Annotated in this window: 51 protein-coding genes and 1 pseudogene (1 of these 52 only partly in view); 14 read left to right on the top strand and 38 right to left on the bottom strand. The window is 66.9% G+C overall.

The genetic code is table 11. The annotated features are described in order from the left end of the window. From DID96_RS00250 to DID96_RS00235, 4 genes are all read left to right on the top strand, one after another. Window positions 1-137 carry the end of an ABC transporter substrate-binding protein gene (locus DID96_RS00250; RefSeq protein WP_124597270.1) on the top strand. The gene continues 952 nt to the left of window position 1, outside the view, so only the last 137 of its 1089 coding nucleotides appear in the window; its start codon lies off the left edge, out of view; the stop codon is at window positions 135-137. Between the two features lie 103 nt (window positions 138-240). Continuing rightward, entirely contained in the window at window positions 241-2010 is a 1770-nt protein-coding gene (locus DID96_RS00245; RefSeq protein WP_124597269.1) for an iron ABC transporter permease, read from the top strand. Next, on the top strand, window positions 2003-3070 hold the full coding sequence (locus DID96_RS00240) for an ABC transporter ATP-binding protein (RefSeq protein ID WP_124597268.1): 1068 nt from the start codon (window positions 2003-2005) through the stop codon (window positions 3068-3070). Before DID96_RS00245 ends, DID96_RS00240 begins: the two co-directional genes overlap by 8 nt. A 138-nt stretch (window positions 3071-3208) precedes the next feature. Then, on the top strand, window positions 3209-4300 hold the full coding sequence (locus tag DID96_RS00235; protein WP_124597267.1) for a porin: 1092 nt from the start codon (window positions 3209-3211) through the stop codon (window positions 4298-4300). Between the two features lie 122 nt (window positions 4301-4422). Here DID96_RS00235 and DID96_RS38145 read toward each other — a convergent pair whose 3' ends face one another. Genes DID96_RS38145 through DID96_RS00200 form a run of 8 tightly spaced genes read right to left on the bottom strand, consistent with a single transcriptional unit; the run spans window position 4423 to window position 10493 of the window. Further along, window positions 4423-4599 (bottom strand): hypothetical protein, encoded by a 177-nt coding sequence (locus DID96_RS38145; RefSeq protein ID WP_185732140.1) that lies wholly within the window; start codon window positions 4597-4599, stop codon window positions 4423-4425. Next, a complete protein-coding gene (hpaI, locus tag DID96_RS00230; RefSeq protein ID WP_124597266.1) occupies window positions 4586-5392 on the bottom strand; it encodes a 4-hydroxy-2-oxoheptanedioate aldolase in 807 nt (268 codons plus the stop codon). Before hpaI ends, DID96_RS38145 begins: the two co-directional genes overlap by 14 nt. A 6-nt stretch (window positions 5393-5398) precedes the next feature. Then, entirely contained in the window at window positions 5399-6202 is an 804-nt protein-coding gene (gene hpaH, locus DID96_RS00225; RefSeq protein WP_124597265.1) for a 2-oxo-hept-4-ene-1,7-dioate hydratase, read from the bottom strand. A 20-nt stretch (window positions 6203-6222) separates the two neighbouring features. Continuing rightward, the gene (locus tag DID96_RS00220; RefSeq protein WP_124597264.1) at window positions 6223-6615 is read right to left on the bottom strand and encodes a 5-carboxymethyl-2-hydroxymuconate Delta-isomerase; all 393 of its coding nucleotides are present in this window, start codon (window positions 6613-6615) and stop codon (window positions 6223-6225) included. A 59-nt stretch (window positions 6616-6674) separates the two neighbouring features. Next, a complete protein-coding gene (gene hpaD / locus DID96_RS00215; protein ID WP_124597263.1) occupies window positions 6675-7523 on the bottom strand; it encodes a 3,4-dihydroxyphenylacetate 2,3-dioxygenase in 849 nt (282 codons plus the stop codon). A gap of 33 nt (window positions 7524-7556) precedes the next feature. Further along, the gene (gene hpaE, locus DID96_RS00210; protein ID WP_124597262.1) at window positions 7557-9020 is read right to left on the bottom strand and encodes a 5-carboxymethyl-2-hydroxymuconate semialdehyde dehydrogenase; all 1464 of its coding nucleotides are present in this window, start codon (window positions 9018-9020) and stop codon (window positions 7557-7559) included. A gap of 22 nt (window positions 9021-9042) precedes the next feature. Further along, a complete protein-coding gene (locus DID96_RS00205; protein WP_124597261.1) occupies window positions 9043-9807 on the bottom strand; it encodes a fumarylacetoacetate hydrolase family protein in 765 nt (254 codons plus the stop codon). Beyond that, a complete protein-coding gene (locus DID96_RS00200) occupies window positions 9804-10493 on the bottom strand; it encodes a fumarylacetoacetate hydrolase family protein (protein ID WP_124597260.1) in 690 nt (229 codons plus the stop codon). Before DID96_RS00200 ends, DID96_RS00205 begins: the two co-directional genes overlap by 4 nt. 152 nt (window positions 10494-10645) lie before the next feature. Between DID96_RS00200 and hpaR the strand changes: the two genes are divergently transcribed. After that, the gene (gene hpaR / locus DID96_RS00195; protein WP_124597259.1) at window positions 10646-11089 is read left to right on the top strand and encodes a homoprotocatechuate degradation operon regulator HpaR; all 444 of its coding nucleotides are present in this window, start codon (window positions 10646-10648) and stop codon (window positions 11087-11089) included. Window positions 11090-11101: 12 nt separating this feature from the next. On the opposite strand, the gene DID96_RS00190 is transcribed toward hpaR, so the two are convergent. Then, complete coding sequence (locus DID96_RS00190; RefSeq protein WP_124597258.1) at window positions 11102-12322, bottom strand: SDR family oxidoreductase; 1221 nt, start codon at window positions 12320-12322, stop codon at window positions 11102-11104. Window positions 12323-13019: 697 nt separating this feature from the next. Here DID96_RS00190 and DID96_RS00185 point away from each other — a divergent pair. Both DID96_RS00185 and DID96_RS00180 read left to right on the top strand, forming a co-directional pair. Continuing rightward, window positions 13020-13367: a DUF3564 family protein gene (locus DID96_RS00185; protein ID WP_124597257.1), complete on the top strand. Its 348-nt coding sequence runs from the start codon at window positions 13020-13022 to the stop codon at window positions 13365-13367. Between the two features lie 359 nt (window positions 13368-13726). Next, window positions 13727-15523 carry a penicillin-binding protein 2 gene (locus DID96_RS00180; protein ID WP_124597256.1) on the top strand — a complete coding sequence of 599 codons (1797 nt, stop codon included), beginning with the start codon at window positions 13727-13729 and terminating at the stop codon, window positions 15521-15523. Window positions 15524-15637: 114 nt separating this feature from the next. Here the strand turns inward: DID96_RS00180 and DID96_RS00175 are convergent, their stop codons facing one another. From DID96_RS00175 to DID96_RS00155, 5 genes are all read right to left on the bottom strand, one after another. Next, on the bottom strand, window positions 15638-17359 hold the full coding sequence (locus DID96_RS00175) for a cation:proton antiporter (RefSeq protein WP_124597255.1): 1722 nt from the start codon (window positions 17357-17359) through the stop codon (window positions 15638-15640). Between the two features lie 287 nt (window positions 17360-17646). Continuing rightward, the gene (locus DID96_RS00170) at window positions 17647-19113 is read right to left on the bottom strand and encodes a c-type cytochrome (protein WP_409333743.1); all 1467 of its coding nucleotides are present in this window, start codon (window positions 19111-19113) and stop codon (window positions 17647-17649) included. Beyond that, window positions 19110-20888: a GMC family oxidoreductase gene (locus DID96_RS00165; RefSeq protein WP_124597254.1), complete on the bottom strand. Its 1779-nt coding sequence runs from the start codon at window positions 20886-20888 to the stop codon at window positions 19110-19112. Before DID96_RS00165 ends, DID96_RS00170 begins: the two co-directional genes overlap by 4 nt. After that, complete coding sequence (locus DID96_RS00160; RefSeq protein ID WP_124597253.1) at window positions 20888-21637, bottom strand: gluconate 2-dehydrogenase subunit 3 family protein; 750 nt, start codon at window positions 21635-21637, stop codon at window positions 20888-20890. The genes DID96_RS00165 and DID96_RS00160 overlap by 1 nt, the downstream gene beginning before the upstream one ends. A gap of 544 nt (window positions 21638-22181) precedes the next feature. Then, window positions 22182-22598 (bottom strand): DUF3995 domain-containing protein, encoded by a 417-nt coding sequence (locus tag DID96_RS00155; RefSeq protein WP_124597252.1) that lies wholly within the window; start codon window positions 22596-22598, stop codon window positions 22182-22184. 277 nt (window positions 22599-22875) lie between these two features. On the opposite strand from DID96_RS00155, the gene DID96_RS00150 reads away from it, so the two are divergent. Both DID96_RS00150 and ald read left to right on the top strand, forming a co-directional pair. After that, a complete protein-coding gene (locus tag DID96_RS00150; RefSeq protein WP_124597251.1) occupies window positions 22876-23310 on the top strand; it encodes a hypothetical protein in 435 nt (144 codons plus the stop codon). Between the two features lie 142 nt (window positions 23311-23452). Beyond that, window positions 23453-24568, top strand: coding sequence for an alanine dehydrogenase (ald, locus tag DID96_RS00145; protein WP_124597250.1), 1116 nt, complete (start codon window positions 23453-23455; stop codon window positions 24566-24568). 2 nt (window positions 24569-24570) lie between these two features. On the opposite strand, the gene DID96_RS00140 is transcribed toward ald, so the two are convergent. The 6 genes from DID96_RS00140 to DID96_RS00115 form a co-directional block, all read right to left on the bottom strand. Beyond that, window positions 24571-25923: a nicotinate phosphoribosyltransferase gene (locus tag DID96_RS00140; protein ID WP_124597249.1), complete on the bottom strand. Its 1353-nt coding sequence runs from the start codon at window positions 25921-25923 to the stop codon at window positions 24571-24573. Further along, window positions 25923-27716 (bottom strand): DNA polymerase/3'-5' exonuclease PolX, encoded by a 1794-nt coding sequence (gene polX / locus DID96_RS00135; protein ID WP_124597248.1) that lies wholly within the window; start codon window positions 27714-27716, stop codon window positions 25923-25925. The genes DID96_RS00140 and polX overlap by 1 nt, the downstream gene beginning before the upstream one ends. Window positions 27717-28036: 320 nt before the next feature. Next, window positions 28037-30307: an FAD-dependent oxidoreductase gene (locus DID96_RS00130; protein WP_124597247.1), complete on the bottom strand. Its 2271-nt coding sequence runs from the start codon at window positions 30305-30307 to the stop codon at window positions 28037-28039. Between the two features lie 52 nt (window positions 30308-30359). Beyond that, entirely contained in the window at window positions 30360-30752 is a 393-nt protein-coding gene (locus tag DID96_RS00125; protein WP_124597246.1) for a TraR/DksA family transcriptional regulator, read from the bottom strand. A 178-nt stretch (window positions 30753-30930) separates the two neighbouring features. Next, window positions 30931-31263 (bottom strand): hypothetical protein, encoded by a 333-nt coding sequence (locus DID96_RS00120; protein WP_124597245.1) that lies wholly within the window; start codon window positions 31261-31263, stop codon window positions 30931-30933. Window positions 31264-31495: 232 nt separating this feature from the next. Continuing rightward, window positions 31496-31762, bottom strand: a complete 267-nt coding sequence (locus DID96_RS00115) for a hypothetical protein (protein ID WP_124597244.1) — start codon at window positions 31760-31762, stop codon at window positions 31496-31498. 250 nt (window positions 31763-32012) lie between these two features. Here DID96_RS00115 and DID96_RS38140 point away from each other — a divergent pair, with 250 nt between their 5' ends. Then, complete coding sequence (locus tag DID96_RS38140; RefSeq protein ID WP_185732139.1) at window positions 32013-32183, top strand: hypothetical protein; 171 nt, start codon at window positions 32013-32015, stop codon at window positions 32181-32183. 212 nt (window positions 32184-32395) lie between these two features. On the opposite strand, the gene DID96_RS00110 is transcribed toward DID96_RS38140, so the two are convergent. The 7 genes from DID96_RS00110 to DID96_RS00080 form a co-directional block, all read right to left on the bottom strand. After that, window positions 32396-33169 (bottom strand): ABC transporter substrate-binding protein, encoded by a 774-nt coding sequence (locus tag DID96_RS00110; protein ID WP_124597243.1) that lies wholly within the window; start codon window positions 33167-33169, stop codon window positions 32396-32398. A 71-nt stretch (window positions 33170-33240) separates the two neighbouring features. Then, entirely contained in the window at window positions 33241-34440 is a 1200-nt protein-coding gene (locus DID96_RS00105) for an acetyl-CoA C-acyltransferase (protein WP_124597242.1), read from the bottom strand. Then, window positions 34437-35099 carry a 3-oxoacid CoA-transferase subunit B gene (locus DID96_RS00100; protein WP_124597241.1) on the bottom strand — a complete coding sequence of 221 codons (663 nt, stop codon included), beginning with the start codon at window positions 35097-35099 and terminating at the stop codon, window positions 34437-34439. The genes DID96_RS00105 and DID96_RS00100 overlap by 4 nt, the downstream gene beginning before the upstream one ends. Next, on the bottom strand, window positions 35074-35754 hold the full coding sequence (locus DID96_RS00095; RefSeq protein ID WP_124597240.1) for a CoA transferase subunit A: 681 nt from the start codon (window positions 35752-35754) through the stop codon (window positions 35074-35076). Before DID96_RS00095 ends, DID96_RS00100 begins: the two co-directional genes overlap by 26 nt. Before the next feature lie 11 nt (window positions 35755-35765). After that, window positions 35766-37079 (bottom strand): aspartate aminotransferase family protein, encoded by a 1314-nt coding sequence (locus DID96_RS00090; protein WP_124597239.1) that lies wholly within the window; start codon window positions 37077-37079, stop codon window positions 35766-35768. A gap of 42 nt (window positions 37080-37121) precedes the next feature. Further along, entirely contained in the window at window positions 37122-37883 is a 762-nt protein-coding gene (locus tag DID96_RS00085) for an amino acid ABC transporter ATP-binding protein (RefSeq protein WP_124597238.1), read from the bottom strand. Continuing rightward, window positions 37880-38542 carry an amino acid ABC transporter permease gene (locus DID96_RS00080; RefSeq protein WP_124597237.1) on the bottom strand — a complete coding sequence of 221 codons (663 nt, stop codon included), beginning with the start codon at window positions 38540-38542 and terminating at the stop codon, window positions 37880-37882. The genes DID96_RS00085 and DID96_RS00080 overlap by 4 nt, the downstream gene beginning before the upstream one ends. Window positions 38543-38758: 216 nt before the next feature. On the opposite strand from DID96_RS00080, the gene DID96_RS00075 reads away from it, so the two are divergent. Further along, window positions 38759-39682 (top strand): LysR family transcriptional regulator, encoded by a 924-nt coding sequence (locus DID96_RS00075; protein WP_124597236.1) that lies wholly within the window; start codon window positions 38759-38761, stop codon window positions 39680-39682. A 50-nt stretch (window positions 39683-39732) separates the two neighbouring features. Here the strand turns inward: DID96_RS00075 and DID96_RS00070 are convergent, their stop codons facing one another. From DID96_RS00070 to DID96_RS00030, 9 genes and pseudogenes are all read right to left on the bottom strand, one after another. Further along, window positions 39733-40911 carry a serine hydrolase gene (locus DID96_RS00070; protein ID WP_124597235.1) on the bottom strand — a complete coding sequence of 393 codons (1179 nt, stop codon included), beginning with the start codon at window positions 40909-40911 and terminating at the stop codon, window positions 39733-39735. A gap of 263 nt (window positions 40912-41174) precedes the next feature. Continuing rightward, window positions 41175-41420: pseudogene (locus DID96_RS00065) on the bottom strand (paraquat-inducible protein A); the annotation flags it as partial. Window positions 41421-41437: 17 nt separating this feature from the next. Continuing rightward, on the bottom strand, window positions 41438-41947 hold the full coding sequence (locus DID96_RS00060) for a MarR family winged helix-turn-helix transcriptional regulator (protein ID WP_124597234.1): 510 nt from the start codon (window positions 41945-41947) through the stop codon (window positions 41438-41440). Between the two features lie 8 nt (window positions 41948-41955). After that, complete coding sequence (locus tag DID96_RS00055; protein WP_260463771.1) at window positions 41956-43368, bottom strand: MdtP family multidrug efflux transporter outer membrane subunit; 1413 nt, start codon at window positions 43366-43368, stop codon at window positions 41956-41958. Window positions 43369-43436: 68 nt separating this feature from the next. Then, entirely contained in the window at window positions 43437-45539 is a 2103-nt protein-coding gene (gene mdtO, locus DID96_RS00050) for a multidrug efflux transporter permease subunit MdtO (protein ID WP_124597232.1), read from the bottom strand. Between the two features lie 7 nt (window positions 45540-45546). Beyond that, window positions 45547-46602 carry a multidrug transporter subunit MdtN gene (mdtN, locus tag DID96_RS00045; RefSeq protein WP_124597231.1) on the bottom strand — a complete coding sequence of 352 codons (1056 nt, stop codon included), beginning with the start codon at window positions 46600-46602 and terminating at the stop codon, window positions 45547-45549. 15 nt (window positions 46603-46617) lie between these two features. Continuing rightward, entirely contained in the window at window positions 46618-46923 is a 306-nt protein-coding gene (locus DID96_RS00040) for a YtcA family lipoprotein (RefSeq protein WP_260463760.1), read from the bottom strand. A gap of 309 nt (window positions 46924-47232) precedes the next feature. Then, window positions 47233-48315, bottom strand: a complete 1083-nt coding sequence (locus DID96_RS00035; protein ID WP_124597230.1) for a porin — start codon at window positions 48313-48315, stop codon at window positions 47233-47235. A 100-nt stretch (window positions 48316-48415) separates the two neighbouring features. Continuing rightward, window positions 48416-50059: a fatty acid--CoA ligase gene (locus DID96_RS00030; RefSeq protein ID WP_124597229.1), complete on the bottom strand. Its 1644-nt coding sequence runs from the start codon at window positions 50057-50059 to the stop codon at window positions 48416-48418. Between the two features lie 373 nt (window positions 50060-50432). Between DID96_RS00030 and DID96_RS00025 the strand changes: the two genes are divergently transcribed. Continuing rightward, on the top strand, window positions 50433-53195 hold the full coding sequence (locus tag DID96_RS00025) for a LuxR C-terminal-related transcriptional regulator (RefSeq protein WP_185732138.1): 2763 nt from the start codon (window positions 50433-50435) through the stop codon (window positions 53193-53195). 23 nt (window positions 53196-53218) lie between these two features. On the opposite strand, the gene DID96_RS00020 is transcribed toward DID96_RS00025, so the two are convergent. Continuing rightward, on the bottom strand, window positions 53219-54427 hold the full coding sequence (locus DID96_RS00020; RefSeq protein ID WP_260463759.1) for a CdaR family transcriptional regulator: 1209 nt from the start codon (window positions 54425-54427) through the stop codon (window positions 53219-53221). Window positions 54428-54846: 419 nt separating this feature from the next. Here DID96_RS00020 and DID96_RS00015 point away from each other — a divergent pair, with 419 nt between their 5' ends. Further along, entirely contained in the window at window positions 54847-55434 is a 588-nt protein-coding gene (locus tag DID96_RS00015) for a YigZ family protein (RefSeq protein ID WP_124597226.1), read from the top strand. Between the two features lie 274 nt (window positions 55435-55708). After that, window positions 55709-55999, top strand: a complete 291-nt coding sequence (locus tag DID96_RS00010; protein WP_124597225.1) for an H-NS family nucleoid-associated regulatory protein — start codon at window positions 55709-55711, stop codon at window positions 55997-55999. A 41-nt stretch (window positions 56000-56040) separates the two neighbouring features. On the opposite strand, the gene ppk2 is transcribed toward DID96_RS00010, so the two are convergent. Next, a complete protein-coding gene (gene ppk2, locus DID96_RS00005; RefSeq protein ID WP_124597224.1) occupies window positions 56041-56970 on the bottom strand; it encodes a polyphosphate kinase 2 in 930 nt (309 codons plus the stop codon). Window positions 56971-57309 lie beyond the last annotated feature (339 nt).

Here is a 57309-nt window from a genome sequence, read left to right as displayed (position 1 = left end):
CGTCGGCTGCCGGCCTGATGAAGGAACTCGGCGACTCGCTGAAGCCGATCCAGATCGGCACCGGCCTGCTCGTCTACCTCGACCAGTCGAAGCGCCTCGCGTTCCTCAAGCAGTGGCAACAGTCGATCAAGCGCTGATCGCCGCTTAACGCCTCGCCAGGCGTCGCCCGCATCGCGGGCGATGCGCCTCCCCTTTCCGACGACTTCCTTTATGCGGCCCGCGGGCCGCAGGGGCGAACTCATGCTTTCAACCAGCACACGCGGAGCGCCGCCGGCCGTTCCGCAACCCACCGGCGGCGGCGCGATTCCCGCGCTGCGCGCCAGCAGCCTGCAGCCGCTCGCCGGCATGCTGCGCTGGATCGTCATCGCGGTGCTCACCATCGCAGTCGCGCTGCCGCTCGGCTTCATCCTGTTCCAGAGCCTGCTGTCCGCGCCGTTCTTCGACGCGAACAAGACGCTCGGCATCGAAGGCTTTCGCTTCGTCTTCAGCGATCCCGACTTCTGGTCGGCCGTGACGAACTCGTTCATCATCGCCGGCGGCATGCTGTTCATCGCGATCCCGCTCGGCGGCATCCTCGCGTTCCTGATGGTGCGCACCGACCTGCCCGGCCGCCGCTGGCTCGAACCGCTGCTGCTCACGCCGGTGTTCGTGTCGCCGATGGTGCTCGCGTTCGGCTACGTGGTCGCGGTCGGCCCGGTCGGCTTCTACTCGGTGTGGTTCAAGGCGCTGTTCGGCGCCGACAGCGTGCCCTGGAACATCTACTCGATCTTCGCGATCACGCTGATCGTCGGGCTCACGCACGTGCCGCACGTATACCTGTATTCGTCGGCCGCGCTGCGCAACCTCGGCTCCGACGTCGAGGAAGCGGCGCGCGTGACCGGCGCGCGGCCGTTCCGCGTCGCCCTCGACGTGAGCCTGCCGATGACGATGCCCGCGCTGCTGTTCGCCGGCGTGCTGGTGTTCTTCCTCGGCTTCGAGGTGTTCGGGCTGCCGCTCGTGCTCGGCGATCCGGAAGGCCACCTCGTGCTCGCGACCTACCTGTACAAGCTGACCAACAAGCTCGGCGTGCCGTCGTATCACCTGATGGCGGCGGTCGCAATCTGCATCATCGCGATCACGTTCCCGCTCGTGCTGCTGCAGCGCCGGCTGCTGAAGACGGCGAACCGCTTCGTCACCGTGAAGGGCAAGGCCGGCCGCACGACCGTGCTGCCGCTCGGCGCGTGGCGCTGGGTTGCGGTCGCGATCGTCGGGCTGTGGCTCGCGCTGACCGTGATCGTGCCGATCTCCGGCATCGTGCTGCGCGCGTTCGTGACCAACTGGGGCGAAGGCGTGGCGCTCGGCGAAGCGCTGACGCTGTCGAACTTCGTCGAGCTGTTCGAGCAGGACAACCTCGTGCGCGCGATCGTCAACACGCTCGGCATCGGCGTGATCGGCGGCGCAATCGCGATCGGCTTCTACTCGCTCGTCGCGTTCGCCGGCCACCGCCGCAACGACTGGGCGACGAAGCTGCTCGACTACCTCGTGCTGCTGCCGCGCGCGGTGCCAGGCCTGCTCGCCGGCCTCGCGTTCCTGTGGATCTTCCTGTTCGTGCCGGGCCTGCGCGAACTGAAGAGCTCGATGTGGAGCATCTGGATCGCGTACACGGTCGTGTGGCTCGCGTACGGGATGCGGCTGATCCAGAGCGCGCTGCTGCAGGTCGGGCCGGAGCTCGAGGAAGCCGGGCGCAGCGTCGGCGCGACGCGCAGCCGCGTGTCGCTCGACGTGACGCTGCCGCTCGTGCGCTTCGGCCTGCTCGCCGCGTGGCTGCTGATCTTCATGATCTTCGAGCGCGAATACTCGACCGCCGTCTACCTGCTGTCGCCCGGCACCGAAGTGATCGGCGCGCTGCTCGTGTCGCTGTGGGCGACCGGCGCGGTCGACCAGGTTGCCGCGCTCTCTGTCATCAACATCGCGATGGTCGGCGCCGGTCTCGGCGTGGCCCTGCGCTTCGGAGTGAAACTTCATGGATAAGCTCATCGTCGACGATCTGCATCTCAGCTACGGCGCGAATCCGATCCTCAAGGGCGTGTCGTTCGAACTGAAGGCCGGCGAGGTCGTGTGCCTGCTGGGCGCGTCCGGCAGCGGCAAGACCACGCTGCTGCGCGCGGTCGCGGGCCTCGAACAGCCGTCCGACGGCCGCATCCAGCTCGACGACCGCGTGTTCTTCGACGGCGCGCGGCGCATCGACCTGCCGGTCGAGCAGCGCTCGCTCGGGCTCGTGTTCCAGTCGTATGCGCTGTGGCCGCACCGCACCGTCGCCGACAACGTCGGCTACGGGCTGAAGCTGCGCCGCGTCGCGCCTGCCGAGCAGAAACGCCGCGTGCAGACCGCGCTAAACCAGCTCGGCCTCGGGCATCTCGCCGAGCGCTATCCGCACCAGCTGTCGGGCGGCCAGCAGCAGCGCGTCGCGATTGCGCGGGCGCTCGTCTACAACCCGCCCGTGATCCTGCTCGACGAGCCGTTGTCGAACCTCGATGCGAAGCTGCGCGAGGAAGCGCGCGCATGGCTGCGCGAGCTGATCGTGTCGCTCGGGCTGTCGGCGCTGTGCGTGACGCACGACCAGACCGAGGCGATGGCGATGTCCGACCGCATCCTGCTGCTGCGCAACGGCCGCATCGAGCAGGAAGGCACGCCGGCCGAGCTGTATGGCGCACCCCGCTCGCTGTATACGGCCGAATTCATGGGCAGCAACAACCGGATCGACGCACGCGTCGCAGCGGTCGACGGCGAATGCGTGACGCTCGCCGGCGACGGCTGGCAGTTGCGCGCGCTCGCACGCGACACACTCGCGCCCGGCCAGCACGCTCAGGCGGTGATCCGCCTCGAACGCGTGCAGGTCGCCGACGGCCCCGGCGCGAACCGGCTGCAGGCCGACCTCGTCACGTCGATGTATCTCGGCGACCGCTGGGAATACCTGTTCCATTGCGGCGACCTGCGGCTGCGCGCGTTCGGCCACGTGCCGCGCTCGGCCGGCAAGCACTGGATCGAATTCCCGACCAACGACTGCTGGGCGTTCGCGAAGGCAGGCTGACCCGCGCGGCGGCGCAGCGTTCGCCGCCGTGCCCGAGCGCGCAGCGCAGCTCGCCTCGGCGGATATCCCCCGACATCCGCCGAGGCGCCGTGCGCGCCACGATTTTCCTCACCCACAAGAACCAAGGAGACACCGCCAATGAAGTCTTGCGCAGCACGTTCCCTTCGCGCAGTAGTCCTCACTGGCTCGGCCGCCGCGGCCTGCGTCGCCGCGCCTGCCGCCTATGCACAGTCGTCGGTCACGATCTACGGGATCATGGATGCCGGCATCGAATTCTCGAACCACGCGGCGCCCGAAGGCGGCAACGCGTTCAAGCTGAAATCCGGCAACAAGAACACGTCGCGCTGGGGCCTGCGCGGCGTCGAGGATCTCGGCGGCGGGCTGAAGGCCGTGTTCCGGCTCGAGAGCGGCATCGACCTCGCGAATGGCGCGTTCGACGACGGCCCCGATTCGATCTTCGCGCGCCGTGCGACGGTCGGGCTGAAAGGCAAATGGGGCGAGCTCACGCTGGGCCGCAATTTCACCGTGACCTACGACTACATGCTGCCGTTCGATCCGATGGGCTACGCGCAGAACTATTCGTGGGCGACGTCGTCGACGGCAACGGGCGGCCGCAAGGACGGCCTGTTCACGCGCTCGTCGAACGCGGTGCGCTATGACGGCGAATACGCGGGCTTCAAGTTCGGCGCGATGTACGGCTTCGGCAACGTGCCGGGCAGCGTGAAGACCAGCTCGAAATACGACTTCGCGCTCGGCTACGAGACCGGGCCGTTCGCCGCGGTCGTCACGTTCGACAGCCAGAGTGGCGCGGCCGACAGCGTGACGCCGGCCGACCCGGTCAACTACATCCAGGGGATCCACGCGGGCCTCAGCTACGACTTCGGCAAGCTGAAGACGATGGCCGGCTACCGCAATTACAAGCGCACGTTCCGCACGACAGCCGCGAACCAGTTGAGCGATATGTACTGGGTCGGCGGCTCGTACCAGTTCACGCCGGCGTTCTCGCTGATCGCGGCCGTGTATCACCAGAACATCAAGGGCGGCACCGACGCCGATCCGACGCTGGTGTCGGTGCGCGCGAACTACGCGCTGTCGAAGCGCACGGTGCTGTATGCGTCCGGTGGCTTCGCGATTGCGAAGCACGGGCAGAAGGTCGGGGTGTCGCGCGACGTCGCGGGATACAGCGATACGCAGGTCGGCGCGACCGTGGGGATTCAGCAGCGGTTCTGAGTCACTTGACGCGGGCGCGAGCATTGGCGATGGCGTGGCGGGCAATGCCAACGCCATCGCCGGTCACGCCCGCAACGCCACTCATGTCGCTCGGTGGCTCGGTATGCGGCACGTGACTTTTGTCAGTCGTACCCCATGTCGAGATGTTGCGCCTGCGCCGCCAGCGCTACCATCGCGCGCATGCTCTGCGCGTCTGGGCGTGCCAGAGCTGCGATGTCCGGTATCGGCGACGACGCTGCGTTACGTGCCTCATCGGGCAATTCGAGCGAATCCGGTAGGTTTGAATCAGTATGTTCCATCGCCTTTCCTCATATCTGCTGCGATGTTTGCCTTGAATGCCGCCGCCAACCGTTCCGCGCTTCTCGCCAGCAGCGTCGTATCGACACCCACCGCCACGAACGTCGCGCCCGCCTCCAGATACCGCTTCGCCGCGCGCTCGTCCGCGCTCAGAATGCCCGGCGCCTTGCCGGCCGCCCGGATCGCCCGGATGGCCCCATCGATCGCCGCCTGCACATCCGGATGACCGGGATTCCCGAGATGCCCAAGGTCGGCCGCCAGGTCGGCCGGCCCGATGAACACGCCATCCACCCCGTCCACCCGCGCGATTGCGTCGATCGCGTCGAGTCCCGCGCGCGTCTCGACCTGCACGAGCACGGCCATCTCGTCGTTCGCACGATGCAGGTAATCGCCGACGCGATTCCAGCGCGACGCCCGCGCCAGCGCGCTGCCGACGCCGCGGATCCCGTGCGGCGGATAGCGCGTCGCCGCGACCGCCGCGCGCGCCTCGTCGGCGCTCTGCACCATCGGCACGAGCAGCGTCTGCGCGCCGAGATCGAGCACCTGCTTGACGATCACCGGGTCGTTCCACGGCACGCGCACGACCGGATGCGACGGATACGGCGCGATCGCCTGCAATTGCGCGACGATCGTCGGCACCGTGTTCGGCGCATGTTCGCCGTCGATCAGCAGCCAGTCAAAACCGGCGCCCGCGACCACTTCGGCGCTATACGGATTCGCAAGACCGAGCCACAAGCCGATCTGCGCGTCGCCGCGCGCGAGCGCGGCCTTGAACGTGTTCGACGGAATCTGCATCGCGGGTCACCCGAAATGGCACTGGATGGTCCCGAGCGGACCGTAATCGACGCTGAACGTATCGCCGGCGCGCGCCGCGCACGGCCGCGTGAACGACCCGCCGAGCACGATCTGCCCCGGCTCCAGCGCGACGTCGAAGCGCGCGAGCCGGTTCGCGAGCCACACGACCCCGTTGGCCGGATGATTCAGCACGCCGGCTGCGACACCCGTCTCCTCGACCACGCCGTTGCGCGACATAATCGCCGCGACCCAGCGCAGGTCGACGTCGGCCGGCCGCACGGGCCGCCCGCCGATCACGACACCCGCGTTCGCCGCGTTGTCGGCGATCGTGTCGAACACCTTGCGCGGGCGCTGCGTATCCGGATCGATCGACTGGCTGCGCGCATCGATGATCTCGAGCGCGGGCACGACGTAATCGACCGCGTCGTACACGTCGAAGATCGTGCAGTTCGGCCCGCTCAGGCGCTTGCCGAGCACGAACGCGAGCTCGACCTCAACGCGCGGCACGATGAAGCGCTGCGTCGGAATCGTGCCGCCGTCCTCGAAGAACATGTCGTCGAGCAGCGCGCCGTAGTCGGGTTCGTCGATCTGCGACGTGTTCTGCATCGCCTTCGACGTGAGGCCGATCTTGTGGCCTTTCAGCGTGCGGCCTTCTGCGAGCTTGACGTTCACCCACGCGCGCTGGATCGCATACGCGTCGTCGATCGTGATGTCCGGGTAGTCGAGCGAGATCTGGCGGATCTGCTTGCGCTCGCGCTCGGCGTCATTGAGGCGCCGCGCGAGCTGGTCGATGGTGGCGGTATCGAGCATGGTGGAATCGGGAATGGGGTTCAGCCGGCCCGCTGGTAGCGAGCGTGGATGTTGTTGTGCTTGTACGAGCCGCTCTCGCTGAATTCGGTCAGTTCCATCGACAGCGCGAGATAACGCTTCGCATACAGCTCCGCGAAATGCGACTTGATCGCGTCGAACAGCGCGTCGCACGCGGCTTGCTTCACGTCGTCGCTGCGGCCCGCGCCGATCTTCAGCGTCACGTGGACGAACGCGTCGTCTTCGGTGCCGTCGGCGACGCAGTAGTCGTGCAGCTCGATCGCGCGCGAGCGGATCCCGCCGGTCGGAAACACGCCGCCCTGCGCGATCAGCGTCGCGTTGATCGTGCGCAGCAGCACGGAAATGCGCGCGTCGTCGCGAATATTCGCGGTGTACTCGACGACGATGTGTGGCATGACGATTCTCCTGTCGGATACGTGACGTGGCGTGACGTGGCGGCGTAACGTGGTGGCATTCAGGGCAGCGGAAAGATCGCGTTGATCTGCCCGGTGCCCGAACTCGCGAAGTAATCGGTGACGATCTCGACGGGCTTGTCGTAGCGGTCCCAGCCGAGCAGGCCGAGCAGCATCGCGGTATCGTGCATCCCGCCTTCGCCGTGGCAATGGATGTTGTATTCGGGCAGCATCGCGCAGAACGTCTTGAAGTCGCCCTGCTTCCACAGCTCGACGACGCGCAGGTCGACCTGCCGGAAGAACTCGCGGCTGATCTGGTGGATCGATTCCTCGGGGCTGCCGTTGTCGTTGAAGCGATGCGACAGCGACCCGCTCGCGAGGAACGCGACGTTCGAATCGCTCTTCCCGATCGCCTCGAGCAGCGCCTCGCCGAAGCGGCGGCTGTCGTCGAGCGCATGCCACATGCACCAGCCGGCGATCGACACGACCTTGAAATGCTGGTCGCCGTTCATGTAGCGCATCGGCACCAGCGTGCCGTACTCGAGTTCGAGGCTGCCGATCTCGTGCGCACGCGTCGCGATCCCGCGCGCGGTCGCCGTTTCCGCGATCAGCCGGCCGAGCGCCGGGTTGCCCGGATACGCGTACTGCATGTCGCGGATGAAGTGCGGCAGTTCATTGCTCGTATACGTGCCGGCAAATTGCGCATTGCAGTTCACGTGATAACCGGCATTGACGAGCCAGTGCACGTCCGACACGACGATCGTGTCGACGCCGAGCGCGCGGCAGCGCTCGCCGATCAGCTGATGGCCGCGGATCGCCGCGTCGCGGCAGCCGTGATGCCTGCCGGGCAATTCCGACAGGTACATCGACGGCACGTGCGTGATCTTCGCGGCGAGGGACAGTTTGCCCATCGTGTGTCTCCATATCGTTCTTTCACGCGCCGCTTACAGGCCCCAGCGCGGAATGTGATGCGAACCCATCGAGATGCAGACGTTCTTGATCTCCGCGAACACCTCGAAGCTGTACTCGCCGCCCTCGCGGCCGGTGCCCGACTCCTTCACGCCGCCGAACGGCTGGCGCAGGTCGCGCACGTTCTGGCTGTTGACGAACACCATCCCGGCCTCGATGCCGCGCGCGAGGCGGTGCACCTTGCCGACGTCCTGCGTCCAGATGTACGACGCGAGGCCGTAGCTCGTGTCGTTCGCGAGCCGCAGCCCTTCGTCCTCGCTCTCGAACGGAATCAGGCACGCGACCGGGCCGAAGATCTCTTCCTGCGCGATGCGCATCCGGTTATCGACGTCCGCGAACACGGTCGGGCGTACGAAGTTGCCGTTGCGCAGGTGCGCGGGCAGGTTCGCCGGCTTGTCGGCACCGCCCGCGACGAGCCGCGCGCCCTCCTGTTCGCCGATGCGGATGTAACCCGTCACCTTCTCCCAGTGCGCTCGCGTGATCATCGCGCCGAGCTGGGTCGCGTGGTCGGCCGGATCGCCGACCACGAGATTGTTCGCGCGGCGCGCGAACTCCTGCACGAAACGGTCGTAGATCGAGCGCTGCACGAAGATCCGCGAACCGGCCGTGCAACGCTCGCCGTTGATCGAGAAGATCGTGAACAGCGATGCGTCGAGCGCGCGGTCGAAATCGGCATCGTCGAAGATCAGCACCGGCGACTTGCCGCCGAGTTCCATCGAGTATTTCTTCAGGCCCGCGCGCTCCATGATCCGCTTGCCGGTCACCGTGCCACCCGTAAACGACACCGCGCGCACGTCCGGATGCCGCACGAGCGCGTCGCCGGCGGTCGCGCCATAACCCTGCACGACGTTCAGCACGCCGGGCGGAATGCCGGCTTCGAGCGCGAGCCGGCCGAGCTGGTCGGCCGTCAGCGGCGACAGCTCGGACATCTTCAGCACCGCGGTGTTGCCAAGCGCGAGACACGGCGCCGTCTTCCACGTCGCGGTCATGAACGGCACGTTCCACGGCGACACCAGCGCGCACACGCCGACCGGCTGATACAGCGTGTAGTTCAGCATCTGGTCGTCGACCGGGTACGTGCGGCCGTTCATCTGCACGCACACTTCCGCGAAGAAATTGAAGTTCTCCGACGCGCGCGGAATCAGCTGCTTGCTGGTCTGCGCAATCGGCAGCCCCGTGTCCTGCGTCTCGAGCGCCGCGAGCATCGGCACGTTCTTCTCGATCAGCTCGCCGAGCTTGCGCATCAGCTTCGCGCGCTCCTTCGCGGGCGTGTTCGCCCACTTCGGAAACGCTTCCTTCGCGGCACGCACCGCTGCGTCGACTTCGGCCTCGCCGCCCGACGCAACGTCGGTGATCACGTCGCCGGTCGCGGGATTCAGCGTCGTGAACGTCTCGCGGCTCTCGACTTCGCGGCCGTCGATCCAGTGCTTGATGGTCATCTGCTCTCCTTGGGCGGCGGGCTCAGCCGGCGCGATAGTAGTCGTGTTCGCCGACGATCGTATTCACGAGCCGGCCGATGCCTTCGATTTCGGTGACGACCTCGTCGCCCGGCTGAGTGTCCGCGAGCCCTTCGGGCGTGCCGGTCAGGATCAGGTCGCCCGGCGAGAGCGTCATGAAGCCGCTGATGTACTCGATCAGCGACGGCACGTCGAAGATCATGTCGCGCGTGCTGCCGCGCTGCGTCTCCTGGCCGTTCACCGTCGTGCGCAGCGTCAGCCCGCCCGGATCGCCGATCTCGTCGCGGCTGACGAGCCACGGCCCGAGCGGCGTGCAGGTGTCGCGGTTCTTTACGCGCAGGTTCGGCCGGTAGTAGTTCTCGAGGTAATCGCGGATCGCATAGTCGTTCGCGACGGTGTAGCCCGCGACGCAGTCGAGCGCCTGTGCGCGGCGCACGCCCCGCGCGGTGCGGCCGATCACGACCGCGAGCTCGCACTCGTAATGCATGTGCGTCGCGTCGGCGGGCCGCACGGTGCACGAGCGGTGGCCGATGAACGTGTTCTGGCCCTTCAGGAAGATCAGCGGCTCGCTCGGCGCGTTGAACGCGAGCTCCTTCGCATGGTCGGCATAGTTGAGGCCGAGCGCGAACGTCGTGCGCGGCGCGACGGGCGGCAGCCAGCCCACGGCGTCCTCGGCGACGACCCGCCCCGTATCGAGGCGGACCTGGCCGTCGCCGGCCGGCTCGGCGGCGTGCACCGCGCCGTTGTAGATCACGCGTGCGGTTTTCATCGGGCATCCTCCGCGATCAGCACATGCCGCAACGTGCCGATGCCGTCCGCGGCGATCTCGATCCGGCTGCCGGCCTTCGCGCGCGGCGCGCCGCCCGGCACGCCGAGCAGCAGCACATCGCCGGCGTCGAACGACATGAACGCCGAGACGTCGGCGATCAGTTGCCGCACCGGCCGGATCAGCGTGGCGGTCGACGCGGCCAGCGCCAGGGCGCCATCGATGCGCACGGTCAGCCGGATCGCGTCGACGTCCGCGAGCGCGTCGGGTGGGGCGATCGCCGGGCCGAGCGGACAGAAGCCGTCGCGGCACTTGTAGCGCACGGCGGGACGGTAGTAGTCGGGATGCGGCACCGACACGTCGCTGGCGAGCGTGAAGCCGTGCACGTAGTCGAGCGCCTGCGCGGCCGGCACACGGGTCGCGCGGCGGCTGAACACCACCGCCACCGACGCGCCGATCTCCAGCGCATCGACGCTGGCCGGCACGACGACCGCCGAGCCGTCGGGCGCGTGCGTGTTGGCAGGCTTGATATAGAGCACCGGCGCCTGCGGCGGCCGGCCGTACGGCGGCTGATGCACCGCGCCGCCAAGCGCGTCGAGCGCAGCGCGCTCGTTGAGCAGCGCACCGTAGACGGTACCGATGGCGACCGGCAGCGGCGGCGCCGCGGCAGTCGTGCAACACAGCTCCATGCGTCATCCCCTGCCGCGCGTCGCGGCGCCTCGTCAATATTTAACATCTTAAGTAAACAATCGAACGCTCGCAACCGCGATTACCCTGAGATGCGAAATTCGTCACGACCGCCTGTTAAGATTGGCGCGTCCCCGTCCACCCATTCACGTCGATGAACCGTACGCTCGACCACCGCAATCTGGCCATGCTGCTGCTCGAAGCCCGCGAAACGCTGATGGGGCTGTTCCGCCCCATTCTCAAGGAATTTGCGTTGACCGAACAGCAATGGCGGATCATTCGCGTGCTCGACGGCGAGCCATCCAATGCGCTCGAAGCGGGACAGATCGCGCGGCGCTGCTGCATCCTGAGCCCGAGCCTGACGGGCGTGCTCGAGCGGATGGAGCGCGACGGCCTGATCAAGCGGACGCGCGCGCAGGAAGACCAGCGCAGGCTGCTCGTCAGCCTGACGCCGCAAAGCCGGACGCTGGTCACGGAAATCGGGCCGCGCATCGACGAGCAGTACCGGCTGCTCGAGGAACGCTTCGGCCCGGCGGCACTCGACGACATCTACCGCGCACTCGACCGCCTGATCGAGCTCGGCAGCAGCCCGACCTGAGCCGCGCGCGGCTCAGCGCTCGGCGCCGCGCATCAGTTCGGTCACCGCGACGCCGCGCGACGTGCGCATGCATTCCTCGACGTAATCGACGAACGGCAGCGGTTCGAAATCGATTTCTTCGCGCACGCGGCGGTTGTCGAACACGCGGTCGACGGTCGCGAACTCCGCGAAGCGCTGCAGTGCCTTGCCGATCACGCGCTCGAGCGCCGGATCGTGACGCCCCAGCACGTCGCGCACGACGAGTGGCAGATCCGCCGGCGCGCATGCCGCATAGCGCGGCGCACCCGCCATCCCGGCCGCCTCGTCCATCGCCCGCATGATCTGCGCGACCATCGGCGCCTCGTCGCCGGCCGACACGTGATACACGTCGTGCGCGAGCGCCGGCTTGACCGTCAGCAGCATCGTCGCGCGCGCGACGTCGTCGACCGACACGATGTCGATGCGCGTCATCGGCCGCGCCGTATAGCGGCGCGCCGCATGCACGAGCCGGAACATCCAGAACGTGTTCGGCGCGGGCCGCGTGCCGAGCACCGTGTGCCCGACGACGTGCGACGGCCGCACGACGACGAGCGGCAGCCCGAGCGCGCGCAGGCGCTGCTCCGTGTCGTCCTTCGCGCGCAGGTAGTCGGCGGCAAGCACCGCGCCGGCGACCGGTACGGACGGACCCGCGGTGGCATCGGCGGCGGCATCGGCGGCGGCCTCCGACTCCTCATGAATGGTGCCGCCGCGGCCGCCGCGCACGAATGCGGTGCCCACATGCACGAAGCGCTGCAGGCGCGGCGCCTGCGCGAACCGCTCGGCGAAGCACAGCGAATCGTCGGCGTCGGCCCGCAGGTGCGCGCCCTCCGCCAGCGACGGACGGCCCGCACAGTGGATCACGTGCGTGGCCTGCGCGAGGCGCGATGCGTCGGCGCCCTGCCAGACGTCGCCGAGCCCGCCGACGATCACGTTCGCGTCGGTCAGGCGCGACGCCCAGTACGGTGCGAGCCCTGCACGCAGCGCGGCCTCGCGCAGCCGCGCAACTGCATGGCCGCGGTCCTGCGCGCGCACGACGCAGACGACGCGATCGAGCAGCCCCGCGTTGACGAGCGCCGTCAGCACGGTGCTGCCGATGAAGCCGGTGGCGCCCGTCAGCACCAGCCGCCCGACGTTCGCCGCCGCGACCGGCGCGCTGGACGGCGATACGAGGCTCGTACGCCAGTTGAGCGACAACGCGGTTTTCCAGATCAGCACGAAAATCTCCTTCGAAAAAACGGCCGGGCGGCGCGACGTGCGGGGCACGGGTCATCTGCGCTTGCCTGCCGGCGGCCGCGTGGCGCGGCCCGGCGTCCCGGCGGCCGGGTATCCGCCGGCGAAGCGCGTCGGCACGACGGACGCAGGCGGGGCCGCGAATGAATGTCGCGGCGCAGGATCGGGACGTTTGCAGTGTGGGGCCTGATCGGGAACAAGTCTGTCCCGAAAGTTTCGTGAAAGTGTGTCGAATTGTGCGCGATTGTCGGAGTGTGTCGACCGGGGTCGGGCTGGCTGTCCGCAAGCCGAGGCCATCAGGCCCCATCCGCCACGCGCCAACGATTCGCCGCCAACCTCGAGCGATGTCAAATTACTGACATATGCGGTCGATAGCGTGGGGGTAGCCACACGCCGCGCCGAGCCCCGCGCCCGCATCACTCGCCGGACAAGCGCGACACATCGACGCGTGCTGCGCTGCGCGCCGCCGTGCCACGGCAACGCGCGACGCCGCACCATGCTGCCCGCAGCCGCCTGCAGCGGACGTCTCACGACGGTCAGCCGTTTCGTCCGACGTCATTTCATATGGAATGCCAATGCGCACGCACAGTACTTATTGCGCATTGCGACTTGCGTTTCACTGCAGTCTATCTAGACTGTCACTCTAAACGGTCGAATGAGTCATTTTTTAGGAGACGATGCAATGCGCCTCACCATTCGGATTAATGGCAGCGAATCAGCGACCCGGCAGTCGTTTGCCGTTCTGTGGGTCGACACGGACGAAGGGCTGTGGTCTCGCGAGGCACATCAGGGTATCGATCTTCCGACCTGGGGTAAGGTGAAGGACGTCGAGGGCGCTATGGCGCTCTGCGCAGCCGACGACGGGACAGCCGTCTGCAAGCTGCAAGGGCTGTCGTTCGACGCGGTACAGCGCGAACAGGGGACAGCCGTGCTGTCGGGCGAGCACGCACAAGGTGCATGGCGACTGCAGGCAATCGATACTTGCACGATCCAGCCGGAATACAAGGAGTTCATTTCCGTCGATCGATAGATATTTTTGACCTGTATTGTCTGCGGGTTTCGGGTTTATTCCGGTTTTATCGAAATTATTTTCCGTATCCGTAATTAGCGACGCCCCTGCGGGGGCGTTTTTAATTGGCCCGAATTCATTTCAATCGGGGTCGGGCCGGCCAGCGTGAGCGCAAATCGCCGGCATGCGCCGTTTCCCCGTTCCGCCGTTCCCCCTTCCCTCGCCCCCTCACCTCGCCGATCGCCAGCCGCTTCGGCACCGGGTTTTGCGCCGATCCGGCGCAAAAAACGACACTTTCCCCACATGACGATTACTCATTTATTACAATTGCATTATTCAGACTGACAGTGTGCCGCCTCGCGGCCCGACCCAGCCCTCGCATGAGCGTGAAAAAGAAGACCCATCCTGCCGACCCGTACGCGTCGGCAACCAAGAATCCCGTGCTCGCGTCGCGCCTGCCGATGTGGCGCTCGAAGTTCGTCGTGATCGTGATGTTCGTCGCGTTCGCCGCGCTGATTGCCCGCGCGTTCTGGGTCCAGGTCGCGAACCAGGCGTTCTACGTCGGCCAGGGCCAGAAGCGTTATCAGCGCACGATCGAGCTCGGCGCGATGCGCGGCCGCATCGTCGACCGCAACGGCGCGATGCTCGCGGTCAGCCTGTCGACCTACGAGATCTGGGCGAATCCGAAGCAGGTTGCCGAAACGGATTACCCGCAGATCGCGAAGCTGCTCGACATGCCGCTCGCCGAGGTCAAGCGGCGCCTGCGCCACGACCGCACGTTCGTGCTGCTCAAGCGCCAGATCGACGCCGACACGGCGAGCCGTCTCGACAAGCTCGCGATCGAGGGCGTCACGCAGATCGCCGATTCGAAGCGCTACTACCCCGAAGGCGAATCGGCCGCGCACGTGGTCGGTTTCACGAACGTCGAGGATCAAGGGCAGGAAGGCGTCGAACTGGCGGCGAACAGCCCGCTGTCGGGCATCGCCGGGCAGCGCGAGGTGATTCGCGACCGGCTCGGGCGCATCGTGTCCGACACGCGGCCGCTCGTGCCCGCGCAGCACGGTGCGACGATCGAGCTGACGATCGACCGGCGCATCCAGCAGCTCGCGTTCAGCCAGCTCAAGGCCGCGGTGCTGGAGAACAACGCGCAGGCCGGCAGCGTCGTCGTGCTCGACGCGCAGAACGGCGAGATCCTCGCGCTCGCGAACTACCCGACCTTCGATCCGAACGACCGTGCGCGCCTGACCGGCCAGCAGCTGCGCAACCGCGCGGTAATCGACACGTTCGAGCCGGGCTCGACGATCAAGCCGCTCGTCGTCGCGCTGTCGCTCGACGAGCGCAAAGTGACCCCGAACACGATCATCAACACGTCGCCCGGCACCTACAAGATCGGTCCGGCCGTGATCCACGACACGTCGAACCACGGCTCGCTGACCGTCGCGCAGGCGCTGCAGAAATCGAGCAACGTCGCGCTCGCGAAGCTCGCGCTGAACCTGCCCGCCGAGACGATCTGGAACAAGTATCAGGATTACGGGATTGGCCGGGCGCCGGAGCTGACCTTCCCCGGTGTCGCGTCGGGCCGGCTGCGGCCCCACAAGCGCTGGCGGCCGATCGAGCAGGCGACGATGGCGTACGGCTACGGGCTGTCGATGTCGCTGCTGCAGATCGCGCAGACGTACACCGCGTACGCCGGCGACGGCACGCTGCATCCGGTGTCGCTGCTGAAGAACGGCACCGACAAGCAGACGATTGACGCGCATCGCGGCCATCGCGTGACGACACCGCAGACGGCGGCGGCGATCCGCTCGATGCTCGAGATGGCGGTCGGCGAAGGCGGCACCGGGCGCCGCGCGCGCGTCGATGGCTACCGGATCGGCGGCAAGACCGGCACGGCCCGCAAGCAGGTCGGCAAGTCGTATGCGCAGGGCAAGTACCGGGCGCTGTTCGCCGGGATGGCGCCGATGAGCAATCCGCGCCTGATCGTCGCGGTGATGATCGACGAGCCGCGCGGCAAGGGGTATTACGGCGGCACCGTCGCCGGGCCGGTGTTCTCGTCGGTCACGAGCGGCTCGCTGCAACTGCTGGGCGTGCCGCCGGACGTGCCGGTCGAGGCGGACATGATCGCGCCGCCGAGGCCGACCGCGCAGGCCCAGGCGACGGTGGCGGCGCGCTCGTAAAGCGACCGTATGCCGCCTCCGCCATCCCACTTGTCAGGAACGACTCGCAACATTTGCGTGATGGCGCAGGAGTTGACGCTCCATACGATCTACTGAGCGGGCCGCCACCCACCGTCAATGCGCATGCGCGGCCGCGGCCGGCTTCGTCATCCTGCCGAGCACATGCTCGGTCATCCCGCGGGCGAGTTCCGTCTCGCCCATGAACACGGTGCCGACGCCTTCGCTCGCGAGCAGCGCCGCTTCGTCGCCGCTGTTCGTGCACAGCACGACCTCGAGCGACGGATTGAGCGTGTGCGAGATCTCGACGATCTGCCGCACGTCGAACACGTCCGGCAGCGTAACGACCAGCATCCCCGCCCGCGCGATGTGTGCCTGCACGAGCACGATCGGCTCGATCGCGTCGCCCGACACCGCCGCGACGCCGTCCTCGCGCAGCTTCTCGACGAGCTCGCGATTCTGCTCGACGACCACATAGGCGATCCCGCGCTCGTCGAGCGCCTGCGCGATCCGCGCGCCGACCTTGCCGTAGCCGACGATCACGACCTGCCCCGTCAGGTGGGTCTGCGGCGTGGACATCGGCAGCGCGGCGAGCGGATCGTCGCGTGCCTCGAGCCGCCGCGCGAACGCCGAATGCTTGCGGATCCACGCGAGCGCCGGATCGATCATCGCGAACACGAGCGTATTCATCGCGATCGAGATCAGCGCAACCGCGAGAATCAGGCTCTGCCCTTCCGCCGACAGCAGCCCGAGCGCGCGCCCGAGCCCGGCGAGTATGAACGAGAACTCGCCGATCTGCGCGAGCCCCGCGCCGACCGTCAGCGCGGTATTGAGCGGATAACGGAATGCGAGCACCAGCGCGACCGCCGCGAGCGTCTTGCCGACCAGCACGATCGCCGCGACCTCGATCACGCGCAGCGGCGCGTCGAGCAGCACCTTCGGGTCGAACAGCATGCCGACCGAGATGAAGAACAGCACCGAGAACGCATCGCGCAGCGGCAGCGTCTCGTCGGCCGCGCGCCGGCTGAACTCGGATTCGCGCATCATCATCCCGGCAAAGAACGCGCCCAGCGCGAACGACACGTCGAACAGCTTCGCCGCGCCGAACGCGATGCCGACCGCTGCCGCGATCATGCACAGCGTGAACAGTTCGCGCGAGCCCGTGCGGGCAACGAGCCACAGGATGCGCGGAAACACCCGCTTGCCGACCACGAGCATCAGCGCGATGAACGCGGCGACCTTCAGCATCGTGACGCCGAGCGTGCCCCACACGCTGCCGCCGCCCCCGTGCGCGTCGCCAGGCGGCGTGCCGCCGAGCAGCCCGGCCACGGGCGGCAGCAGCACGAGCACGAGCACCATCACGAGATCCTCGACGACCAGCCAGCCGACCGCGATGCGCCCGTTCACCGACTCGACGAGCCCCCGGCCTTCGAGCGCGCGCAGCAGCACGACCGTGCTCGCGACCGACAGCGCGAGGCCGAACACGAGCGCCGCACCGACGTTCCAGCCCCACAGCAGCGCGAGCCCGCCGCCGAGTGCGGTGGCCACCGAGATCTGCACGATCGCGCCCGGCAGCGCGATCTTGCGCACCGCGAGCAGGTCGCCGAGCGAGAAATGCAGCCCGACCCCGAACATCAGCAGCATCACGCCGACCTCGGCCAGTTGCTGCGCGAGCGACAGATCGCCGACGAAGCCCGGCGTGCCGGGGCCGATCACGATCCCGGCGAGCAGGTAGCCGACCAACGGCGGCATTTTGAGCAGCGACGCGAGATAGCCGAAGATCATCGCGAGACCGAAACCGGCCGCGAGCAATGCAATCAGGCTGACGTCATGTGGCATCCCCCCTCCCTTGTAGGTGTAACCGTTTAGTAAGGTTGAAGGATAAGGGATGAGGCGGAGAAATGGCGCGCCGCACCGAAAATTTCACGGCGGCGGCGCGGCGCAAAGGGAACGTGCGGGCGGGCTCCCGCGGGTTGGACGGCGCCGTGCGACGGCGGCGCCGGATTCGAGCAATGCGTTGAACCGTTACGGAGGCGGCTGGCGAGACGCTCCCTCAGCCCGCCGCCGGATATCCGCCGCCCGCTGTCGGTCGCCTGCTGCCCGTCAGCGGATGCCCGTCGCCCCGCTCAGCGGGCGGCTTGTGGATAGCGCGCGCCCGGCGGCGGCTCGGGCCGCGTGCCCGGCGTCGCCTTGCGCACCTTCGCGACCTGCGCGGCCGTGATCGTCGAGCCCGTGTTGCCCCAGCTCGTGCGCACGAAATTCGCGACGTCCGCGACTTCCTGGTTCGACAGGCGCCAGCCGAACGGCGGCATCGTGAACGTCGACGGCGCGGTATGCGTGCCCTCCAGCGCGCTGCCCGCGAGCACCACGTGGATCAGCGACGCCGGATCGTCGCCCTGCACGACCGGGTTGCCGCCCAGTGCCGGGAATACGCGCGTGTAGCCGCGGCCGTCGCTGCGATGGCAGGCCATGCAGTTGTCCCGGTAGACAGCCGCACCCGGCTTGCTCGCGTCGCCGCTTTGCAGCGCGTGCGCGGCCGCCGCGTCGTACGTGTACGGCGTCTCGCCCTGCACCTTCGGCGGCAGCGTCTTCAGGTAGCGCGCGATCGCGTTCAGGTCGTCGTCGGTCATGTGCTGCATGCTGTGGCCGACGACGTCCGTCATCCCGCCGAATGCAGCCGTGCGCTGCGTGCGGCCGGTCTTCAGGAACTGCACGATCTCCGCGTTCGTCCACGTGCCGAGCCCCGTGCGCGGCTCGCCACGCAAGCTCGTCGGCACCCAGCCGTCGATCGCCGCGCCGCCGGCCAGGAAGTCCGGGCCGTCCGCGTCGGTCAGCCCGCGCTCCTGCATCGTCGGCGCGCGCGGCGTGTGGCACGCGCCGCAGTGGCCGAGCCCCTGCACGAGGTATGCGCCGCGCGCGAGGACGGGATCCGTGTACGGCATGGCATCGAACGCTTTCGGCGCGGGCGCGAACAGCTTGCGCCAGATCCCGAGCGGCCAGCGCATCGACAGCGGCCACACGATGTCGACCGCGCGGTTTTCCTGCTGCACGGGCGCGACGCCGTGCATGAAGTACGCGTACAGCGCCTTCACGTCGTCGTCGGTGAGGCGCGCGTACGACGGATACGGCATCGCCGGATACAGCGTGTCGCCGTTCTTGCGCACGCCCGCGCGCAGCGCGCGGTCGAACTCGTCGAGCGTCCAGCCGCCGACGCCCGTCTTCGGGTCGGGCGTGATGTTCGTCGAGTAGATCGCGCCGATCGGCGTGTCGAACTTCAACCCGCCTGCAAACGGCTTGCCGCCGCTCGCGGTGTGGCACGCGACGCAGTCGCCCGCGCGGGCCAGGTACGCGCCGCGTGCGACGAGCGCATCCGCGGATTGCGCGGCAGGCGCCGCCGCCGTGGCTGCCGCCGCCGGTTGCGTGGCTGCCGCCGCGAAGCCGCCTGCGAAGCCGCCTGCGAAGCCGCCTGCGAAGCTCACGGTGAGCCACGCCGCGCCGCACGCGAGCGCGCGTGCCACCCGGGGCGCGTGCATCATGCGCTGCATTCGGTGCGTACGATGCATGCGCGCGTTGTGTTTCACGGTCGTCTTCATGCGGTCACCAGCGGAGCGGGGTTTTTCAGATAGTGCTCGCGGATCGCGCGCGCCGACCAGTAGGCCAGCGCCGCGACGATCCCGGTCGGGTTGTAGCCGATGCCCTGCGGCAGTGCCGATGCGCCCATCACGAACACGTTGTGCACGTCCCAGCTCTGCAGGTAGCGATTGAGCACGCTCGTCTTCGGATCGGTGCCCATCACCGCGCCGCCGACGAGGTGCGTCGTCTGGTACTGGCGCGTATCGAAGTGCTTGCCGAACTCGCGCGTCGACACGCCGATCGCCTTCGGCCCCATCGCCTCCGCGATCTTCTTCATCTGGCCGGTCACGTACTGCGCCATCCTGATGTCGTTGTCCTTCCAGTCGAACGTCATCCGCAACAGCGGCTGGCCGTACGAGTCGCGGTAGGTCGGATCGAGATCGAGATACACGTCGCGGTACGACATGTTGGTGCCGTGCGCGTCCATCGAGACCGTGTGCGCGTAGTTATCCTTGACCGCCTTCTTCCACGCGGAACCCCACTGCGGCGTGCCGGGCGGCGTCGCGATGCCGCTGATCGGCTTGGCCCCTGCCTGGTTCACCCACAGCGGCGAACCGCCGACGAAGCCGAGCGGCCCGTGGTCGAAGTTGTCCGCGTTGAAATCGTCAACCGCGACACCGTTGCCACCCGCGCCGACGAACGGGTTCGTGTAGGTGTCCTTGTCGAAGAACGCCTTGATCGTCGACAGGTTCTGGTACGCAAAATTGCGGCCCACGACGCCTTCGCCCGAGATCGGGTCGTACGGCTTGCCGATGCCCGACAGTAGCAGCAGGTGCACGTTGTGATACTGGAACGCGGCCAGGATCACGAGATCGGCCGGCTGGTGCACTTCACGGCCGGCCGGGTCGATATAGGTGACGCCCGTCGCGCGCTTCTTCGTGTCGTCGAGATCGACGCGCAGCACGTGGCACTTCGAGCGCAGCTCGAAGTTCGGCACCTGCTTCAGCGCGGGCAGGATGTTCAGGTTCGGCGATGCCTTCGAGTACATGTAGCACGCGTAGCCGCTGCAGTAGCCGCAGAAGTTGCACGGGCCCATCTGCACGCCGTACGGGTTCGTGTACGGCCCTGACGTGTTCGCCGACGGCAGCCGGTACGGATGCAGGCCGAGCGATTTCGCCGCGTCGAAGAAGCGCTGCGCCGAATACGTATTGAGCTGCGCGGGCAGCGGGAAGTTGTCGCTGCGGTGTGCGTCGAACACGTTGCCGTCGCCGACCACCTTGCCGTTGACCTTGTACGCCTGCCCCGACGTGCCGAACACCTTCTCGGCAAAGTCGAAGTACGGCTCCAGTTCGTCGTAGCTGACGCCCGTATCCTGGATCGTCATCCCTTCGGGGATGAACTTCCTGCCGTAGCGCTCTTCATAGTGGCTGCGCAGCCGCAGCTCTTCCGGCGCGATCCGGAAGTGCACGCCGGACCAGTGCAGCCCCGCGCCGCCGACGCCCTCGCCCGGCAGGAACGCCGCGAGCTGGCGGTACGGCAGCGCTGTGTCCTTCACGCCGTGGCGGATCGACACGGTCGTCTTCGACAGGTCAAGGAACAGCTTCTTGCGGATGTTGTAGGTCAGCTCGTCGATCGTGTTCGGATACGCGCCGTCCGGATACGTGTCGCGATATTCGCCACGCTCGAGCGCGACCACGTTCAGGCCGGCTTCGGTCAGTTCCTTCGCGAGAATCGCGCCGGTCCAGCCGAAGCCGACGATGACCGCATCGACATGCGGCTTCTTCTCTGCGGCCATCAGGTACGCTCCCCGTTGATCGAGACCGGCCCGTACGGATACGGCTTGCCGTTCTGGTTGACGAAATCCATGAAATCCGCGCGGGCGCCGGGAAAGCCGATCATCTTCCACGCGGCCATCCCCCGATTGCCGCCGTGGACCGGATCGCAGAAGTAGCCCTCGCGCGTGTTCTGCAGCAATTGCCCGAAGAACACCGCGGGCGGCACGTCGTCGATCTGCGCGCTGCCCTTTTCGAGCGCGCCGAGCACCGCGTCGCGCGTCGGCGCGTCGAGATCCGTGAACGCGTTGCCGTGGGTTTTCACGCAGTACGCGTTGACGGCCGCGATGCCGAGCCGGTACAGATCGCGCGGCACAAGCTTCAGCTGGTAGCCGAGTTCCGGCACGCCCTGCTGAAACGGCCCCTGCATGTACCACAGCGCGCCGTGCGCATAAGGCGTTTCCATCTGGCGATCGATGAACTCGGGCACGCCGGACTCGAGCGCGCCAGGGCCTTCGGTGTCAGCGGGGATCAGGCGATCGACTGCGGCCTGGACGAACGTCCACTCCTTCGCGTCGAAGAACGTCGGTTTGTACGGCGCGCGCTCGGCTTCGGCCGATTCGGCGGATGCGTTGCCGGCCGTCGTCGCGGAAGGCGACGACGCGCGCAGATCGCAGCCGGCGAGCGACGCGATCGGCACGAGCGCGACCGACGAGCGCAGGAAGTGACGCCGCGAATTCGGCTTGTGGGGTTTGTCGGGTGGCGTGGTCATGGTCGGGTGATGATCGTTGGGGACAGCGCTTCGAAGACGCATATGCGGCGTGCACATGCGGCATGCCCCGTGCGCGGCGCGAGACGGCGGCGCAACCACGCGCCGGACCGCCCCTGTTCTTCCGTATTGCGAACAACCTCGCTGCAGACGGCGGACTCGCGCCCGGCGCGACCCCGCTTTCGTCATGCAGCCGCTTTCGCGCCCGATTCGTCGGACTCCAAAGCGTTTCGACCTCTAGCGGGCCTTATCGTCGGACGAATCCGCGCCATTCGGCCCGAACTCGCCCGCCGTCACCATGGCCCTTTTAACTAAATCGCCGCTCTCGCCGACAGCAAGAACGGCATGCGCGGCCCTCTGGGCAACCTGGTCGACGGTGCGGCGAATTATAAATGGAACCGGTTCCATCGTGAGACGTTTTGTCGCAATTTATTGACTCAAAAATCGCAACAATCGATAGCGGCTCGTAACGGGAAGCGAAAAGATGGACAAAATCGCCTGTCGGGATTGCCGTCACCAAGCGATGCCGGATCGCGACGTCCAGCGTCTAGTGCGTCCAGAGCATCGACGCGATGGACAGTGACAGCACCACGCACAGCGGCGAATAGCACAGCGTGTCCATCCGGGCGAACCGCGACCCGCGCGTCCGCTTGAAGAACCCGACGTAGCGGAAGTCGCCGATCGCCCGCACTGCGAAGATCAGCGCAAGCGCGACGATCCCGAACCCGACCGCGTTCGAATGCAGGCTCGGCAGCAACCAGCCGGCGCGCGCCGCGACCACGCCCGCGCTCGCGAACAGCGCCGCCGCGACGGCGAACGTGCCGGCCGCGCTCGGCTGCAACAGCGGTTTGCCGTTGCGCTCCGGAATCGCCGCGCGCTTGCCGACGCGGCCCCCGCACGCCCAGTAAACGTGGACAAGTGCAATCGCGCACAGCGTCGGCACGCTGAAATATGCGGCGGTCATGGTCGGTGTGACTCCTTGTCTGCCCGGTTCGCCGGCCTCGGTTCCGGCACGCGGCGTGTACGCCGCGACATCCGCGACGATACAGAAATCGGCCGCATCGCGTGTTGCGACGCCCGGTCGCATTGCGACAATACGTTGCACCGCAGCGACCGTCGGCCGCGTTCCGCGCGCCCTCGCCGCTTGACTTCCGTCCGCCTGCTACTACCCTTTTATTCCAGGACTGCAGTCGAGGCATGAACGCACAACCGCTCACACCTCCCTGCCGGAGGAACGGTTCATGAACGAAGCCCTCGAACGCCGCGCGCTGCTGCTGCATCTCGGCGGCGTGATGCGCACGCTCAGTTGCCTGCTCGAAAGCGAGCGCGACGACACGACGATCGGCGCGCTGATCGCGACGCGGCCGATGCTGGCCGACCTGCCGCTGCTCGAACACGTGTTCGATCGCATGACGGTGCGCGAATTCGCGAGCGCCGTGCTGCATGCGTTCTGCCTGTGGCCGCAGCAACTGCTCGACGCTCAACTCGACCGCGATGCGCTCGCCGCGCCGGTCTGCGCGAAGCTGTTCGCCGGCAACCCGCGCGGCTGGGCACGCTACACCGCATCGCTCGCAACCGACGTGCCGTGGTTCGGTGTCGGCATCCAGCCGACCGAGGGGCCGCCCGACCGGGCGGCCCCTTCCGGGCAGACGGATCCGGTCGCGCGAACCGCGTAACGCGTGTGGCCGCCGCACGTGTTCACGCACGCAAGCGCGTGCGTACGCGCGCGTCGCACCGTCGTGCCCGCACGCTGGCGGACGCAGCCGTGCACACGTGAGCGCAGGACATTCCTATAACGAAGGCCCGTGGAGGTGACCCATGTTGATCGGTGTGCCGAAGGAGATCAAGAACCATGAATATCGCGTCGGGCTCACACCGGCCGGCACGCGCGAACTGACCCGCCACGGACACCAGGTCCTGGTGCAGCGCAGCGCCGGCACGGCGATCGGGCTGCGCGACGACGACTATGCGGCCGCCGGCGCGACGCTGTGCGACGGCGCAGCGGAGGTTTTCGCCCGCGCCGACATGGTCATCAAGGTCAAGGAGCCGCAACCGGCCGAGTGCGCGATGCTGCGGCGCGGCCAGATGCTCTATACGTACCTGCATCTCGCGCCCGATCCGGAACAGACGGCGGCGCTCGTCAAATCCGGCGCGGTGTGCATTGCCTATGAAACGGTGACCGGGCCCGGCGGCGGGCTGCCGCTGCTCGCGCCGATGAGCGAGGTCGCCGGACGCATGTCGATCCAGGTCGCGGCGACGCACCTCGAAAGCCCGCGCGGCGGGATGGGCCTGCTGATGGGCGGCGTGCCGGGCGTGCCGGCCGCGCACGTCGTCGTGCTCGGCGCGGGCGTCGTCGGCACGGGCGCGTTGCAGATGGCGGTCGGCATGGGCGCGCGGGTCGTCGTGCTCGACAACAACGTCGGCCGCCTGCGCCAGCTCGACCTGATCTTCGGCAACCGGATCACGACGGTCTGTTCGAACGCGCACACGATCGAGGAAGCGGTACGCGACGCGGACGTCGTGATCGGCGCGGTGCTCGTGCCCGGCGCGTCGGCGCCGCGCCTCGTCACGCGCGACCTGATCGCGAAGATGCGCACCGGCGCCGTCGTCGTCGACGTCGCGATCGACCAGGGCGGCTGCTTCGAGACCTCGCATCCGACCACGCACGCGGACCCGACCTTCGTCGTCGACGGCGTCGTGCATTACTGTGTCGCGAACATGCCCGGCGCGGTCGCGCGCACGTCGACGTTCGCGCTGAACAACGCGACGATCGGTTACGCGATCGCGCTGGCCGACCACGGCTGGAAACGTGCGATGGCCGACGACGTGCATCTGCGCGCGGGCCTGAACGTATGCGACGGGCACGTCACCTACGAAGCGGTCGCGCGCTCGCTCGGGCTGCCGTACGTGCCCGCGGAGGACATGCTGGCCTGACGTCACGCGGCCTGGCGCGCATCCATCCGCTTCACCAGCGCGGCCAGCGCCGCGGAAATTTCGACGTCGACCGGCTCCGCCGTGCCCAGCGCACGCGTGCGCGCCGGCAGCGTCGCGAGCTGGCTCGCCGCATACGCGCGGCTCTCGCCGAGCGACGGCAACGCGAGCGGCACGCCATCGCGCATGACGGGCACGAGCAGCGCGGCGCCCGGCCGCGTTTCGCGCGCGAGCGCCAGGCAGTCGGCCGCGATCCGGCCGTCCGCGTCGACGCGCCGGAACACCTGCTTGCGGCCCGGCCATGTCGCCTTGCCTTCGGACCGCTTGCGGCGCGGCAGACTCGCGTACTCGACGAGCTTGTACGCGCAGTCGAGCGACGGCGCATCCGCCGACGTGTTCATCCGCGTGCCGATGCCGAAGCCATCGATCGGCGCGCCCCGCGCGAGCAGATCGTGCAGCCCGTATTCGTCGAGATTGCCGCTCGCGAAGATCGTCACGTGCGCAAGCCCGCCGCGATCGAGGATGCCGCGCACCCGCCGCGCATGCGCGGCAAGGTCGCCGCTGTCGAGCCGCACGCCCTTGATCGCGATCCCTTCCGGCGCAAGCTTGCGCGCCGTCTCCACGACGATCTGCGCGGCGCGTTCCGTGTCGTACGTATCGATCAGAAGCACCGCGTTGTCCGGCTGCGAGCGCGCAAAATCCTCGAACGCGCGCGCCTCGTCGCGATGCGCCTGCACGTACGAATGCGCCATCGTGCCGAACACGGGGATGCCGTAACGCTCCGCGGCCTGTACCGTCGCCGTGCCCGAAAAGCCCGCGAGATAGCTCGCGCGCGCCGACAGCAGCCCCGCTTCCGCGCCATGCGCGCGACGCAGGCCGAAGTCGACGAGCAATCGTCCGGGCGCGGCCAGCACCACGCGCGCCGCCTTGCTCGCGACGAGCGTCGCGTAATGCAGCAGGTTCATCACGCGGCTCTCGACGAGCTGCGCCTCGCGCAACGGCGCGGTGATCCGCAGGATCGGCTCGTCGGCGAAGCAGACGGTGCCTTCGGGCATCGCTTCCACCGCACCGGAGAAGCGCCAGTCGGCAAGCGACGCGACGAAGTCCGCGCGGAAGCGCCCCGTACGGGCCAGGTAGTCGAGGTCGGCGTCCGTGAACCGCGCGTGCTCCAGGTAGTCGAGCACGGGCGCGAGCCCCGACGCCATCAGGAAGTTGCGCTGCGGCGGCAACGCGCGCACGAAGAACTCGAAGCTCGCGAGGTCGTTCATCGCGGCGTCGAAGTACGCCTGCAGCATCGTGAGCTCGTAGAGATCGGTCAGCAGCATGCCTTCGCCGGCATCGCCCGTCGCGCCCGCCATCACGCCTCCTTCGTGCGGTGCCGCGCCGGCTCGCGATGCGTGCTGGCCGCACCGCTGCCCGCACCGCCCATCGTGCGCGCAAGCAGCGGCCGCAATTGCGCGAGCGTCCGCGTGTTGAGCACGTCGGTGCAGGTAAGCCAGCCGCGCCGCGCCTGGTCGACGCCGAAGCCGAGATCGTCCAGTTCGTCGGCGCGATGCGCGTCCGAGCCGATCGACACCAGCACACCGGCCTGCGCAGCCTCGCGGCACCAGATGTCCGCGAGATCGAGCCGCTGCGGCTGCGCATCCAGTTCGAGGAAACAGCCGCGCGCCCGCGCGTGCTCGATCACGCGCGGCACGTCGAGCTCGCATGCGTCCCGTTCGCCGAGCAGGCGGCCGGTCGGATGCGCGAGGATCGTGAAATGCGGATGGTCCATCGCCCGCAGCATGCGATCGGTCTGCGCGGCACGCGGCAGGTCCAGCCCGTCGCGCACCGCGCCGACGACGAGGTCGAGCCGGCCGAGCAAGTCGTCCGGCAAGTCGAGGCTGCCGTCTTCGCGAATGTCCACCTCGACGCCCTTCAGCAGCGCGAAATCGTCGAACGATGCGTTCAGCCGGTCGATGTCGTCGATTTGCCGCGCGAGCCGCCCGGCGTCGACGCCCCGCCTGCGGCCGTCGCGCTGCGCCAGATCGGTGATCGCGAGATACGCAAGCCCGCGCGCGCGGGCGGCATCCGCCATCGCGCGCAGGCCGTCGTGGCCATCCGATGCATCGGTATGCGCATGCAGGTCGCCGCGCAGATGCTTGCGCTCGACGAGCGCCGGCAGGTCGCCCGCCCGCGACGCATCGATTTCGCCATGATCCTCGCGCAGCTCGGGCGGCACCCAGTGCAGGCCGATCGCGCCGTAAACCGACGCCTCGGTCGCGCCGGCGATCCGTTCGTCGCCGCGAAACACGCCGTATTCGTTGATCTTCAGGCCGCCGGCCTGTGCGATGCGGCGCAACGCGATGTTGTGCGATTTCGACCCGGTGAAGTACACGAGCGCCGCGCCGAACGCATCCGCTTCGACGACGCGCAGGTCGACCTGCAGGCCGCTGCGCAGCACGACGCTCGAGCGCGTCGCCCCGTTCGCCAGCACGCGCTCGACTTCGCCGTAGCCGACGAACGCGTCGGCCACCGCCACCGGGTCGCGCGCGGTCACGAGCACGTCGAGGTCGCCGACGGTCTCGCGGCGGCGCCGGAAGCTGCCGGCCGGCACCACGTCGCCGACGCCCGCCACCGCGCGCAATCGATCGAGCAGCGGCTTCAACGATTGCTCGGCAAACGGCAGCAGGAATCGCTGCGGCGCATGATGCAGGCGTTCGTCGATCGCTTCGAGCAGATGCGCTTCGGTTTTCGCGCCGAAGCCCGGCAGTTCGCGAACGCGTCCGCTCTTCGCCGCCGCCTTCAGCTGCTCGAGCGTGTCGACATGCAGCCCGTCGTGCAGCGCCTTCACGCGTTTCGCGCCGAGCCCCTGCACGTCGAGCAATTCGACGACCGCCGGTGGCAGCGCGCGGCGCAGCGTCTGCTGCAGCTCGCAGGTGCCGGTCGCCGCGATTTCGCGCAGCTTCGACGCGAGGTCGACGCCGATCGACGGGATCCGGCCGAGGTCGTCGCCATTCGCAACCATCGTGGGAATGTCGCGGCCGTAGTCGGCGATCGTGCGCGCGGCATTGCGGTAAGCGCGCACCCGAAACGGGTTGGCGCCCTGTATTTCGAGCAGGTCGGCGATCTCGGCAAACACCGCCGCACATTCGGCATTGTGGATCGACATGATCGGCGTGGCTCCATTCCACGTGGATTGCGCTGCCTGAATGCGGCAGCGCCTGCCCGCCCGGCGCGTTGACGATGAACGCCGGGCGCCATGTCCCATCCTACGCCGCCTGCCCGCTCCGCGCAGGCACCGGGCGCCGCCGCTCGCGCGCGGCGCCGCATGCATGGGTCGTGCCGGAACGCCGGCGGCGGCGCCCGCCGGTCGACGGCGTGGCGATCGGCCCGCGCGGCGGCCGGCACGACAAGAGCAGTATCGCGCGGTCCGGCGCCGTTGCGTGATGCCGGTTCGTTATGGTGGCGATGGGTGGCCGTGCGGCTTCGTCACGCTGCATCGCCACCGGCGAGCGCCTTCGATCCTTCCGCATAACCACGCGCCTGCAATTCGGCGAGCATCGACGCCGAAAAATCGTAGTCGGTCGCGAAGGACACGGGCCCCGTGCGGTGCAGCGCGATCCGCTCGATGCGGATCGGCGCGCGATTGCCCATCAGCCGGATATAGAGCGGCTGCTGGCGGATCGCGCTGGCGGCCGGCTCCGCGACGTGCGTCATGATGCTGCCGACGAGATCGCTGAAGTCGTTCGCGTATTCCTCGAAACGCAGGTCGCTGCGCACGCGGTCCATATAGCTGATTTCCTCGCGGCGCAGCATCACTTCGACGAGGTTTTCCGGCATCCGCTTGCTGCCGCTAAACAGATCGACGATGAAGATCCGCCCGCCGATCCGGCCGCAGCGCTCGAGCACGAGGCCGAGCGGCGAGTTGCTGACGATGCCGCCGTCCCAGTATGCGTGCCCGTCGAGCTTCGTCCACGGGATCCCCGGCGGCAGGCTGCCGCTCGCGAGCAGGTGCTCGGGCGTCAGCCGGTCGACGTAGCTGTCGAAGATGCGCGGCTCGCCGGTCTTCACGTCGACGGCGCTGATCAGCAGACGCGTCGGGCTGTCGCCGAGCGAATCGAAATCGACATACTTTTTGATCAGCGCAAGGACCGGATGCGGGTCGTAGAGGCTCGTCGTGCGTCCGTAGAGCCAGTCGATGCCGTTCAGCGGATTCCACCAGCGCGGCTGCAGGAAGTTCGGCACGCCGAACCAGAACACATACGCGGAGAGCATCATCTGCTGCCATTGCGGGCCGCCGGTCGCCGGCAGCGGGATCGCGAGCTCGCGCCAGAACGCGTCGAGCGCGCGCGACGGCGCCTTCGGATTGCTCGCGATGATCGCGCCGTTGAACGCGCCGATCGACACGGCCGACACGATGTCAGGCCGGATCCCGTGCTCGTCGAGCGCGCGCGCGACGCCGCATTCGAACGCGCCGAGCGCGCCGCCGCCCTGCAGGATCAGCATCGTCTGTACCGGCAGGCGATCGAGCGGAAAGCGGACGTCATGCAGGCGTCCATGCTCCGTCTTCAGGTCGAGCCGCAGCGAGATCGCGTCGGCCAGCGATGCGATGCTCTCGGCCGGCTGGTCGACTGCGAACGCCGCGCGCAGCACGTCGTCCTTCAGGTACAGCAGCGCATACGGACGGTCGCCGATCGTGCCGCGCCCGATCGTGTCGGTCGCGCCGGACTGGTCGCCGAGAAAGTTGTACGACACGCCGAACACGTCGCCGAAGAAGATCGACACGTCGCGATACGGCACCTGGCGGCCCGCCATGTTGCGCGCGGCGATCTTGCCTTGCCGGATCGCGTTGTCCCAGTGCTCGATGCGGCGCCGCACGCCGAAGATCGGGTCGTGGAAGTTCGCGACGTCGCCCGCCGCATAGATGTTCGGATCGGCCGTGCGCAGGAATGCGTCGACCTCGATGCCATCGTCGATCGGCAGGCCGCTGTCCGCCAGGAACGTGCAGTTCGGCGTCACGCCGACGGCGATGATCGCCACGTCGCACGGCAACGTGTCGCCGTCGCTCGTCTCGACCGCATCGACGTTGCCGTCGCCCAGCAGTGCGCGGACGTCGCAGCGCGTGCGAACCGCGATCCCGCGCTCGGCACAGCAGCGCGCGAAGAACTGCGACAGGTGCTCCGACTGCAGCCGCGGAAACACGACCGGCTCGCGCTCGAGCAGCGTCACATGCAAGCCGCGTTCCTGCAGCGTCGCGGCGAGTTCGATGCCGATGAAACCGGCGCCGACGATCACGACCCGCCGGGCCCGGGCGAGCGCATGCTGCAACGCACGCATGTCGGCCAGCGTATGCAGGCACAGCACGCCCGCGAGATCGATGCCCGGCACCGGCGGCACGAGCGGCGACGTGCCTGTCGCGATCAGCAGCTTGCGGTAGAGGAAGTCGCCATGCGTGTCGGTCCGGACGATGCGCGCGTGCCGGTCGACATGCGTCGCATGTGCGCCGAGCAGCAGATCGATCCGCAACTGTGCGTAGAACGCCGCGTCGTGCAGCGCAAGATTTGCGCCGGATTTTGCGCCGGAATCGCCGGCGCCGCCGCCAGCATCAGGCAGCTTCGTGAGCGGCGGACGGCGGTACGGCAATTCCGCTTCGCCGCACAGCATCGCTATGCTGGCTGCGTCATCCTCGCGGCGCAGCGTCTGCGCGGCGGTCGCGCTCGCGATCCCGCCGCCGATCAACAGGTAATCGACTTCCCGCATCGCGTTCCCCGCTTTTCGGCGGTTCGCCACGGTTCGCGAACCGTACGCGGCGTCAGAGCGACGGGCGCGTCCCCGTCGCATACCGCCGTTCGTGCAGTTGCTGGCAATGCGCGCACCGCTCGGCCATCGGCCGCGCCAGCAGGCGTTCGTAGCCGACGGGCGCGTCGCAGTCCGCACAGTCGCCGTAGGTTCCGTCGCGCATCCGCTGCAATGCGCGGCCGATCGCGCGCAGTTCCGCGAGCTTCATGCCGATCAGCGCATGATCGACGTCGACGAACAGATCGGCGTTCGCCTCGTCGCCTTCGTCCGGCGCCGCGCCGGCCAGGTCAGCGTACGACTCGGACGCGCGCTGGTGCTCGCTCGCGCGGATTTCCGCGCGCAACGTCTGCTCGCCCTCGCTCAGCCTGCGATGCAGCGTCTGCAATTGCTGTTCGTCGAGCGCCATCGTCGTGCTCCTTCTCCGGATTCCGCAGGTCGCAGACAGGCACGGCATGCGGCGTGGCCTGGCGCGCGGAAAAGCGTGTGCAGCACGCGCCGCGCGACCGGTTCGGCACCCGGTCAGACGACACGCCGGGCGCTTCGACGCAGCATAAACCCAATGTGCAGACGTGTGTTGATCGGCGTCACGCGGTGCGGAACGTGCTCGCGTAAAGCGGGGACCGACGCGAAATCGTTTCGCATTCGCGCGCGGCGCTACGTGCGGCGAGCCGGCGGACTTCGCGGTTCGCGCCCTGGGTGCGCGTCGACGCGTGACGGGACGTATCGACGCCGATGCGTGCGAGCAGGCCACAACCCTGCGGCGTCAGTGCCGGGCGCGGTGTTTCGCCTGGCGCGCCGGAGACCAGTTCAACGTACTCCTGCGAGACGAGCGCGTCGAAATCGGGACTGGATCGATCGACATGCTGCGGCGCCTGCGCGACCAGCAGCAGCGTGGACAATTCGTGCGGGGTCAGCATTGCTGTGAACTCCTCGTAACGAATGGCGCGCCGCGCCTTCTGGCACGAAAGTGACGGCGCGAACCGTGATACGCAGTGTGACCCGAGTGCAGCGCGCAAAAGAATGCGGGCTTTCCACACCTGCCGGGTGGCAATCGATGTGCTTGTCGCGCGGCATGCGTCATGTCGGCATCCCGCATTCGATATGACCAATGCGCGACGCATGCGCTGCAGTCACGCTTCGTTAGCGTCGCTAACGTTTTCCGTATCTGCCCGCACCATCGCTCGGCTGTCGCCGTTCGAGTTCGTCGAGACGCGCGATCAACGTTTTCGCGACGGTCGCCGCGCGGCCGCCGGCCCGCAGCCGGCCGCCGATCGCCTCGAGCCGCGCACGCCAGTACGCGGGCCGCAGCACCGCCGTCGTCGCAGTTGCGCACTCGCGCGCGTCGACACGCGACAGTGCGTCGATCATCGCCTCGACATGGCGCAACTCGCGTTCGTCCTCATCGTCCCATGCCATCGCGTGCTCCGATCCGCTCATGCGCATGCCGTTGCCTGCGTCACTGCCCGCACAGTGTAGGCAACGCATTTGACGGAAATCTGACGACTATCGTGCTCGTATCGACGCATCGGATGCAACGGCGTGACGCAGCGCGCTTGAGGTCGATCAATCCCCTGCACAAAGGTGCGCCGTAAAGTGGTGACAGGCCGCACGCGCGCACCGTGCGCCGGCGCGCGCGTGCGATCCGCTCGACACTCGGGAGACAGCTATGGTTTTCGGCGTCATTATCTGGGTCGCGCTGGCGGCCCTGTTTCCGACGATGGTCGTGCCGACGATCCAGCACGCCGTCGCGCCTTCCACCATGCCCGCCGCGCCCGATGCGCAGCCCAAGGACGCTACCGTCGCGCCGCAGGTCAGTGCTGCGCAGGCCTCAGGTTGACGGCACATGGCCCGTGGCGATATGGGTTCACGCCAGTTGCTACGGACTGCGTATCGCGTGACGTGATCCTTCCGCGCCGGGCGGGCGAGTCGCCGGCGTGGCTCGTGCTGTTCGATTCGCTGCGCGATTTGCTGCCCGATTTTCTGCCCGGCCTGGCGCTTCGTTCGACTGCCGCGACAGGGCGCTGACGCGTCCGCCCCGCCCGCCTGCGCTCAGCGCACGTCCTCACCGAGCCATTTCTTGCTGATCGCGCCATACTCGCCGTCCTTGAACAGCGTATCGAGCGCTGCATTGATCGCTTCGCGCAGCTTCGGGCTGTCCTTGCGCACCGCAATGCCCATCTTCTCCGGATACAGCAGCGGCCCGGCCGGCTTCGCGTCGATGTTCTTCTCGCGGATCGTCAGGATGCCCGCGATGCGGTCCGTCACGAACCCTTCGATCCGGCGGTTCTGCAGATCGATCAGGATGTCCGGCAGCCCCTTGTAAGTCTTCACCTGCACGTCCGGCCGGTTCTTGCGCAGCCACGCCTCGTAGGTTTCGCCGAGCGTGACGCCGACCACCTTGCCCTTCAGCTGGTCGATGCCCTGCACGCTGCTGCCCTTCGGCACGAACAGCTGCGCACCCGAGCGGTAGTAGGTCTGCGAAAAGTCGACCGCCTTCAGCCGCTCGTCGGTGATCGCGAGGCTGCCGATGATCGCGTCGTATTTGCCGGCCAGCAGCCCGCCGACAATGCCGTCCCATGCGGTCATCACCGGCACCGGCTTCGCGCCGAGTCGGCCCGCGATCCGGTTGCCGATGTCGACGTCGAAGCCGTTCAGCTTGCCGGATTCGTCGATGAAGCTGAACGGCGGGTACTTGCCGGTCAGCGCGAACGTCAGGTTGCCGGTCTGCTTCACCTTGTCGAGATCGTCGGCATGGGCCGCCACGCTCGCGGTGCCGATCAGCGCCGCGCAGAAAGCGAAAGTCAGTCGTTGCAGCAAGGTCATCGTCAGTCTCCAGAGTAGTCTTCGTGAATCGAACGGCCTGCGCCGTTCGACGTGAGGAAATCGCTTGCGCGTTACGGCCGGGCGACCTCGAACAGCGCCGCCGCGCCCTGCCCGCCGCCGATGCACATCGTCACGACGACGTGCGTGACGCCGCGGCGCGCCCCTTCGAGCAGCGCGTGGCCGACCATGCGTGTGCCGGTCATCCCGTACGGATGGCCGAGCGCGATGCTGCCGCCGTTGACGTTCACCGTTTCGTACGACAGCGCGAGCGCGTCCACGCAATGCACGACCTGCGACGCAAACGCCTCGTTCAGCTCCCAGAGGCCGATATCCGCAACCGACAGCCCCGTACGTTCGAGCAGCCGGCGCACGGCCGGCACGGGCCCGACGCCCATCTCGTCGGGCCGGCAGCCCGCGACCGTGCACGCGACCATCCGCCCGAGCGGCGGCGTCGCGAGCGTGTGCAGCATCGCGTCGGACACCACCGCGCAGGCTGCCGAGCCGTCCGCCAGCGCGCATGCGTTGCCGGCCGTCACGGTGCCGCCGTCGCGCACCGGGTCGAGCACGGCCAGCGCATCGGCGGTCGTGCCCGGCCGCCCGCATTCATCGGCCGCCACGCGCAGCGCGCGCGGCGTGCTGGCGCCGCTGGCCTTGTCGTGCTCGAGCTTGCGCACGTCCACCGCGACGATCTCGTCGTGCAGCAGCCCCGCCTGCGCCGCACGCGCGGCGCGTTGCTGGCTGAGCGCCGCGTAGTCGTCCTGCGCGCGGCGCGACACGCGGTAGCGGTGCGCGACGATGTCGGCCGTGTCGACCATCGGCAGGTATGCATCCGGATTCCGTTCGAGCAGCAGCGCATCCTGCTGGCGATGCCGATTCATGTGCGCGTTCTGCACGAGGCTGATCGACTCGACGCCGCCCGCGAGAATCGCGTCCGCTTCGCCACCGGCGATGCGCGCCGACGCGAGCGCGATCGACATCAGCCCCGACGAGCATTGCCGGTCGACGGTCATGCCCGGCGTCGTCACGGGCAGGCCGGCCGCGAGCGCGGCGAGCCGCCCGATGTTGTAGTACTGCGTGCCTTCCGGCAGCGCGCAGCCGAGGATCACGTCGTCGATGCGTTCGGGATCGATGCCGCTGCGCGTCACCGTTGCCTGCAGCGACAACGCCGCGAGCGTCGGCGCCGTCGTATCGTTGAACGCGCCGCGAAACGCGCGGCCGATGGGCGTGCGTGCGTAGCCGACGATCCATGCCTGGCGTGGCGTATGCGTCATGCTGCCCCCTCCTCGACCGTGAAATCGGCTTCGGTGACGGTGCGCAACTCCGCGACGCTCAGCGCACCGAGACGCTCGACGAGCCGCAGCCCGTCGTCGCCGCACGCGAACACCGCATGCTCGGTGATGATCGTCGCGACCCGCCGCCGCGCGGTGAGCGGCAGCGTGCAACGCGCGACGATCTTCGGCCGGCCGTTCTTGTCGACATGCGGCATCGTGACGATCACGCGGCGCGCCTTCTGCGCGAGTTCCGCGCCGCCGCCGATGCCGGCGACGAGGCTGCCGGGCACGAGCCAGTTCGCGAGATCGCCATGCGCGGACACCTGCAGCGCGCCGAGAAACGTGATGTCGATCAGCCCGCGCCGGATCATCCCGAACGATGCGGCGCTGTCGACGATCGCGCCGCCCGGCACGACCGACACGTAGCCGCCGCCCGCATCGATCAGCTGGCTGTCGAGATCGTCCGGACGCGCGAGCGCGCCGACGCCGACGATGCCGTTTTCCGAGTGGATCCACGCGGCCGACGGATCGTCGAGAAACGAAGGAATCAGCGTCGGCAGCCCGATGCCGAGGTTGATCAGCTGGCCGCGCGCGACTTCGCGTGCGGCGCGCCGCGCGATCACATGGCGCGGGTCAGCGCAGGATGGGCCGGTATTCATCGAGGTCTCCGTCAATCTGGATCAAGGCATGCACGTGGATGCCCGGCGTATGCACGCTGTCGGGGCCGAGCGGCGCGTCGTCGATCGTGCGCGTTTCGACCAGCACGCGATCGGCCGCCATCGCCATCAGCGGCGAGAAGTTGCGCGCGGCGCCGCGGTAGCTGAGGTTGCCGTATGCGTCGGCGCGATCCGCGCACAGCAGCGCGAAGTCCGCACGCAGCGCCGGTTCGAAATACAGCGTGCGGCCGCCGACCGAGATCGGCTCGCGCGACGCGCCCAGTTCCGGCGGCAGCTCGATATCGGTGACCACGCCCGGCAGCCCGACGCCCGCACAGCGGATCCGCTCCGCGAACAGTCCCTGCGAGAAGAACTCGACCTGCAGCGTGCCGGCCAGGTGCGCACGCCGCGCAGGGCCGCTCAGCCCGAGATGCGTGGTCAGCAGCCGGCTCACGACACCCGCTTCGATCAGCCGCGATACGCCATAGCCGTCCTGATTCGCGTCGTTCTTGATGATCGTCAGATCGCGCTTGCGTTGCCGCTTCAGCTCCGCGAGCAGCGAAAACGGCGTGCCCGGCGATCCGAAGCCGCCGACCATGATCGACGCGCCGTCGGGAATCGGCGCGATCGCGTCGGCCAGTTGCATGCGTTTGCTCATCGCCGCCCGCCTCAACGCGCCACCGCGCGGAACGCTTCGTCGAGCCGCCCGACGATCTCGTCGCACTGTGCGCGCGTGGTGATCAGCGGCGGCGCGATCAGCGTGTGGTCGCCCGTCTCGCCCATCAGCGACTTGCGCGGATAGATGATCACGCCGTGCTCGCGGGCGACGCGCGTCACCTGCTCGCCGAACTTCAGCGACGGGTCGAACGGCGTCTTCGCCGCGCGGTCGGCCACGTACTCGATCGCCAGCAGGAAACCGCGGCCGCGCACGTCACCGATGAAGTCGTGCTGCGCGGCGAGCTGCTCGAGCTGGCTGCGCAGATAGGCGCCCGTCGACGCCGCGTGGTCGACCAGCCTTTCACGCTCGATCACGTCGATCACCGCGAGCGCCGTCGCGCTCGCGAGCGGATTGCCCGCGTACGTATAGCCGTGCTGGAACCCGCCCGCCGCGAGGATCGGATCGGTCAGCTCCGCACGCGTGACGATCGCGGACGTCGGGTAGTAGCCGGCGCCGAGCCCTTTCGCGAGACACAGGATGTCGGCCTCGACGTCCCAGTGCTGGAAGCCGAACCAGCGCCCCGTGCGGCCCACGCCCGTCATCACTTCGTCGAGGATCAGCAGGATCCCGTGCCGCGAGCAGATCTCGCGGATGCGCGCGAAGTACGCATCGTGCGGCACTTCCGCGCCCGTGCTCGCGCCGCCGATCGGCTCCGCGACGAACGCGGCGACGTGGTGGGCGCCCGCGTCAAGGATCGCGGCTTCGAGCTCGTCCGCGCAGTCGAGCGCATGCTGCTCGGCGCTCTTGCCTTCCGGCACACGGTACTGCGTCGGCGACGCGACCTTCGGATAAAGCTGGAACATCGGCTGGAACGGCTGCGTGAGCGGCGTGTAGCTCGTCATCGCGAGCGCGCCCATCGTCGAGCCGTGATACGACGGCTTACGTGCAATGAACACATTGCGCTGCGGCTCGCCTTTGCAGACCCAGTACTGGCGCGCGAGCTTGAGCGCCGACTCGACCGATTCCGAGCCGCCGCTCGAGAAGAACACGCGGTCGAAACGCCCGCCGACGAGGCCGATCAGCTTCTCGGCGAGGTCGAGCGCCGGCTGGTTCTCGAACTGGGTGCGATACGCGAACGCGACCTTGTCGAGCTGCGCGAGCATCGCATCGCGGATCGCCGGATGCCCGTGCCCGAGCTGCGCGACGATCGCGCCGGAGCACGCGTCGATATAGCGCCTGCCGTCGGTATCCCACGCGTAGATGCCCTCGGCCCGCGCGACGGTCGGCAGTTGCACGGCGGACTGATAGAAGAGATAGTCGCTCATTGACGTCCTTTGCTTGGTGTATTCGTGAATGCGATGCCGCGCTCAGCGGATGTCGGCGAGAAACGCCTGCGTACGCTCGTGCGACGGCTGGTGGAAGATCTCCGACGGCCGGCCGGCCTCGACCACGCGGCCGTCCGCCATGAACACGACGCGGTCCGCGACGCGCTCCGCGAAGCGCATTTCATGCGTGACGATCATCATCGTCATGCCGGCCTTCGCGAGCCGCTCCATCACCGCGAGCACGCCGCCGACCATCTCCGGGTCGAGCGCCGACGTCGGTTCGTCGAACAGCATCGCGTCGGGCTTCAGCGCGAGCGCCCGCGCGATCGCGACGCGCTGCTTCTGGCCACCGGACAGGTTGCCGGGGTACACGTGCTGCTTGTCGAGCACGCCGACCTTGTCGAGCAGCGCGCGCGCTTCGTCGCGCGCCTGCGCCGCGCCCATCCCGAGCAGCTGCATCGGCGCGAGTGTCAGGTTCTCGAGCACCGTCAGGTGCGGAAACAGGTTGAAATGCTGGAACACCATGCCGACCTTCATGCGCATCGCGTTCAGGTAGCACTCCTGCGCGTGGTGGCTGCGGCGCGGGTCGTTGACGAGGCTGCCGAGCACCCGAACCTCGCCGCGCGTCGGCGTTTCCAGATGGTTCACGCAGCGCAGCAACGTGCTCTTGCCCGAGCCGCTCGGGCCGATCAGCACGACCACCTCGCCCTTGTGCACGTCGAGCGAAATGCCCTTGAGCACGTCGAGCGCCCCGTAGGTCTTGTGAATGTCGCGCAGCGCGATCTGCGGTTCCGGCCGGTTCATGCGCGGCCTCCCTTCAGGATCAGGCGCTGTTCCATCTGGCGCAGCAGCAGGCTCGTTCCGGTCGTCAGCAACGCATAGATCATGGCGCAGGCAAAGTAGAGTTCGAAAGGCTTGAAGGTCGCGCCGACGAGCTGCTGCGTGCGCATGAACAGCTCCGCGAGCGTGATCGTCGATACGAGCGACGTGTCCTTGGTGAGGATGATCAGGTTGTTGCCGAGCGGCGGCACGATCAGCTTCAGCGCCTGCGGCAGCAAGACGAGGCGCATCGTGCGCGCGGCGCCGAAGCCGAGCGAACGCGACGCTTCGATCTGCCCGTGCGGAATCGCGAGGATCCCCGCGCGGATCGTCTCCGCGTTGTACGCACCGACGTTGAGCGCGAGCCCGATCACGCCGGACGTGAACGGCGACAGCTCGATCCCGAACTGCGGCAGACCGAAATAGATGATGAAGAGCTGCACGAGCAGCGGCGTCGAGCGGATCAGCCAGATATACGCGCTCATCGCATCGCGCAGCGCGCGATGCCGCGACAGCTTGCCGAGCGCGGCGCCGAGGCCGATCGCGAGGCCGAACACGGTGGCGAGCAGCGTCAGCTGCACCGTCACCCCGGCCGCCTGGAACAGCATCGGCAAGTACTTGAGAACGAGTTGGAAATCGAACATGGCATGACCGGGCAGCGCGCATCGCCAGCGGGCGAAACGGCGCTGAGGGGTGTCTCCGTATGTTGAGTGACCGATTTGATTCATCACCCCGCTGCAGGCCGCGAGGCTTGCAGCAGAATGAACCGGCGCGTTGTTTGACTGGCTTGCAGTCTCGCTTTGAATTATTTTTCGGTCAATATATGATCTTTTTTGATCAATTGATTGGCGGGAGCGAACATGCGGACCGACTTCAGTCTGCGCGACATCGAGATCTTTCACGCAATCGCCACGGCCGGCTCCACGCGTCAGGCGGCGGTGCAGCTCGGCATGACGCAGTCGGCCGTGAGCCACGCGCTCGCGCGGCTCGAGGAGAGCCTGCGCATCCGGCTGTTCGCGCGCGAGAACCAGCGGCTGCAGATCTCGCCGGCCGGACGCTACATGCTCGACGAGGCCGTGCAGCTGCTCGACCGGCTGAACCGCATCGAGGAAGAGATTTCACTGCTGCAGGAAAGCGGTGTCGCGTCGCTGCGCATCGGCTGCGCGCCGGGGCTGTGCCACCGCTTCGGCCCGCGGCTCGCGCAGCAGTATGCGCACGCGCATTCGGGCACGGGCGTCGCGCTAGACGTCGCCGCGAGCGGCCGCCTGATCTCGGACGTCGAAGGCGGCCGCCTCGATCTCGCGATCGTCTCGTACGAGATTCATGAGCCGGGCCTGATCTTCACGCCGGTGTTCGGCGCGAAGATGGTCGCGCTGCTCACGCGCAAGAACCGGCTTGCCGCGCGCAAGCTGCTGACTTACGCCGATCTCGCGGACCAGCAATACATCAAGCCGATCCAGTCCGATCACCTCGTCTACGACGATTCGAGCGACCGGCGCCGGGTCGGCTACGAATTGCGCGTCAGCATGAGTTCGCTCGGCGAGGTGATCCGGCTCACCGGTGGCGTGAGCCTGCTCAATGCGCTGACCGCGGCTGACCTTTGCGCAAACCGCGAACTGGTCGCGCGCGCGTTCGATTCGAGCCAGTGGTTCAACTTCTATCTCGTGCACCAGCATGCGCTGAAGGACAACCCGGCGGTTGGCGACGTGCTCGATATCGCGAAGGCGTGTGTGCAGGAGACCGCGCAGGCTACCGCGTATCCGGATGCGTTCGTGATCCGTTGAACGCGGCGGCGGCGGCGCTCGCGCGGCGCGACGCGTCGCCGCGGCATGTGTCAACAGTCGTAAACGGCGTCTCGCACTGCCAGCGTCAGCGCGCCCGACATGCCCTCGTAGGCCGTATTCGTCAGCAGCAGGACCGTCAGGCCGCGCGCCGCATCGATAAACCAGCTGTGACCGTATACGCCGCCCCATTGGAGCGTGCCGGCGCTTTGCGGCGATCCGGCAATTGCCGGATCGACCAGCAGGGCCCCGCCGTAGCCGAAGCCCCAGCCCGGCCCGCGGGTTTCGGAGTCGTGCGGCGCGTGGTCCGTACGGATCGCGGCGCGCAGCGCATCCGGCAGAAACGCGCTGCCATCGCGCAGTATCTCGAGCAAACGCAACACATCGTCTGCGCTGCCGTACATGCCCGCGCCGCCTGACGGAAACGCCGCTTCGTCGAATACCCGCGACGGTGCGAACCGAACTGCGACGCCATGTCCGTCGGGCAACGGCACGACAATGTTGTCGTCCATCCTCACCGGCTGGGGCACGGCGTTCGCATACGGCACCGCGAAGCGCGCGGGCTCGTGCGATACGAAGCCCGTGTCGCGCATGCCCAGCGGACCGGTAACATACCGCGCCACCGCATCGCCGAGCGGCTCGCCGGTCGCCCGCTCGATCACGGCGCCCAGCACGTCGAGTGCGAGCGAATATTGCCATGCGGTGCCCGGGGCGAACACCAGCGGGGCCGCAGCCAGCCGCCGCAGGTTCTCGTCGAGGTCAAACTCGACGCTGTCGATCCCGTCGGAGATTCCGAGGCGATGATAGGCGCTGTCGGGCGCCTCCGCCAGGCCATAGCTCAATCCGGCCGTATGCGTGAGCAGTTGATGGATCGTCAGCAGCGGCGCACTGCCGTCCGGCAGCTTCGGCGTGAAATCGGGAAGCCAGCGCGACACGGGATCGTCGAGGTTCAGGCGGCCGTCCGCGACGAGGCGCAACACCGCGACCGTCACGATCGGCTTCGTCACGGACGCAAGCCGGAACAAAGTCTCTTCGCGCATCGGACGTTGCGTTTCGCGATCGGCGTAGCCGTGCGCGCGACGGTAGATCACGTCACCGTCGCGGGCGACAATGGCCACCGCACCCACGACACGTTGTTCCCGCAATGCAGTTGCGAACACGGTATCGAGCCTGCTTTCAAGCGCGGATGCATACTGCTCGGCAGCCGTCATCGGTTCGAGATCTGGCGTCATGTTTTCCATTGTCGTTGGTTCCGCTCACACGGCCGAATCGCATTCGTGAGCCAATCGTCTCGTCGCTTTATAGCAGACTGCCGACCGGACAAGCTGCAAACCCCTGCTCGCCATGCGTATTCGCGCTCACGTCATGCCCTACCGCGTCAGCACTTCGGCCAATCGGTTTCACGCGTTTGCCGAGTCGGTTCCGGACCGGGACTCGAACGATTCACGACGCCCGTCGACGCCCGTCAACGCTCACGCCGCATCCGCACGGCGTTTCACTGCGGATTGCGGCGTCGGAACGGACGTCGCGAGCGGGCAGCGCGGCCGCGAAGTTCGTCGGCCATATCCCACAGCGCCCGCGGATCGAACATCACGACCACGACCATCATCAGCGTCAGCGCCGCGTCGGGAACCACCCGCGCGAGGCTCACCATCTTCACGATCGTGACGAGGATGCCGAGCATGAACACCTCGATCATCCCCCACGGACGCACCAGCCGAATCGCTCGCAGCACCGCGTCGCAGGCGTGACAAGCCATCAGGACGGGTTGTGACACGGGGCGATATTCGATCGATGGGTTGCGGGAACCACGTCGAGCGCGCCGAGCAACCGATGGAGAAACTGTTTGAGAAACCCCCGTTCCTCGTCCGACAGTCGACTCAGGATGACGCGCTCCGCTTCAGCCAGTACGGACGGGACTCGCTCCGCGAGCGCCAGCCCGGCGGGCGTCAGCGACAGATCCAGCGCTCTGCGATCCTGACTGCTGCGGCTGCGCACGACCAACGCGCGACGTTCGAGCTCGCACGCGAGACGCGACAGACGGCTGGTGCCGCAACCGAGCAATCTCGCCAGCTCCTGACATGACATCGTTTCGCCGCGCGCAAGATGGACGAGCGCACTTCCCAGCGACAGCGGAATCTCGAGCGTCGTCAACATCCTCTGGTTCAGCACTCGATTGATCGAGAGCTGGACGCCCAGCATCATGCGAAATCCGTCCGCCTCGCGCGGCACTTTCCCGGAACCTGTTTGCAAATGCTCGTCTGACATGTTCTGTACTACCGTGGGTTCAGGACAACCGGGGTGTCTGCGCGATATCCACCGCCAAGCGCCTTGGTCAAGGCGATGTCCTGGCCGATCCGCTTGCCGTCGATGTCGAGCAGCGCAACCTGCTCGAGGATCACGGCCTGCTTCGCCTCCACTGCGCTCAATCGGCTCGCGAGCCCGCGCCGGTAGTGGGCATCGGCGCTGTCCTTGGCAAACGTCACTGCCCGGATCTTCTCCGTTTGCAGTTTCGCCTCGGCATCGAGGTCCTGCAGACGACTGCCCGACATCGCGACGTCGCGCACGGCGTTCAGTACCGACTGGTTGTACTGCAGGATCAGCAGGTTGCTCGCGGTGCGGGCGCCACCGAGATTCGCGTTGAGCCGGCCCCCGTCGAAAATCGGCAAGTACAGGCCTGGAACCAGATTGATCTGCTCGCTCGCATGCGTGAACAGGTCGCCCAGGTGCAGCGCGTTGACGCCGAAGAAGGCCTTGATGTCGAAACTCGGATAGAACGCGGCCTTTGCCGCATCGATCTTGTCGAACGACGCTTCGACGTACCACCGCATCGCCTGCAGATCCGGGCGTCTCGCCAGCAATTCGTACGACAGCGTGGCTGGCAATGAAGACGGTGGCGCCGGCAACGGCACGGGCCTGATCTCGCCAATATCTGCGGGCCCGGCTCCGATCAGCGCCCGCAGCGATTCGCGCAGTTGCGTGATGTGGCCTCGCGCGGCCACGATCTGCCGCTCGGCCGCGAGTTTCTGCGCGCGCGCAAGCTCCGTCTGCGTCTGCGGCTCGAGCCCGCGGGCCGCACGCGCGGCGTGCGCATTCATCGAAAACGTTGCGACCTCATGCAACTGCTCCAGCAGATCGATGAGGCGGCAGGTTGTCTGGATGCCGTAGTAAAGCTGCGCGATGTCCGCAGCGACTTCCAGTTCGACGGCGGACGTCTCGACCAGCCGGGCATTCTGCACGCCCAGCGCCGCAGCCACCTGCGCGCGCTGCTTGCCCCAGATATCGATGTCGAGACTCGCGCCGAGGCCCACGATGCCTTCCGTGTACCACGGCCCCGTCGCCCCGAGTAGCGGCTGATTGCCTGAATAGGCGCCCAGAAAGCCATTGCCCGACACCCGCTCCCGGTCCACCGACGCGAGCGCGGTCACTTGCAGATTGGTGCCGGCTTTCACGAGGTCGACGTCGGACTTTGCCTGGGATACGCGGGTCCGCGCGATCGCCATCGTCGGCGAATCGGCGAGTGCCCGCTCGATGAGCGCGTCGAGTTGCGGATCGTCGTAGCGAGTCCACCAGCGCGCCGACGGCCAGCCGTCGTTCGCAAGATGAAAGTCGTCGGCAATGCGGATGCGTTCGGCATCGAGTGTCGCCGCCGGTTTCACGTCGTGACGAATCAGCGCGCATGCGGACATGCCGCACAGCAGTGCTGCGACGGCGATACGGCGCAACGATGAACAGGAAAATCGAATCAACGAATCGGTCATGCTTGCGAAGCTCGCGAAGTAGATGCTGAGACGGCAGGCTCCGGCGCCCATGCCGGCAGGCCTGATATCTGATTTGCGAGGTTTCCGGCTCGGGTCAGCAATCGATCGCAGGCGGCCCGCAGCGCGTCGGCCGGCTGCGTCGCGAGATCCGCCGCGCAGCATGCCGACAATGCGTCGACCGTGGCACGCGGCGGCACATCGATCGCCAGCGGATGCTCGGCCAACGCGCGCGCATAGCCGTCGAGCAACGCGGCCAGCTCGGCCTGAAACGCGGTCGCCGCAGTCGCGGTCCGATCCGGCAATGTCAATGACCGCCGCTCGGCGCCGTAAGCATCGACTGCCAGCAGGATTTCCCGGATCCTCGCAAGCAGGGCCTGCATGCGCAAGGTCAGGCCTTCCTGCTCCCCGTCTGCCATCTGCCAACCCGGCTCGAGCGCGACGCGCGCCGACATTGCCTCGTTGTCGCCCAACTCGGCCCAGAGACCGACAGGCACCGGTCCCGTCGCATCCGAACGAAAATGCTCGCCGATCCGGCGCAGCAGCTTCGCCGCGCGCTGGCGCAGTGCTTCGCCCTCGGCCTCGGGCCACAGGCATGCATGAATGACCGTCGATACGACGACGCCGAGCACGATTCCAAGCATCCGGTCACGGATCTCGGTGAGATTGGTGGTCGGACCGAATTGCTCCAGCAAGGCCAGCGCAAATGTAAACATGATCTGGATGCCCGCATAACTGATGCGCTCCGAGCCTGCGGACACCCACGCGCCCAACGCGACCACGGGCAATGCCATCATCAACAGCCCGACGATCCCGTCGAGATGCGGCACGACCCACACGACCATCGCGAGCGCCAGCACACTGCCGACTGCCGCGCCGGCGAGCCGCAGCACCGCGCGCTGGGCGGTCGCACCAAGGCTGGGCTGCGCGACGATCAGGCAGCTCAGCATCGTCGTGTGTATGCCTGGCCAATCAGTCGCGATATAGAAGACGTAGCTGAGCATCGCCGCCAGCAGCGTCTTCAACGCGAACTGCGCATAGACCGGATTGGTGACGGCATCGGGCACCAGCAGGCGCTCCTTCTCGGCCGGCGATTGCACGGCAGGCGGCGCAGCCGATCGATCCGCGAACGCAAGCAATGCGTCGCGCATTTCCGCCAGCGCGCCGGGCAACCCGTCAGCCGTCAGATCGACGAGCGACCTCGGCGCAACAAATCGAGCGCCCGCCCTGATCGCGCCGCTCAGGCTCCGGCATGCGTCACGCAGCACGGGGATCGCGTCGGCCGTCCATCCCGCGGCGGAGGCCGGCAGATGGCCGGTCGCGGCATACAGACGCGAAACCGTCGCCACGCGTGCCAGGTGCAACGCCCGGTTGGCGCGATACTCCGCATCTCGCATCGTTGCGAAACGGAGCAGTTTCTGGAGCGTCAACGCGCCGGCCTGAATCTGGCGTGCGTCGGGGCCGGGCCCGCCTGCCGCCGGCGTGCCACGTTCAAGTGCGGCCAGGCTCGCATCGATTGCATCCAGTTGCCCGCACATCGCAGCGTCGAGCTGGCGCACCGGCTCGGCGGGCAGGAACAGCGTATTGATCACGAGCGTCAGCGCGATCGCATAGTTGACCGCGACCCACAGCCACAACACCGCGCGCACCAGCAGTTCAGCCTGATCGGTCCGATCGACGAAGGTCTGCGCGTAGATGACGACGAGACCGACGATGAAGAAGACGACGCCGATCCTGGCCACCCGCATCATGTAGACGCTGAGAAAGAACAGCGCGCCGGCCAGCAGGATCCTGAGCAGCGGATAATCGTAGGTGAACTTGAACACGAGGATCGCACTGCCGACCGCTACGGTCGACCCGATCACGAACAGCGTACCGATCAGCCGCGTCACCACGACGTTCGCCTGCGTGACGTAGAACACGACGATCAACGACACCGCCAGCAGCGGCACTTGCAGCGCCATCGACGTGACGATCACGAGCGCGCTGGCGAGCACGCAGCGCAGGGTCACGTTCATGCGCCCCGGGTACGGCCGGATCTCGCCACCGACGAAGCTTGCAAGGCGTTGAAGACGGTCCGACAGGAAGGGCGCCGCGTTCATGTGTTGCTCAACGGGACGCATCGCGCGCGCGCTCGTCGCGGTGCAGCGTGGCGACCGCCGACGTGCCGATCCGGAATGTTTCCGGATCGGGGCTTTGCACCGCGATCTTGACCGGGAAGCGCTGCGACACATGCACCCAGTTAATGCTGCGCGCAACGCGCGGCAAGCCTTCCAGCACCACGCCGCCGTCGTCGGGCAGCACGCCATAGCTGATCGAATCGATCGTGCCGTTGAAATGCCTGCCCGTGTCGCTCATCAGGTAGACCGTGGCCGGCATCCCTGCACGCACGCCCTTCAGGTCGGTCTCGCGGAAATTCGCAATCACGTACCAATGGCGCGTATCGATCAACGTAAAGACTGGCTTGAGCGCCGAAGCGAACTGACCGACCGTCGTGCGCAATGCGGCAACCCGCCCGTCAAATGGCGCACGCACCTCGGTGAACTCCAGGTTCAATTCCGCGATCGCGATCTGAGCCTCGACTTCGGCGCGCTGCGCCACCAGCGCATCCACGCCGCTCACCGCCGCGGAGGCCTGCTGTGCCTGCAACATCGCCGCGTTCAGCTCCGCCTGCGCCGCCCGCTGTGCGGTTCGGGCCCGATCGACGTCTTCCGCCGACGTGTAGCCTTGCGGGAGAAGCGGCTCCATGCGACGCAGCGTATCGGCCGCCTGACTCGCCTGGGCGCGCGACCGCTCGACCGCCGCCTTGACGGAATCGGCGTTGTATTGCTGCGCGTTGACCGAACGCTGCGTCAGCGCGATCTGCTTGTCGAGCGTCACGAGCCGTGCGCGAGCCTGATTCAGCGCATCCTGGTACGGCCGCGGATCGATCCGGAACAACAGGTCCCCCCGCTTGACCGGCTGGTTGTCGCGCACCGGCATCTCGACGATCCGGCCGTTCACTTCCGGCACGACGTTGATCGTGTCGGCGTAGACATAGGCGTCGTCGGTCGTCGGTGCGCGATCGAGACGCCACACGACAACGCCGAGCAGCACCAGTGCGGCAACGACGATGAGCAACGCAGGAAGGGACTTTTTGCGCGAGGCGCCGGAAGCGTCGGACATATGCGGTACGCGTGATCAGTGAGGAAAGAAGAGCAGCCAGAAGGCCATCGCGAGCAACGCGGAAAGCGCCGGGTAGCTGACGGCCAGCGGTGCGAGCCAGCCGCGCTTGCCGCGCTTGCCCAGGGCGACGTGTACGATCACGGTACCCACGACGCCACCCACGATGCAGAACAACCAGGCCGGAAATGCCGCGCCGAATACGGCGACGGACGGCGCGGGCACACATCCTTCGAGCAACAGGCTTGCCGCAATCGAAACGAGGGTCAGGGCGGTAGTCGAGCGCATCGGCAAAATACTCACGGCAACGGACAAGAGCGGCATGACAGGATGCCGACAGGTTGATTCAATGATTGAATGAACACGACGAGAGAAAGCTCGGACGGGCTGCCGCGAACGCCAGACGCCTTTGCTGTCTTCGGGCTGGAAGTACGCATCGGACCGGGACCGCGCATCGCGCGACCCGGTTTTCGATAGTAAGTGCAGAGGAAGCGCGCGGATCTTGTGACTATCAAACGCCGGGATTGTGAGTATTCACAATCCCGCGAGAACAAACGAAACCGGCACGCCGGCGATCTGGGGCGAGAGCGACGCCGGGCGCCGCGGCGGCACGCCGGCGGCCCACTCCCCGGCCTAGAACGTATGGCGAATGCCGACCACCGCGCCCACCGTCGTACCGGGCCCCTCGTACAGCGCGCCGTTGACAGCAAGCCCCGTGTCCATCAGCCCATGGTTATGTACGAGCCCGACCTGTCCATAAAGGGTCGTCGCCTTCGACATGAAATACCGCAATCCGACTGCAGTGAGTACCGAATGATTGTCGGTATGGTTGCCGTCACTCGTCACCCAGGCTCCCGCATCGGCTTCGACTGCGGGCGTGAAGGTGTAACTTGCCCCGGCTCCGTACACCCGGCTGTCGAATGCGCCACTCACCTTGTAGAGCGAGTAAGAGCCCTTGACGGTCAAACCTCCGAAACTGTACGCAGCGCCGATCGTACGTCCGGTCACCGGCACGGTGCTCGGAATCGGCGTCGCTGCCGTACCGCCCGCGTTACCGTTGTAGAGCGCCGCCGTGACGAGGAGTCCGCCTGCCTGGTATTTCAGGCTGGCCGAATATTGCCGTCCCGACTGGAAATCGCCCGCCTTCCCGCCGAATCCGAACATCGCGCTGCCCTGAAGGCCCGCGATCACCGGGCTCGTATAGGAAACGGCGTTCTGATTGAACAGCCCCGTCACCAGCAGGTTGTCGACGTAGATCACTGCACCGCTGCCGAAATACGCGATGTCGCGCGGGTCGGTCGCGATCAGCGACAGCACGAACGGCGAGTATTGCAGGCCGGCCTTGATCGTCCCGAAATCGCCGCTCAGGCCGATCCATGCCTGACGGCCGAACATGTTGCCGTTCGAATTGCCAAACTTGCCGCTTGGCATATCGATGCCGCTCTCGAGCACGAACGTGGCCTTCAGCCCGCCGCCCAGATCCTCGACGCCTCTCATGCCGAATCGCGACGCCGACGCGGCGCCATCGACCATCGCAAACTTGTGGCCGTCATTCGCCCCCGTCGCCGTATTCAGCGATTTGTTCGTGTAGAGCAAGGCCGCATCCAGTACGCCATACAACGTGACGCTGCTCTGAGCGTGCGCCAGTCCGGACGTCGTACCCAGCGATGCCGCGACAAAAATGCCGAGCGCGCCCTGACGCAATGGTGCTTTCATTCATGTCCTCCAAGTCTCGATAGTTATTGTCAAAAAAATGGCGGCAGCCCTTTTCCTGAGTCGCTACGTCAGTCGAGCGGATCCGCCTGATACGAGCCGGTCACGTGGTTGCGTACCGGCTGCGCAGTGCTCGCTTGTTGATCTTGCCGACGCTGGTCTTGTCCAGCGATTCGACGAATACGATCGATTCGGGTATCGCATGTTTCGGCAGCAGTCCGCGTTCGACGAACCCGACCAGGTGTGCCAGGATCGCGCCCTCGTCCACGACCTCGTCGGCCTTCGGCACGACGAGCGCCAGCGGGCGCTCCCCCCATTTCTCGTCCCTGATGCCGATGACGGCGACCTCCCCGACCGCCGGGTGACGGGAGATCAGGCTCTCGATCTCGATCGACGACACCCATTCGCCACCGGTCTTGATCACGTCCTTGATACGATCCGTTACCTGCAGATACCCGTCGCTGTCGATGATCCCGATGTCGCTCGTATGGAGATACCCGCCCGCCCAGAGCGCTGCCGACGCTTCCGGGTTGTCGAGATAGCCCTGCGTCAGCCACGGTGCCCGCACGACGATTTCACCCGGTGTCTTGCCGTCATGGGCGACGTCGTGCATCGCGCTATCGACGACGCGCAGATCGACCAGCGGGATCGGCAAGCCGGTCTTCGTCCGGACATCCAGTGCCTGCGATGCATCGTCGAGCATCGATGTCTTGACCTGCGCGATCGTCAGAACCGGACAGGTCTCGGACATGCCGTAGCCGGCAAAGATGTCGATGCCCCGGTCCAGCGCGAGCTGAGCGAGGCCCTTGGGCAGCGCCGAGCCGCCGACGATCACTTTCCAGCGACTGAGGTCAATGTCCTTCGCGGCGGGATGGGTCAGCAACATCTGCATGATGGTCGGCACGCAGTGCGAAAAGCTGACCTGCTCGCGCCGGACCAGATCCAGCAGCCTCTCCGGCACATAGCGTCCGGGGTAAACCTGCTTGATCCCGAGCACGGTGGCGACGTACGGCAGCCCCCACGCATGGACGTGGAACATCGGCGTGATCGGCATGTACACGTCGTCTCGATCGATGCGGCCTTGCTTCGGCGAGCTCGCGAGCGCGGCCATCGTGGCGAGCGTCTGGAGCACGATCTGCCGATGCGTAAAATAGACGCCCTTGGGTGCGCCCGTCGTGCCGGTGGTGTAGAACGTCGTGGCCCGCGTGTTCTCGTCGAAATCGACGAAGTTGAAATCCGGCGAAGATTCCGCCAGCTGCCGTTCGTACTCGTTCGCGAAGCATTCGGGCACGGGGGTGGCGCCGCTGTCGTCGATCAGCACGAACCGTTCGATGTGGTGCAGTCCGCCCCGAATCGTATCGAGCACGGGGAGGAAGTCCGCGTTGACCAGCAGCACGGATGCGCCCGAGTGGTTCAGCGTGTACGCGATCTGCTCGGGCGACAGCCTGACGTTGACCGTCATCAGCGTGGCGCCCATCATCGGGATGCCGAAATAGCATTCCAGATAGCGGTGACTGTCCCAGTCCATTACGGCGACCGTGTCGCCCGGCTTCACGCCCAACGCCTGCAAGCCGCTGGCCAGTTGCCCGATGCGATGACGCAGCGTCCAGTAGTCGTAACGCACCTGCTCTCGGTAAACGATCTCCTGCTCCGGGTTGACCGCAAGCGGCGTCAGTAACAGCTGCTTGATCAGCAGCGGGTACGCACTGGCCGATGACGGCTGACCGGTGAGCGATGCGGAACGCACAATGGACTCCTCGACGGACGGGTGACTGGCTGGTGACTGACGGGTGACGGAGGCTCGATCCGGCGAAACACGTGTTGCGCGCCGCGCCGCCACGCGACACGAAGCGAAGCGAAGACCGCGTCGTCGTGCCGCACCGACGTGAACCTGATGCAAGCGTACGAGCAGGCGGGAGAAATGTGGGCTCGCGCAAAGGGGAGGTACGGCGCGGGCGCCGGGGGGGGAATGCGAGCACGCCCCCCTACCGTGGGAAAACCCTCATCACCCTGACCACGACTGCGATTATCATGGCGTGGTGAATTCCGGACTGATCGCAATGAACTTACCGACCGATTCTGATGAACATCCTTGGAATCTCTCGTTAATACAAACGAAAATGACGCCGCCGCGCCCGCCCCGGTTCCGGGTGACGCGACGGACGCTGTTGAAGAGATTGGCCGGCGCGGCCGAGCATACGGTCACCCTGATCATCGCGCCGGCGGGGTTCGGGAAGACGACGACGCTGTCGGAATGGTGCGAAGTGCTTCGCACCCGGCATCAGCTCGTCGCATGGCTCAGCCTTGACGATGACGACGACGATCCCGACCAGCTCGGCGCTTATCTCGTCGCATCGTTGAGCCGCGGCACGGGCGGCATCGGGCAGCAAGCCGAAAAGCTGTTGCGCAATGATCCGGTGACCCCGGGCAGAACCGTCATCTCTGTCCTGCTCAACGAAATTGCCGCCTGCGGCAGGCAGGTCTTTCTGATCCTGGACGACTTCGACCGCCTCACGTCCCCCCCGGTGCGCGCAGCGGTGTTCCGGCTGCTGCGCTATGCCCCCGCGAATTTCCACGTGCTGCTCGGCGCGCGTGGCGAGCCCAGGCTGGCGCTTGCACAGTTCCGTGCGCAGGGCCAGCTTCTGCGGATCGACGAATCCGATCTGCGCTTTTCCGCGGATGACGCGCAAGCGTTCTTCTCGCGCACGGGCACCGCGGCGCTCGACCGCTCCACCGTCGAGATGCTCAACGACGCGACCGAAGGATGGATCGCGGGCTTGCAGCTCGCGTCCCTGTCGCTGAAGGAAGCCGCGGACGCGGGCAAAGTGGCGCGCGACCTCGCCGGCAACCGCTTCGGCATCGACGCGTATCTCGACGATGCCGTTCTGACGCGCCTTCCGCCCGCCGTCTATCAGTTTCTGCTTCGGACGTCGATTCTCGATCGCCTGAACCCCGGCCTTTGCGACGCGGTCATGGGCGCCGGTGCGCGCAGCTGGGAGAAGCTCGACTGGCTGGAGCGTCACAACCTGTTCATTCGTTCGCTCGACGACGAGCGGCAATGGTTCCGTTATCACGCGCTATTGTCCGACGCGCTCAGGCGGCGCGCCGCGCGGCAACTGGCCGACGAAATACCGAGGCTTCACCACCGGGCCAGTCAGTGGTTTGCGAACGAGCGGCAGTGGCCGGACGCCGTGCGCCATGCACTCGCCGCCGGCGCGACGCTGCAGGCTGCGACCTGGGTCGAAAACTGCGCGATCGCGTTGATGGATCGCTGCGATGTGAGCGCGTTGTTGAGTCTGATCGCCAGGCTGCCGCCTCAGCTGGTGGAGTCGAGACTACGCTTGCGGCTCGCCAAGGCATGGGCGCTTACCTTTCTGATGCGCATGCCGGAGGCCGAAGACGTGCTGCGGCCGGCGATCTCCGACTTCGCGCGCAGTCGTGCCGATAGCACCAATAGCGCCCGGATGGAAGACGAACAGGACGCAACGCTGCCGGTCGAGATGGTCGCCGTGGACGCGGCCATTTCCGGCTTTGGCGACGATAGCTACCGGTCGCTCGAGCTGGGGCGGGAAGTCGCCTCGTCGTCGTTACCCGTGTCGGCGTGGGTCAGACGGCTCGCGGAAGCGGCGCAGGTGTTCGGCCTGATCTACGACAGCCGCTTCGACGAGGTCGAGCAGATCAGACGCGAAACAACGACCGTCCCGACCGGCTATCACGAGTTCATCTACGCGAGCGTCTACCGCGAATGCATGTTCGGACTGAACATGCTGACGAACGGTCGCCTGCCGGAAGCGGCGGCGCTGTTCGAATCGGCCATCGCACACGCGGAAGCGAACGTGCTGCGCAACTCCGCCGCGGCGGCGGTTCCGGCCGGCTACCTGGCAGCGCTCTGTTACGAGCAGAACGATTTGCCCCGCGCCCGGCAATTGATCGACGACCGCTCGGCAATCACCGCGGAAGCCTGTCCGCTCGGTTCGCTGTCGAACTATTGCCGCACCGCAGCCCGGCTTCATGCGAGGAACAACGATATCGCGTCGGCGTTGCTCTGCCTGAAACAGGCGACCGAAATCGCCACCTCCCGACATTGGTTGCGCATGCATGCATCGTGCGCTGCCGAGATCGTGCGCTTATGTCTTCAGCATGGCTGGATCGATCGCGCCATGGAAGCCGCCGACGCATTGGACGCACTGATGCCCGAGCAGATTCCGATGCCGATGGGCAGCTTCATCGAGACGTGGGCAAGCTGGTGCGAGGTTCACGCCCGGATCGACATCGCGACAGGCAAGCCGGCGCGCGCCGCCGAACGGCTCGACGAATTGAAGGGCACGCTCGTCCGGGCCGGAATGAATTATCTTGCGGCGCGGATATCGCTACTGCACGCTTTGGCGCTGCAGCAGGAAGATGCGCACGACGGCGCGCACGACCGCGCGTTCGACGCACTGGAGCACGCACTGTGCTATGCACAGGCAAACGGGATGATCGCCAGTTTCGTCGACGAAGGCGAACCCTCGCTGCGCCTGCTGACGAAATGGGCCCTCGAAACGCCCGACCGTGGCGGTGTTCAACAGATCTTCGTGGACCGGCTGCTCGCCGCGTTCGACCAGCTTCCGGCACCGGCAGCCGATGGCGATTCGCGCGCTGCGCGAAACCTGCTCAGCTCGCGCGAGATCGAGATTCTCAACCACATTGCCCATGGCCTGTCCAACAAGGAAATCGGACGCGCATTACGCGTTGCGCCAGAGACCATCAAGTGGCATTTGAAGAACATCTTCGAGAAGCTCAAGGTCGGCTCCCGATTCGAGGCCGTCCAGAGCGGGCTGGGCGTTACCCCGATCGATCGTGGCGACGCAAGGGAATCCGATTCCAGGAGCGAACGCACGTGACGCCGGCGCGCGGGCCGGGCTTGCTACGCGTGCATCCGTCGCAGCTTGAGCGCGATTTCGAACCTGGCGATCCACGCTGCGTCGTCGAGCTTCGCTCCCGTGATATTTTCCACTCGATCGAGCCTGTGATCGAGCGTGTTCGGATGGATGCCAAGCGCGGCTGCCGTCACCTTCCGTCGCTGCATGTTTGCAAAGAAGGCCTCGAGTGTCAGCACGATCTCCGGCTCGCTCGACACTTCCTCGATCAGCGAAAGCAGGTAGTTCAGCGCGCTGTCGTGACTCCGTATGCACTCCTCCAGAACGATGTCCGAATAGCGATGCATCCGTCGCCCGGCGTTCAGGCTTCGGCCGAAATCCAGCGCGCGTAGCGCTTCCTCCGCGGACGCAGCCCAGCCTTTCGCCCCCGCACTTGCCAGGCCGATACCGACCGAAGCGACCGAAGGAAGTCCGTCGAGCAATGCGGACATTCTTTCCGCGACGCGCCTGTCACTCGCGCTTGCCGATTCATCGTGAATGCATGGCGCCCAGACGACCAGCCGGTCGCGATGCCAGACGTCGATCAAACTGTCTCTTGCCGTCTTCAGATGCCGTGCGACAGCAAGCATGACGCGATCGGCCTCCTCTTCGGAATGCAGTGCACTGCGATCCAGGCGCTCCGACTCGATCGCGATCGCGATCCTGCGAACCGAGTGGTCGAGGCCCAATGCGTTGGTGATCTTGCGGAATGCGTCGTCATCGCCGGCGTGGCTGAAGATGATTTCGTGAAGCTGATATCGCAACGACTCGCGCCAGCGCGCCTGCTGATGCTGCTCGTCGAGATAGGCGCGCGAAATCAGCTGCGCCATGTCGTCGAAATAGTCCATCAGGTAGGGCGAAATCACGAAAAGCAGCTCGTCGCGCAATGCGTCGTCTTCGTTGCCGAGCTCGGCGCACTTGCGCCACACCTCCCTCAGCCCGACGCGAAACGCTCGAAGCAGCGACGGCAGCGGAATGCCCTGATGCACCCTTCTGCGGCCGAACTCCTGAAATGCCTCGAGGTCGTCGGACGACGGAAACGTTCCGGCAAACAAGGATTCGAACCACAGCCGCTTCGACAGCGCAATGGAATCCATGATGTCTTTCCTGACGGCAGACGACAGGCCTTCGTAGCCCTCGATGCGGGTCAGCGCCGCATAAGTGTGCTCGATCACTTCCGACGGGTCCAGCGCCAGCTCTCTGAGCTTCGCGCGCATCGCCGCCGATATTTCCGGAACGTTGACGTGTCCTGTGTGCATCTGTCCTTTTCTTTCAATACGGCGATCGATGGCCCCATTTCGCCAGCTACGTGGCTGAAACGGCGGCGACGCCGATTCTTTCAGATTTCGGCGCCACGGTCATCCAGGCGGAGGCCGGTTGCGCGACGCAAGGCCCGGAGGCCGACACGCCCGGCCGGCGCCGTCGCATCCCGACAGATCGTCCGCGTGTCTCGCATCCCGATGGCATCGAAATGCTTCGATCCGCGCCGCTGTAAAATTCTCCCTTTCCTCCTGCTCGCGCCACACCGGCACGATGCAGGCGTTCGATGCCCGAACGCATCGATGTCGATCCACATCGACCCATGCAATCGAAACCGTAGACCTTTGTTTTTCATACGTTTAACGTCTCCCGGAACATGACTTACTCGCTCGCCACCACTTACACCCGGGAACTCGAGATCCGCAAGAGCCGCTTCATCGCGCATGCGATCCCGGTCGAGGACCGCGACGCCGCGATGCAGGCGCTGCAACGCCTGCGCGACGAACACCCGACGGCGACGCATGTCTGCTGGGCGCTGCTCGCCGGCGGCCAGTCGGGCATGTCGGACGACGGCGAGCCGTCCGGCACCGCGGGCCGGCCGATCCTCGAGGTGCTGCGCCACCACGACCTCGACGGTGTGCTGGGCGCAGTCGTGCGCTACTACGGCGGCGTCAAGCTCGGCGCGGGCGGCCTCGTGCGCGCCTACACGGACGCGATCGCATCGGCGCTGCTCGATGCGCAACGCGTCGAGCGGATCCGCCTGACCCGCCTCGCGATCGAGATCGGCTATCCGGACGAAGCGCGCGTGCGCCGCTGGATCGAGCAGGCCGGCTACGAGCTGGCCGACAGCGCGTACGGGATGACCGTGCGGCTCGTGATCAAGCTGCCCGTCACCGCCGAGGGCGACGCGCGCACCGCGCTGTTCGACCTCACGCACGGGCGATCGGGCTTTCCCGATCTGTGACGCCACGGCGGCCCCACCCCGAAAAGCCGCAATTTATCCGTCGATTCCGCCGAAATTTCGGATCAGTCCCATAGCAAAAACGTCCGCTGAAATCTACTCTCATGCTGTCTTCCGGATCGCCGTCGTGCCAACGGTGTGCCGGCAGACCGGACCGGCGCCGCGCACGCAGCGCGCGCCGCGTCCGCTTGGCGCGCCTCGGCCGGGCGTGCCGGCATGCAGAATTCCGCATGACGCGTCATCGATAAGTCAATATCAGCTACGGGACAACCGACGCATGCAGAGTATTCAGAAACTGCAAGCCCAGCTTGCAGAACTCGACAGGAAAATCAGCACCGCGCGCCGCGCGGAACGCAATACCGCGCTGGCGCAGGTGCGCCAGCTGGTCACTGCCTATGCGCTGACCGCACGGGAAGTGTTCGGGCAAGGCTACAGCGACCGCGCGAAACTGTTCACGGTCGGCCCGAAATACCGCGATCCGGCCACCGGCGCGACGTGGAGCGGCCGCGGCCGCGCGCCAACGTGGATCGCCGGGCGCGACCGCGCCGCGTTCCTGATCCGCGAGTGACGGCCGCGCCGCCCGAGCGGCGCGCGCGGCCGGCGCTGCGTTCAATACAGTTCGGGCACGATCATGTCTTCCGGCACGGGCCGGCGAATGTAGTCCTCGTGATGCTCGCGCTGCGGCAAATCGATCGTTGCGCGCGGGACGTCGTGATACGGCACCTGGCTCAGCAGATGGTGGATGCAGTTCAGGCGCGCGCGCTTCTTGTCGACCGCCTGCACGACCCACCACGGCGCCTCGGGAATATGCGTGCGCTGCAGCATCTCCTCCTTCGCGACGGTATACGCCTCCCAGCGGCGCCGGCTTTCCAGATCCATCGGGCTCAGCTTCCACTGCTTCAGCGGATCCTCGATGCGATGCTGGAAACGCCGCTCCTGCTCGGGATCGGTGATCGAAAACCAGTACTTGACGATCTGGATACCGCTGCGCACGAGCATCTTCTCGAATTCCGGCACCGACCGGAAGAACTCCTCGTATTCGTCGTCGGTACAGAAGTTCATCACGCGCTCGACACCCGCGCGGTTGTACCAGCTCCGGTCGAACAGCACGATCTCGCCGCCCGCCGGCAGGTGCGCGACATAACGCTGGAAATACCACTGCGTGCGCTCGCGGTTGCTGGGCGCGGGCAGCGCGGCCACGCGGCAGACGCGCGGGTTCAGGCGCTGCGTGATGCGCTTGATCGCGCCGCCCTTGCCGGCCGCATCGCGGCCTTCGAAGATCACGACGAGCCGGTGCCCGGTGCTCACGACCCAGTCCTGCAGCTTGACGAGCTCGCCCTGCAGGCGGAACAGCTCGCGGAAATAGCGCTTGCGCGCCTCGCGACGCTCGGACGAGAACAGCGTGTCGTCATCGTCGAAACGGCGGTCGTCGAGCTCCATCTCGAGCTCCTCGTCATACGCGTCGACGAGATCTTCCTCGAGCCGGCGCTGGCGCGCCTCCATTGCTTCCGCATCGATGCGGGTGTCGTTGTCGCCCATGGGGCCTCCTTCGATGACGCAACGAAATTGGGCCATTATCGCAGGCCGGCGCGCGAGAATGATGAAAGCAAGATTTGACATCCGCCTCCCCCTCTCGCTGACGCTCGCCGGCCGAAGGCCGGGAAGGGGGAGGATTCCTGCTGCGCTACGTGATGTTCTACGTAGTCGCGTCGGCGGGTTCCTGCTTCACCGAGTGGCCTGACTGCGCCATCTCTCCACATACATGGACGCCTCCCTATTGCAAGGACGGATCTTCAGGCACTGACAGACAAAGTCGATTGCAGCCATACATTCGGTCTTTGTTGCAGCCGGCATATAGGCTGCTGACGCATGATGAAT

This window comes from Burkholderia sp. Bp8963, assembly GCF_003854275.1.
GTDB lineage: Bacteria > Pseudomonadota > Gammaproteobacteria > Burkholderiales > Burkholderiaceae > Burkholderia.
This window is presented reverse-complemented; position numbering and strand designations above follow the sequence as displayed.

Excerpts from the sequence above, each read along its gene's own strand:
- DID96_RS00245 (WP_124597269.1), top strand. The coding sequence starts at position 241 with ATGCTTTCAACCAGCACACGCGGAGCGCCGCCGGCCGTTCCGCAACCC.
- DID96_RS00240 (WP_124597268.1), top strand. The coding sequence starts at position 2,003 with ATGGATAAGCTCATCGTCGACGATCTGCATCTCAGCTACGGCGCGAAT.
- DID96_RS00235 (WP_124597267.1), top strand. The coding sequence starts at position 3,209 with ATGAAGTCTTGCGCAGCACGTTCCCTTCGCGCAGTAGTCCTCACTGGC.
- DID96_RS38145 (WP_185732140.1), bottom strand. The coding sequence starts at position 4,599 with ATGGAACATACTGATTCAAACCTACCGGATTCGCTCGAATTGCCCGAT.
- hpaI (WP_124597266.1), bottom strand. The coding sequence starts at position 5,392 with ATGCAGATTCCGTCGAACACGTTCAAGGCCGCGCTCGCGCGCGGCGAC.
- hpaH (WP_124597265.1), bottom strand. The coding sequence starts at position 6,202 with ATGCTCGATACCGCCACCATCGACCAGCTCGCGCGGCGCCTCAATGAC.
- DID96_RS00220 (WP_124597264.1), bottom strand. The coding sequence starts at position 6,615 with ATGCCACACATCGTCGTCGAGTACACCGCGAATATTCGCGACGACGCG.
- hpaD (WP_124597263.1), bottom strand. The coding sequence starts at position 7,523 with ATGGGCAAACTGTCCCTCGCCGCGAAGATCACGCACGTGCCGTCGATG.
- hpaE (WP_124597262.1), bottom strand. The coding sequence starts at position 9,020 with ATGACCATCAAGCACTGGATCGACGGCCGCGAAGTCGAGAGCCGCGAG.
- DID96_RS00205 (WP_124597261.1), bottom strand. The coding sequence starts at position 9,807 with ATGAAAACCGCACGCGTGATCTACAACGGCGCGGTGCACGCCGCCGAG.
- DID96_RS00200 (WP_124597260.1), bottom strand. The coding sequence starts at position 10,493 with ATGGAGCTGTGTTGCACGACTGCCGCGGCGCCGCCGCTGCCGGTCGCC.
- hpaR (WP_124597259.1), top strand. The coding sequence starts at position 10,646 with ATGAACCGTACGCTCGACCACCGCAATCTGGCCATGCTGCTGCTCGAA.
- DID96_RS00185 (WP_124597257.1), top strand. The coding sequence starts at position 13,020 with ATGCGCCTCACCATTCGGATTAATGGCAGCGAATCAGCGACCCGGCAG.
- DID96_RS00180 (WP_124597256.1), top strand. The coding sequence starts at position 13,727 with ATGAGCGTGAAAAAGAAGACCCATCCTGCCGACCCGTACGCGTCGGCA.
- DID96_RS00175 (WP_124597255.1), bottom strand. The coding sequence starts at position 17,359 with ATGCCACATGACGTCAGCCTGATTGCATTGCTCGCGGCCGGTTTCGGT.
- DID96_RS00170 (WP_409333743.1), bottom strand. The coding sequence starts at position 19,113 with ATGAAGACGACCGTGAAACACAACGCGCGCATGCATCGTACGCACCGA.
- DID96_RS00165 (WP_124597254.1), bottom strand. The coding sequence starts at position 20,888 with ATGGCCGCAGAGAAGAAGCCGCATGTCGATGCGGTCATCGTCGGCTTC.
- DID96_RS00160 (WP_124597253.1), bottom strand. The coding sequence starts at position 21,637 with ATGACCACGCCACCCGACAAACCCCACAAGCCGAATTCGCGGCGTCAC.
- DID96_RS00155 (WP_124597252.1), bottom strand. The coding sequence starts at position 22,598 with ATGACCGCCGCATATTTCAGCGTGCCGACGCTGTGCGCGATTGCACTT.
- DID96_RS00150 (WP_124597251.1), top strand. The coding sequence starts at position 22,876 with ATGAACGAAGCCCTCGAACGCCGCGCGCTGCTGCTGCATCTCGGCGGC.
- ald (WP_124597250.1), top strand. The coding sequence starts at position 23,453 with ATGTTGATCGGTGTGCCGAAGGAGATCAAGAACCATGAATATCGCGTC.
- DID96_RS00140 (WP_124597249.1), bottom strand. The coding sequence starts at position 25,923 with ATGGCGGGCGCGACGGGCGATGCCGGCGAAGGCATGCTGCTGACCGAT.
- polX (WP_124597248.1), bottom strand. The coding sequence starts at position 27,716 with ATGTCGATCCACAATGCCGAATGTGCGGCGGTGTTTGCCGAGATCGCC.
- DID96_RS00130 (WP_124597247.1), bottom strand. The coding sequence starts at position 30,307 with ATGCGGGAAGTCGATTACCTGTTGATCGGCGGCGGGATCGCGAGCGCG.
- DID96_RS00125 (WP_124597246.1), bottom strand. The coding sequence starts at position 30,752 with ATGGCGCTCGACGAACAGCAATTGCAGACGCTGCATCGCAGGCTGAGC.
- DID96_RS00120 (WP_124597245.1), bottom strand. The coding sequence starts at position 31,263 with ATGCTGACCCCGCACGAATTGTCCACGCTGCTGCTGGTCGCGCAGGCG.
- DID96_RS00115 (WP_124597244.1), bottom strand. The coding sequence starts at position 31,762 with ATGGCATGGGACGATGAGGACGAACGCGAGTTGCGCCATGTCGAGGCG.
- DID96_RS38140 (WP_185732139.1), top strand. The coding sequence starts at position 32,013 with ATGGTTTTCGGCGTCATTATCTGGGTCGCGCTGGCGGCCCTGTTTCCG.
- DID96_RS00110 (WP_124597243.1), bottom strand. The coding sequence starts at position 33,169 with ATGACCTTGCTGCAACGACTGACTTTCGCTTTCTGCGCGGCGCTGATC.
- DID96_RS00105 (WP_124597242.1), bottom strand. The coding sequence starts at position 34,440 with ATGACGCATACGCCACGCCAGGCATGGATCGTCGGCTACGCACGCACG.
- DID96_RS00100 (WP_124597241.1), bottom strand. The coding sequence starts at position 35,099 with ATGAATACCGGCCCATCCTGCGCTGACCCGCGCCATGTGATCGCGCGG.
- DID96_RS00095 (WP_124597240.1), bottom strand. The coding sequence starts at position 35,754 with ATGAGCAAACGCATGCAACTGGCCGACGCGATCGCGCCGATTCCCGAC.
- DID96_RS00090 (WP_124597239.1), bottom strand. The coding sequence starts at position 37,079 with ATGAGCGACTATCTCTTCTATCAGTCCGCCGTGCAACTGCCGACCGTC.
- DID96_RS00085 (WP_124597238.1), bottom strand. The coding sequence starts at position 37,883 with ATGAACCGGCCGGAACCGCAGATCGCGCTGCGCGACATTCACAAGACC.
- DID96_RS00080 (WP_124597237.1), bottom strand. The coding sequence starts at position 38,542 with ATGTTCGATTTCCAACTCGTTCTCAAGTACTTGCCGATGCTGTTCCAG.
- DID96_RS00075 (WP_124597236.1), top strand. The coding sequence starts at position 38,759 with ATGCGGACCGACTTCAGTCTGCGCGACATCGAGATCTTTCACGCAATC.
- DID96_RS00070 (WP_124597235.1), bottom strand. The coding sequence starts at position 40,911 with ATGACGCCAGATCTCGAACCGATGACGGCTGCCGAGCAGTATGCATCC.
- DID96_RS00060 (WP_124597234.1), bottom strand. The coding sequence starts at position 41,947 with ATGTCAGACGAGCATTTGCAAACAGGTTCCGGGAAAGTGCCGCGCGAG.
- DID96_RS00055 (WP_260463771.1), bottom strand. The coding sequence starts at position 43,368 with ATGTCCGCATGCGCGCTGATTCGTCACGACGTGAAACCGGCGGCGACA.
- mdtO (WP_124597232.1), bottom strand. The coding sequence starts at position 45,539 with ATGAACGCGGCGCCCTTCCTGTCGGACCGTCTTCAACGCCTTGCAAGC.
- mdtN (WP_124597231.1), bottom strand. The coding sequence starts at position 46,602 with ATGTCCGACGCTTCCGGCGCCTCGCGCAAAAAGTCCCTTCCTGCGTTG.
- DID96_RS00040 (WP_260463760.1), bottom strand. The coding sequence starts at position 46,923 with ATGCCGCTCTTGTCCGTTGCCGTGAGTATTTTGCCGATGCGCTCGACT.
- DID96_RS00035 (WP_124597230.1), bottom strand. The coding sequence starts at position 48,315 with ATGAAAGCACCATTGCGTCAGGGCGCGCTCGGCATTTTTGTCGCGGCA.
- DID96_RS00025 (WP_185732138.1), top strand. The coding sequence starts at position 50,433 with ATGACGCCGCCGCGCCCGCCCCGGTTCCGGGTGACGCGACGGACGCTG.
- DID96_RS00020 (WP_260463759.1), bottom strand. The coding sequence starts at position 54,427 with ATGCGCGCGAAGCTCAGAGAGCTGGCGCTGGACCCGTCGGAAGTGATC.
- DID96_RS00015 (WP_124597226.1), top strand. The coding sequence starts at position 54,847 with ATGACTTACTCGCTCGCCACCACTTACACCCGGGAACTCGAGATCCGC.
- DID96_RS00010 (WP_124597225.1), top strand. The coding sequence starts at position 55,709 with ATGCAGAGTATTCAGAAACTGCAAGCCCAGCTTGCAGAACTCGACAGG.
- ppk2 (WP_124597224.1), bottom strand. The coding sequence starts at position 56,970 with ATGGGCGACAACGACACCCGCATCGATGCGGAAGCAATGGAGGCGCGC.